54 protein-coding genes (1 of these 54 only partly in view) are annotated in these 56860 nt (G+C 61.2%); 10 read left to right on the forward strand and 44 right to left on the reverse strand.

Features of this window, described 5'->3' with window-relative positions; all coding sequences use genetic code 11:
• Positions 1-181: 181 nt before the first annotated feature.
• The 3 genes from ACOZK9_RS03115 to gabT form a co-directional block, all read right to left on the reverse strand.
• Positions 182-670, reverse strand: coding sequence for an Lrp/AsnC family transcriptional regulator (locus ACOZK9_RS03115; protein WP_003174918.1), 489 nt, complete (start codon positions 668-670; stop codon positions 182-184).
• 45 nt (positions 671-715) lie between these two features.
• Positions 716-1360, reverse strand: coding sequence for an HAD family hydrolase (locus ACOZK9_RS03120; protein WP_058412838.1), 645 nt, complete (start codon positions 1358-1360; stop codon positions 716-718).
• Positions 1361-1447: 87 nt separating this feature from the next.
• Positions 1448-2740 carry a 4-aminobutyrate--2-oxoglutarate transaminase gene (gabT, locus tag ACOZK9_RS03125; protein WP_421555258.1) on the reverse strand — a complete coding sequence of 431 codons (1293 nt, stop codon included), beginning with the start codon at positions 2738-2740 and terminating at the stop codon, positions 1448-1450.
• A 193-nt stretch (positions 2741-2933) separates the two neighbouring features.
• On the opposite strand from gabT, the gene ACOZK9_RS03130 reads away from it, so the two are divergent.
• Positions 2934-3860, forward strand: a complete 927-nt coding sequence (locus ACOZK9_RS03130; RefSeq protein WP_421555259.1) for a 2-hydroxyacid dehydrogenase — start codon at positions 2934-2936, stop codon at positions 3858-3860.
• 128 nt (positions 3861-3988) lie between these two features.
• On the opposite strand, the gene ACOZK9_RS03135 is transcribed toward ACOZK9_RS03130, so the two are convergent.
• The 20 genes from ACOZK9_RS03135 to ACOZK9_RS03230 form a co-directional block, all read right to left on the reverse strand.
• Complete coding sequence (locus ACOZK9_RS03135; RefSeq protein WP_421555260.1) at positions 3989-5074, reverse strand: tartrate dehydrogenase; 1086 nt, start codon at positions 5072-5074, stop codon at positions 3989-3991.
• 20 nt (positions 5075-5094) lie between these two features.
• Complete coding sequence (locus tag ACOZK9_RS03140; protein WP_058414720.1) at positions 5095-6555, reverse strand: NAD-dependent succinate-semialdehyde dehydrogenase; 1461 nt, start codon at positions 6553-6555, stop codon at positions 5095-5097.
• Positions 6556-6672: 117 nt separating this feature from the next.
• The gene (argE, locus tag ACOZK9_RS03145; RefSeq protein WP_152749289.1) at positions 6673-7830 is read right to left on the reverse strand and encodes an acetylornithine deacetylase; all 1158 of its coding nucleotides are present in this window, start codon (positions 7828-7830) and stop codon (positions 6673-6675) included.
• Positions 7827-8981, reverse strand: a complete 1155-nt coding sequence (locus tag ACOZK9_RS03150) for an NAD(P)/FAD-dependent oxidoreductase (protein WP_421555261.1) — start codon at positions 8979-8981, stop codon at positions 7827-7829. Before ACOZK9_RS03150 ends, argE begins: the two co-directional genes overlap by 4 nt.
• A complete protein-coding gene (locus ACOZK9_RS03155) occupies positions 8978-10354 on the reverse strand; it encodes an FAD/NAD(P)-dependent oxidoreductase (RefSeq protein WP_421555262.1) in 1377 nt (458 codons plus the stop codon). The genes ACOZK9_RS03150 and ACOZK9_RS03155 overlap by 4 nt, the downstream gene beginning before the upstream one ends.
• Positions 10336-10644, reverse strand: a complete 309-nt coding sequence (locus ACOZK9_RS03160) for a (2Fe-2S)-binding protein (RefSeq protein WP_058414716.1) — start codon at positions 10642-10644, stop codon at positions 10336-10338. The genes ACOZK9_RS03155 and ACOZK9_RS03160 overlap by 19 nt, the downstream gene beginning before the upstream one ends.
• Positions 10641-12482, reverse strand: coding sequence for an ABC transporter ATP-binding protein (locus tag ACOZK9_RS03165; protein ID WP_421555263.1), 1842 nt, complete (start codon positions 12480-12482; stop codon positions 10641-10643). The genes ACOZK9_RS03160 and ACOZK9_RS03165 overlap by 4 nt, the downstream gene beginning before the upstream one ends.
• A gap of 1 nt (position 12483) precedes the next feature.
• Positions 12484-13359 (reverse strand): ABC transporter permease, encoded by an 876-nt coding sequence (locus ACOZK9_RS03170; RefSeq protein ID WP_058414714.1) that lies wholly within the window; start codon positions 13357-13359, stop codon positions 12484-12486.
• Entirely contained in the window at positions 13356-14312 is a 957-nt protein-coding gene (locus ACOZK9_RS03175) for an ABC transporter permease (protein ID WP_421555264.1), read from the reverse strand. Before ACOZK9_RS03175 ends, ACOZK9_RS03170 begins: the two co-directional genes overlap by 4 nt.
• A gap of 13 nt (positions 14313-14325) precedes the next feature.
• Positions 14326-15963, reverse strand: a complete 1638-nt coding sequence (locus ACOZK9_RS03180) for an ABC transporter substrate-binding protein (RefSeq protein ID WP_421555265.1) — start codon at positions 15961-15963, stop codon at positions 14326-14328.
• A 96-nt stretch (positions 15964-16059) separates the two neighbouring features.
• Positions 16060-17334 (reverse strand): NAD(P)/FAD-dependent oxidoreductase, encoded by a 1275-nt coding sequence (locus tag ACOZK9_RS03185; protein WP_421555266.1) that lies wholly within the window; start codon positions 17332-17334, stop codon positions 16060-16062.
• A 22-nt stretch (positions 17335-17356) separates the two neighbouring features.
• The gene (locus tag ACOZK9_RS03190) at positions 17357-18025 is read right to left on the reverse strand and encodes a haloacid dehalogenase type II (RefSeq protein ID WP_421555267.1); all 669 of its coding nucleotides are present in this window, start codon (positions 18023-18025) and stop codon (positions 17357-17359) included.
• A 711-nt stretch (positions 18026-18736) separates the two neighbouring features.
• On the reverse strand, positions 18737-19126 hold the full coding sequence (locus tag ACOZK9_RS03195; protein ID WP_421555268.1) for a hypothetical protein: 390 nt from the start codon (positions 19124-19126) through the stop codon (positions 18737-18739).
• Between the two features lie 66 nt (positions 19127-19192).
• Positions 19193-20128 (reverse strand): hypothetical protein, encoded by a 936-nt coding sequence (locus tag ACOZK9_RS03200; RefSeq protein ID WP_421555269.1) that lies wholly within the window; start codon positions 20126-20128, stop codon positions 19193-19195.
• A complete protein-coding gene (locus ACOZK9_RS03205) occupies positions 20125-20532 on the reverse strand; it encodes a hypothetical protein (protein ID WP_421555270.1) in 408 nt (135 codons plus the stop codon). The genes ACOZK9_RS03200 and ACOZK9_RS03205 overlap by 4 nt, the downstream gene beginning before the upstream one ends.
• Before the next feature lie 30 nt (positions 20533-20562).
• Positions 20563-20733, reverse strand: a complete 171-nt coding sequence (locus tag ACOZK9_RS03210; protein WP_183141131.1) for a hypothetical protein — start codon at positions 20731-20733, stop codon at positions 20563-20565.
• 328 nt (positions 20734-21061) lie between these two features.
• On the reverse strand, positions 21062-21451 hold the full coding sequence (locus tag ACOZK9_RS03215; RefSeq protein ID WP_421555271.1) for a hypothetical protein: 390 nt from the start codon (positions 21449-21451) through the stop codon (positions 21062-21064).
• Between the two features lie 138 nt (positions 21452-21589).
• The gene (locus ACOZK9_RS03220) at positions 21590-21979 is read right to left on the reverse strand and encodes a hypothetical protein (RefSeq protein ID WP_421555272.1); all 390 of its coding nucleotides are present in this window, start codon (positions 21977-21979) and stop codon (positions 21590-21592) included.
• Between the two features lie 141 nt (positions 21980-22120).
• Complete coding sequence (locus ACOZK9_RS03225) at positions 22121-22510, reverse strand: hypothetical protein (protein ID WP_058414708.1); 390 nt, start codon at positions 22508-22510, stop codon at positions 22121-22123.
• Complete coding sequence (locus tag ACOZK9_RS03230; RefSeq protein ID WP_421555273.1) at positions 22507-23886, reverse strand: PAAR domain-containing protein; 1380 nt, start codon at positions 23884-23886, stop codon at positions 22507-22509. Before ACOZK9_RS03230 ends, ACOZK9_RS03225 begins: the two co-directional genes overlap by 4 nt.
• 798 nt (positions 23887-24684) lie before the next feature.
• Here ACOZK9_RS03230 and ACOZK9_RS03235 point away from each other — a divergent pair.
• Together ACOZK9_RS03235 and ACOZK9_RS03240 are read left to right on the forward strand one after the other, a co-directional pair.
• Positions 24685-25536, forward strand: a complete 852-nt coding sequence (locus ACOZK9_RS03235) for a GNAT family N-acetyltransferase (RefSeq protein ID WP_122251473.1) — start codon at positions 24685-24687, stop codon at positions 25534-25536.
• 22 nt (positions 25537-25558) lie between these two features.
• A complete protein-coding gene (locus tag ACOZK9_RS03240; RefSeq protein WP_421555274.1) occupies positions 25559-26272 on the forward strand; it encodes a cupin domain-containing protein in 714 nt (237 codons plus the stop codon).
• Between the two features lie 3 nt (positions 26273-26275).
• Here the strand turns inward: ACOZK9_RS03240 and ACOZK9_RS03245 are convergent, their stop codons facing one another.
• On the reverse strand, positions 26276-27160 hold the full coding sequence (locus ACOZK9_RS03245; RefSeq protein ID WP_421555275.1) for a LysR family transcriptional regulator: 885 nt from the start codon (positions 27158-27160) through the stop codon (positions 26276-26278).
• Positions 27161-27255: 95 nt separating this feature from the next.
• Here ACOZK9_RS03245 and ACOZK9_RS03250 point away from each other — a divergent pair, with 95 nt between their 5' ends.
• The 5 genes from ACOZK9_RS03250 to ACOZK9_RS03270 all read left to right on the forward strand — a co-directional run bounded on the left by ACOZK9_RS03250 (position 27256) and on the right by ACOZK9_RS03270 (position 32395).
• Positions 27256-28392: a DSD1 family PLP-dependent enzyme gene (locus tag ACOZK9_RS03250; protein ID WP_421555276.1), complete on the forward strand. Its 1137-nt coding sequence runs from the start codon at positions 27256-27258 to the stop codon at positions 28390-28392.
• Positions 28382-28786, forward strand: coding sequence for a RidA family protein (locus ACOZK9_RS03255; RefSeq protein WP_421555277.1), 405 nt, complete (start codon positions 28382-28384; stop codon positions 28784-28786). Before ACOZK9_RS03250 ends, ACOZK9_RS03255 begins: the two co-directional genes overlap by 11 nt.
• The gene (locus tag ACOZK9_RS03260) at positions 28783-29955 is read left to right on the forward strand and encodes an NAD(P)/FAD-dependent oxidoreductase (protein WP_421555278.1); all 1173 of its coding nucleotides are present in this window, start codon (positions 28783-28785) and stop codon (positions 29953-29955) included. The genes ACOZK9_RS03255 and ACOZK9_RS03260 overlap by 4 nt, the downstream gene beginning before the upstream one ends.
• Positions 29952-30797: a GNAT family N-acetyltransferase gene (locus ACOZK9_RS03265; protein ID WP_421555279.1), complete on the forward strand. Its 846-nt coding sequence runs from the start codon at positions 29952-29954 to the stop codon at positions 30795-30797. The genes ACOZK9_RS03260 and ACOZK9_RS03265 overlap by 4 nt, the downstream gene beginning before the upstream one ends.
• A 134-nt stretch (positions 30798-30931) precedes the next feature.
• Positions 30932-32395 (forward strand): aldehyde dehydrogenase family protein, encoded by a 1464-nt coding sequence (locus ACOZK9_RS03270; protein ID WP_421555280.1) that lies wholly within the window; start codon positions 30932-30934, stop codon positions 32393-32395.
• A 24-nt stretch (positions 32396-32419) separates the two neighbouring features.
• Here ACOZK9_RS03270 and ACOZK9_RS03275 read toward each other — a convergent pair whose 3' ends face one another.
• From ACOZK9_RS03275 to ACOZK9_RS03360, 18 genes are all read right to left on the reverse strand, one after another.
• Positions 32420-32854, reverse strand: coding sequence for a RidA family protein (locus ACOZK9_RS03275; RefSeq protein WP_421555281.1), 435 nt, complete (start codon positions 32852-32854; stop codon positions 32420-32422).
• Positions 32855-32865: 11 nt separating this feature from the next.
• On the reverse strand, positions 32866-34449 hold the full coding sequence (locus ACOZK9_RS03280; RefSeq protein WP_421555282.1) for a flavin monoamine oxidase family protein: 1584 nt from the start codon (positions 34447-34449) through the stop codon (positions 32866-32868).
• Positions 34450-34451: 2 nt separating this feature from the next.
• The gene (locus tag ACOZK9_RS03285) at positions 34452-35384 is read right to left on the reverse strand and encodes an ABC transporter substrate-binding protein (RefSeq protein ID WP_421555283.1); all 933 of its coding nucleotides are present in this window, start codon (positions 35382-35384) and stop codon (positions 34452-34454) included.
• Between the two features lie 18 nt (positions 35385-35402).
• Complete coding sequence (locus ACOZK9_RS03290) at positions 35403-36176, reverse strand: amino acid ABC transporter ATP-binding protein (protein ID WP_421555284.1); 774 nt, start codon at positions 36174-36176, stop codon at positions 35403-35405.
• The gene (locus tag ACOZK9_RS03295; protein ID WP_152749309.1) at positions 36169-37140 is read right to left on the reverse strand and encodes an amino acid ABC transporter permease; all 972 of its coding nucleotides are present in this window, start codon (positions 37138-37140) and stop codon (positions 36169-36171) included. The genes ACOZK9_RS03290 and ACOZK9_RS03295 overlap by 8 nt, the downstream gene beginning before the upstream one ends.
• 25 nt (positions 37141-37165) lie before the next feature.
• Positions 37166-39559: a TonB-dependent receptor plug domain-containing protein gene (locus ACOZK9_RS03300; protein ID WP_152749310.1), complete on the reverse strand. Its 2394-nt coding sequence runs from the start codon at positions 39557-39559 to the stop codon at positions 37166-37168.
• Positions 39560-40089: 530 nt separating this feature from the next.
• Complete coding sequence (gspD, locus tag ACOZK9_RS03305; protein ID WP_421555285.1) at positions 40090-42372, reverse strand: type II secretion system secretin GspD; 2283 nt, start codon at positions 42370-42372, stop codon at positions 40090-40092.
• Positions 42369-42893, reverse strand: coding sequence for a general secretion pathway protein GspN (locus tag ACOZK9_RS03310; RefSeq protein WP_152749269.1), 525 nt, complete (start codon positions 42891-42893; stop codon positions 42369-42371). Before ACOZK9_RS03310 ends, gspD begins: the two co-directional genes overlap by 4 nt.
• The gene (gene gspM, locus ACOZK9_RS03315) at positions 42890-43501 is read right to left on the reverse strand and encodes a type II secretion system protein GspM (protein WP_058412085.1); all 612 of its coding nucleotides are present in this window, start codon (positions 43499-43501) and stop codon (positions 42890-42892) included. The genes ACOZK9_RS03310 and gspM overlap by 4 nt, the downstream gene beginning before the upstream one ends.
• On the reverse strand, positions 43476-44519 hold the full coding sequence (locus ACOZK9_RS03320; protein WP_421555321.1) for a type II secretion system protein GspL: 1044 nt from the start codon (positions 44517-44519) through the stop codon (positions 43476-43478). The genes gspM and ACOZK9_RS03320 overlap by 26 nt, the downstream gene beginning before the upstream one ends.
• Positions 44516-45241 (reverse strand): type II secretion system protein GspK, encoded by a 726-nt coding sequence (locus ACOZK9_RS03325; protein WP_058412086.1) that lies wholly within the window; start codon positions 45239-45241, stop codon positions 44516-44518. Before ACOZK9_RS03325 ends, ACOZK9_RS03320 begins: the two co-directional genes overlap by 4 nt.
• Entirely contained in the window at positions 45238-45867 is a 630-nt protein-coding gene (locus ACOZK9_RS03330; protein ID WP_058412087.1) for a prepilin-type N-terminal cleavage/methylation domain-containing protein, read from the reverse strand. Before ACOZK9_RS03330 ends, ACOZK9_RS03325 begins: the two co-directional genes overlap by 4 nt.
• Entirely contained in the window at positions 45864-46238 is a 375-nt protein-coding gene (locus ACOZK9_RS03335; RefSeq protein WP_058412088.1) for a PulJ/GspJ family protein, read from the reverse strand. The genes ACOZK9_RS03330 and ACOZK9_RS03335 overlap by 4 nt, the downstream gene beginning before the upstream one ends.
• The gene (locus tag ACOZK9_RS03340) at positions 46235-46666 is read right to left on the reverse strand and encodes a type II secretion system protein (protein ID WP_058412089.1); all 432 of its coding nucleotides are present in this window, start codon (positions 46664-46666) and stop codon (positions 46235-46237) included. Before ACOZK9_RS03340 ends, ACOZK9_RS03335 begins: the two co-directional genes overlap by 4 nt.
• Before the next feature lie 9 nt (positions 46667-46675).
• Entirely contained in the window at positions 46676-47101 is a 426-nt protein-coding gene (gene gspG, locus ACOZK9_RS03345; RefSeq protein ID WP_099238449.1) for a type II secretion system major pseudopilin GspG, read from the reverse strand.
• A 20-nt stretch (positions 47102-47121) separates the two neighbouring features.
• Positions 47122-48324, reverse strand: coding sequence for a type II secretion system inner membrane protein GspF (gene gspF, locus ACOZK9_RS03350; protein ID WP_058412091.1), 1203 nt, complete (start codon positions 48322-48324; stop codon positions 47122-47124).
• Positions 48321-50051, reverse strand: coding sequence for a type II secretion system ATPase GspE (gspE, locus tag ACOZK9_RS03355; protein ID WP_058412092.1), 1731 nt, complete (start codon positions 50049-50051; stop codon positions 48321-48323). The genes gspF and gspE overlap by 4 nt, the downstream gene beginning before the upstream one ends.
• A 147-nt stretch (positions 50052-50198) precedes the next feature.
• Positions 50199-50420, reverse strand: coding sequence for a hypothetical protein (locus tag ACOZK9_RS03360; protein WP_421555286.1), 222 nt, complete (start codon positions 50418-50420; stop codon positions 50199-50201).
• Positions 50421-50932: 512 nt separating this feature from the next.
• Between ACOZK9_RS03360 and ACOZK9_RS03365 the strand changes: the two genes are divergently transcribed.
• Positions 50933-53686 carry a beta-glucosidase gene (locus tag ACOZK9_RS03365; RefSeq protein ID WP_152749267.1) on the forward strand — a complete coding sequence of 918 codons (2754 nt, stop codon included), beginning with the start codon at positions 50933-50935 and terminating at the stop codon, positions 53684-53686.
• A gap of 47 nt (positions 53687-53733) precedes the next feature.
• Here the strand turns inward: ACOZK9_RS03365 and ACOZK9_RS03370 are convergent, their stop codons facing one another.
• Both ACOZK9_RS03370 and ACOZK9_RS03375 read right to left on the reverse strand, forming a co-directional pair.
• Positions 53734-54384: a TetR/AcrR family transcriptional regulator gene (locus ACOZK9_RS03370; protein ID WP_058412095.1), complete on the reverse strand. Its 651-nt coding sequence runs from the start codon at positions 54382-54384 to the stop codon at positions 53734-53736.
• Positions 54385-54449: 65 nt separating this feature from the next.
• Entirely contained in the window at positions 54450-55490 is a 1041-nt protein-coding gene (locus ACOZK9_RS03375; RefSeq protein WP_152749266.1) for a LacI family DNA-binding transcriptional regulator, read from the reverse strand.
• 206 nt (positions 55491-55696) lie between these two features.
• On the opposite strand from ACOZK9_RS03375, the gene ACOZK9_RS03380 reads away from it, so the two are divergent.
• Positions 55697-56860, forward strand: the 5' portion of a protein-coding gene (locus ACOZK9_RS03380; protein WP_421555287.1) for a TonB-dependent receptor. The gene runs 1029 nt beyond the window's last position; 1164 of the gene's 2193 nt are visible here — the first part of the coding sequence; its start codon is at positions 55697-55699; its stop codon lies beyond the right edge, outside the window.

Genomic DNA, 56860 nt, shown 5'->3' on the forward strand with positions numbered 1-56860 from the left:
CTCCCGCCCGCGGGGGGGGGGCGGCCCCCCCCCCGTGGCGGCACTCACAAAATAATACATAAAAATAATAACCCCCCCCCCCCCCCCCCCCCCCCCTCCCACAGAAAGCAAAAAAGCAGATCTGCTGTGTATGCAAAAGCCGCCTTTGATCTATCAAAAGTGACTCGCTACATCAGCAGCCTCAGTGCCGCAACAGCTTGCGCAGGGGCACGCCATCCTTGAGCACCGGTGACTTGATCACGATGTAGCTGAAGTACTTGGAAATGCCGATATTCTTGTCCAGCAGGCTTTCAACCACTTCCTGGTAATGTTGAATACTGCGGGTCATGAAACGCACAAGGTAGTCGTAGCCACCGCTGATCAGATGACATTCAAGCACCTCATCGACCAAGCGAATGTTGGACTCGAATTTGGCAAAGTCTTCGCGCTTGTGGTCACTGAGGGTGATCTCGGTAAACACCGTCACCGAGTCGGTAATTTTTGCCAGGTTCAAGTGCGCCTTGTAGCTGGAAATATACCCGGCCGACTCTAACCGCTTGACGCGTTGCAGGCAGGGGCTGGCCGATAAGCCAACAGCGTCGGCGAGGCTGACATTGGTCATGCGGCCGTCTTTTTGCAGCTCGACCAGGATGCTGATATCAATCCGGTCCAGTTTCACTAGCCCTTCCATTGCGTACCTCATGACTGCCGTTCGTAAGACAATCTTCTAGCAAAATCAGCGCCGTAAAGACAGCTGATGCTGCGCAACCAGGTCCGCCATGCTGTTGATGCAGTAGTGCGCCGCACACGGCGTGGGTTGCCGGCTGCGCTGACGGCCAATCAAACAGCGATCCAGGCCCGCGGTCGCGGCGACGGATGCTCGCGTCACGTGCAGCATCGGTTGCCCTTCCAGCGCCGGCTGGTTAAGCCAGCCCGGGTCCTCGGCCAGCGAGATAAAATCCTCAAGTGCAATGCCCAGGCGCTCGCACAACGCGGCGCGGTCTTCGGCATCACGGTCGCCGCGCACCCACAATCGGTAGAACTTGCGCAAGTAGAGCATAGCCCCCGGAGCATCCTCGAACAGCGACCAGTTGCCGGCTGATCGCGCAAAGCTCATGCCCTCCTCCCAACTGGCCTGCAAGCCCCAGCTCTGCGCGAGTTGGCGATGCGCAAAACACAGCACACCGCTGAAACCCAGCTCGGCGAAACGTGGGTAGAGTGCCGCGACCACCGCATTATATTCGGCCAGCACCGCCTGCTTTTGTACCTGCCCGCCACGGCTGTCGAGCAACGGTTGCAAGGCTGCCCATACACCTGAATCGCGATCCACCAGCACTTCATCGCAGTCAATCAGCAACGCTCGATATTCTGTCAGCCCCATGGTGGGTCGATCCTCCAATGATGCATTGCATTCACCCCATGCTCCATAACAGCTCACAAGCCGCGCCAGAAGTCAGTCAGCCTTGGCTCAGTTCAAGACGCGTGCCAAGGCACCCTCAAGTATCTGCAGGGCTTCGTCGATTTGCGCTTCGGTGGTCACCAGCGGCGCGAGAAAGCGCAGCACGTTGCGGTACACGCCGCACTTGATCACTAACAAACCGCCCTTGCGCGCTTCATCAATCAGCCGCTGATTAAGCTCTGCGTCTGGCGTGCGGGCCTCGTCGTTTTTGATCAGCTCGACGGCGAGCATGAACCCGGTGCCGCGCACATCACCGATTTGCGGGTGACGCTGTTGCAAGCGCAGCAAGCCTTGACGCAAGCGCGCGCCCAGGATTTCACCGCGCGCCAGCAGGTGTTCTTCCTCAAAAGCATTGATCACCGCCAGCGCCGCTGCGCAGGACAACGCGTTACCGCCATACGTGCCGCCCAGGCCACCGGGCAACGGCGCGTCCATAACCGCAGCTTTACCGACCACGCCAGACAACGGCAAGCCGCCGGCCAGGCTCTTGGCGACCGTCACCAGGTCTGGCTGGATGCCGGCGTGCTGGAAGCCGAACCACTTGCCGGTACGCCCGAAACCGGTCTGAATTTCATCCAGAATCAGCACGATGCCGTGTTTTTCAGTCAGCGCGCGCAGGCCCTTGAGAAACTCTACCGGCGCCGCCAGGAAGCCACCGTCGCCCTGTACCGGTTCAATCAGGATCGCCGCGACCCGCTCTGGTGCCACCTGCGTGGCAAGCAATTCGTCCAGCGCCTTCAGCGCCATGTCGCTGGTGAAACCGCGATAGGCATTCGGATACGGCGTGTGGAACACCTCTGGCGCAAACGGCCCGAAGTTCTGTTTGTACGGCTGGCTCATGCCAGTGAGGGTGGTGCCGAGCAACGTGCGACCGTGAAAACCGCCGCGAAAGGCAATCACCGCCGACCGGTTGGTGTGGGCACGCGCAATCTTCACTGCGTTTTCCACGGCTTCGGCGCCAGAAGTAAAAAACGCAGCTTTGTAGGCTTCCTTACCGCCGATCAGTTCGCACAGGCGCTGGGCCAGGTCCAGATAAGGCTGATACGCAACCACTTGAAAGCACGCGTGGGACACCTTGTGCAGTTGAGCCTGCACCGCCGCGACCACTTTCGCGTGGTTGTGGCCAACGTTCAGCACGCCGATACCGCCGACAAAATCCAGGTAGCGCTTGCCGTCTACATCCCACAACTCGGTGCCTTGGGCGCGATCAATCACCAAGGGGTGAGCAGTGACCAGGCCACGGGGCACGAATTGGTCGCGCTGACGCAGCAAATGAGGGGTTTCATCGACTTTGCTATTCATGGTTTTTCCCATCGTGAGTCCGGCAACCGGAAGGTGGTTGCGATGTGATTCAGATTACGGTGTGTGGAAAACCAACTACGCCGAACTTGCCCCGTGAGAAATTCGGATCAACTGTTTTGCCCCCGCCTTTCAACAGATCCTGCGCCTGCCTTGAGCGATGATGTGGGTGACCTCCCTTGCGCAGGAAATGCCCATGGCCTTGCTCTACAAAGCTGACCCGGTGCGCGGCCAACACTGGCAAGCACTGTTCGCCGAATACGCACCCGACATCACTTGGCGCGCCTGGCCAGACATCGGCAACCCGCAAGACATTCACTACCTGGCCGCCTGGCAGGCACCGGAGGATGTGGCGCAGCTGCTGCCCAATCTGAAAGTGTTGTTTGCCTTGTCGGCAGGCGTCGACCAACTGGACCTTCACCGCTTGCCGCCCGAGCTACCGGTGGTGCGCCTGCTTGACCCAGGCATCACCCGGGGCATGTGCGAATACGCGAGTTGGGCGGTGCTCAGCCTGCACCGGGACATGTTGCGCTACCGCCAGCAGCAAATAGCGCGCTGCTGGCAGGCGCATTTGTTGCAGCCTGCGGTGAACCGGCGCGTAGGCGTGATGGGCCTAGGGACTCAGGCCCAACAGATACTTGCGACATTGGCGCCGCTGGGGTTCGCCTTGTCGGGTTGGGCGCGCAGCGCTCATCAGGTGCCGGGCGTGGACTGTTACGCGGGCGAGCAGCAGTTGCCGGCGTTTCTCAGCCAGTGCGACATTCTGTTGTGCGTGCTGCCGCTGACGGAGCAGACCCACGGGATTCTGAATCGACGGTTATTTGCGCAATTGCCACGCGGCGCGGCGTTGATCAATATGGGCCGTGGCGGGCACCTGGTGGAGGAAGATTTGCTCGACGCGCTGGGCAGCGGGCAACTGAGCGGTGCGGTGCTGGATGTGCTGCAAGAGGAGCCGGCGCGGGCTGATCATCCGTTTTGGGACCATCCGCAGATTATGCTGACGCCGCACATTGCGGCGATGACTCAACCGCAGAGCGCCTTTGTGGTGTTGCTGGAGAATATTCGCCGGTTTGAGCGGGACGAGCCGATGGTCGGTGAGATAGATCGGCGGTTAGGCTATTAGCCCGCTTTCCTGTCATCGCTGAACGGATGCACACACCCAACTGTGGGACACACCCGACTGTGGGAGCGGGCTTGCTCGCGATGGCGGTGTGTGAGTCAACACATTCCCTGGCTCCCACCCTGCCCGTTTTAGAGCTCGAGCCTCTCGGCAATCGCCAGGCCTACGTCCTGTGTTGAGCCCTGCCCACCCAAATCCTGCGTGATCGGCCCTTCGGCAATTACCGTCTCGATCGCCCGCAAAATCCCGTCATGCGCGGCGCGATAACGTTCATCTCCATTGCCGAGAAAATCCAGCATCAGCGCGCCCGACCAAATCATCGCAATCGGATTGGCGATATTCTGCCCGGCAATATCCGGCGCCGAGCCATGCACTGGCTCAAACAACGAAGGGAAGCGCCGCTGCGGGTCCAGGTTAGCCGACGGCGCGATCCCGATCGTGCCCGCACACGCCGGCCCCAGGTCCGACAAAATATCGCCAAACAGATTCGACGCCACCACCACATCAAAGCGGTCCGGCTGCAACACAAACCGCGCGCACAGAATATCGATGTGCTGCTTGTCCCACGTCACCTCGGGGTAATTGGCCGCCATCAGCGCGGTGCGCTCATCCCAGTACGGCATGCTGATGGAAATGCCGTTGGACTTGGTCGCCGCCGTCAGGCGCTTGCGCGGACGCGTCTGCGCCAGCTCAAATGCAAACTTGAGAATGCGGTCCACACCGCGCCGGGTGAACACCGACTCTTGCAGCACAAATTCATGCTCGGTGCCTTCAAACATCTTGCCACCCACCGACGAATACTCACCTTCGGTATTCTCGCGGATCACCACAAAATCAATATCGCCAGGCTCACGCCCGGCCAGCGGGCATGACACGCCGGGGAACAGCCGCACCGGGCGGATGTTCACGTACTGGTCGAAGTCGCGACGAAACTTGAGCAACGAGCCCCACAGAGAAATGTGGTCCGGGACTTTGTCCGGCCAGCCGACCGCGCCGAAGTAGATGGCGTCAAAGCCCTTGAGCTGCTCGAACCAGTCCTCGGGCATCATCTGCCCGTGTTCCAGGTAGTAATCGCAGTGCGCCCAATCCAGCACTTCAATGCTCAGGTTGAGGTGCCAAATCTTCGCCGCCTGCTGCAGTACGCGCAGCCCTTCGGGCAACACTTCCTTGCCAATGCCATCACCGGCAATCGCGGCGATTCTGAATGCCTTGCTCATGCCTCACACCTCATTAACTGTCAGTTCAACCCACCGATATGGAAGGCTTTGACTTCAAGGTACTCGTCCAGCCCGTACTTGCTGCCTTCGCGCCCCAGACCCGACTGCTTGATGCCGCCAAACGGCGCGACTTCCATCGAGATAATCCCGGTGTTTAGCCCGACCATGCCGAACTCCAGCGCCTCGCCAAAACGCCACGAGCGCTGCAAGTCCTGAGTGAAATAGTAGGCGCCCAAGCCGTACGGCGTGGCATTGGCCAGGGCCAGCGCCTGGGCTTCATCGGTAAAGCGCATCAACGGCGCCACCGGGCCGAAGGTTTCTTCGTTGGCGAGCAACATGCCGGCGTGGGTGTCGCCAAGCACCGTGGGCTGCACGAACTGGCTGTCGCCCGTGGGGATCGCGCCGCACAACAACTGTGCGCCTTGGCTCAAGGCGTCGTCGATATGCCGCGCCACCTTGTTCACCGCCGCAGGGTTGATCAGTGGGCCAATAGTCACGCCGTCTTCCAGGCCATTGCCGACCTTGAGCTTGCCCACCTCCTCCACCAGCCGCGCGGCGAAACGCGCGTAGATACCGTCCTGCACCAAGATGCGGTTGGCGCACACGCAGGTTTGCCCGGCGTTGCGAAACTTGCTCAGCATCACGCCCGCCACGGCCTGTTCGAGGTCGGCGTCGTCAAACACGATAAACGGGGCATTGCCGCCCAGTTCCAGGCTCAGGCGCTTGATGTGCTCGGCGCTTTGGCGCATCAACAAGCGGCCGACGGCGGTGGAACCGGTGAAGGAAATTTTGCGCACCGCCGGGTTGCCGGTCAGCTCTTCGCCGATACCGGCGGGCAGCCCGGTGATGACATTGAACACCCCGGCAGGGATACCGACACGCTCCGCCAGCACCGCCAGAGCCAAGGCCGACAGTGGCGTGAGGTCGGACGGCTTAACGATGATCGGGCAACCGGCGGCCAGCGCGGGCGCGCATTTGCGCGTGATCATTGCGTTGGGGAAGTTCCACGGGGTGATCGCGGCGCACACCCCCACCGGTTGCTTGAGCGTCAGCAAGCGACGGTCACCGCTCGGCGCCGGCATGGTTTCACCGTAGACGCGGCGGGCTTCCTCGGCGAACCATTTGACGAAGCCGGCACCGTAGCGAATTTCGCCCTTGGCTTCGTTGAGCGGCTTGCCCTGTTCGCAGGTCATGATCAGCGCCAGGTCATCGAGGTTATCGATCATTGCCTGGTGCCAACGTTCAAGCAGCGCTGCGCGCTCCGCTGCCGGGCGTGCGCGCCAGGCAGGCCAGGCGCGCTCGGCGGCTTCGATGGCGCGGCGGGTATCCACCGCGTGCATGGCCGGAACCTGTGCCAACAGCTGGCCGGTGGCGGGGTCGTGGATGGCCAGCGTGGCGCCGCTGTCGGCAGCGCGCCACTGGCCATCCACATAGGCGAGTTCAGCCAACAGGCTGGGGTCTTGCAAGCGATTCTTGAGCATGGTCGAGTCCTGGTCCGAGACACGCTCAAGTCTAGGCAGGTCGCGCAAACGAGGATGCCGAAAGCGCGTTTGAAGCAGCGTGCCGTGCTGAAAATCACGCGAGGACGGCAGGCTCTGCTAGGCCGTCAGCGAACCCAGCATGCCTTGCAAAAAGCGCTCGCCCGCCTCCATCTGGCTGATCTCGACAAACTCATCGGGCTTGTGCGCCTGCTCGATGGAACCCGGCCCGCAAACCACCACCGGCACATCCAGACGCTGCTTGAACAGGCCGCCTTCGGTGCCGAACGAAACCTTTGCAGTGCCGGTGCCCGGCGCCGCGAATTGTTTGAGAAAACGCACCGCCTCAACGCTTGGGTGCGTGTCGAGCCCTGGGTAAACGTTGATGGTTTCGATCTCGATGGCCGCCACGCTGGACAACTTCTGCGCCTCACGCACGATCACTTCGGCGCGCTCGCGCATTTGCTCCAGGAACTGGTCCAGGTCGTCGGCCGGCAGGTTGCGCACCTCAAAATCCAGGGTGCACAGGTTGGGCACAATATTCAGCGCCTTGCCGCCGCTAATCTGCCCGACGTGCACGGTGCTGTAGGGCACATCGTAGTCCGTGTCTTGAGCGCCGTGGCGTTGCAGTTGCTGCTGGCTTTCGCGCAGCGCGGCGATAAAGTCGCAGGCCACGTGGATCGCATTCACCGAACGCGGGGCCAGCGATGAATGCGCCTCCAGGCCACGGCAATGGGTGCGGTATGAACCCTTGCCCTTGTGGCCGAGTACAAACTGCATGTTGGTCGGTTCGCCGACCAGGCACAAAAACGGGCGAACCGGCGCCAGGTGCAACACGTCGAGCAAGCGCCGCACGCCAACACAGCCGATCTCTTCGTCATGCGAAAGGGCCAGTTGCAGCGGGCGGTTCAGGGTTTGATCAGCCGCGTCGAGCATCGCGTCGATGGCCAAGGCAATAAAGCCCTTCATGTCGCAACTGCCGCGCCCATAAATACGCCCGTCCTGCACGGTGGCGGCGAACGCCGGAAAGGTCCACGCCTGCCCCGCCGCCGGTACCACATCGGTGTGCCCGGAGAGCAACACGCCGGGCTGGTGCTTGGGGCCGGTGCTGGCAAACAGGTTAGCCTTCTTGCCGCTTTCGTCCTTGACGATCAGCGACTCGATGCCCTTGGTCAGCAGCAGGTCGCGCACGTAGTCGATCAGGGCCATGTTCGACACTGACGACACCGTATCGAAGGCCATCAGCTGTTTGAGAATCTCGAGAACGCGAGGTTTCATGAGGCCTGGCTCCGTTGGATGGCAGGGAGGGCAAAGCGGGTGATGGAAAACGGCTCAATCGGCGTGCTGGTACTGCCGGTGCTGAGCAGCTCCGCCATGACATCGCCAACGCCTGGGCCGAGCTGAAAACCATGCCCGCAAAAACCAAAAGCGTAGAACAAACCGTCGACGCTGCCACTGCGCCCCATCACCGGCAGCGAGTCCGGCAGGTAGCCTTCGATGCCGCTCCACACGCGGATGATGCTCAGGTTACCGACGCCCGGCAGCAGGCGGCGCATCTGGTTGATCTGGTTGAGGATGCTGCGCGGCTCGACCTGAGCGCGACGGTTGAGCATGTCCGGTTTGCTGCGGTAACCGCCGCCAATCACGATATTGCCGCGTGGGATCTGCCGGAAGTAAATCACCTCTTCAGGGATTTTGGTGTACACGCCGATCACCGTCGGCAACGCGTAGGGCACCGGCTCGGTCACCGCCATTTGCGGGCCGTGGGTGTCCAGCGGCACCGGTTCGCCGAACTGCGCCGAGAGTTTCTGGCCCCAGGCCCCGGCGGTGATCAACAGTTGCGCGGCCTGGAACTGGCGGCCGTCGGTGGTGCTGACATGAAAGTCAGCGCCCACCTTGTGCACCTCGGCGACTTCGGTACGCTCTTCAATCTGCGCACCCAAGCGCACCGCCGCGCGCGCAAACGCAGGCGCTGCGAGGCGCGGGTTGGCGTGGCCGTCGTGGGGCGCGTAGGAGCCGACCTTGACGTCCGGGCCAAGGAAGCCGAAGCGTTGACGCAACTCGGCGCCGCGATAAATTTTAAGGTCCAGTTGCGCGGCTTCCGGCGCGGCGGCGTAGGCCTCCAGTTCGGCGATTTCATCTTCGCGATAACACACGCGCATATGCCCGCTGGGAATGAACTCAAGGTCATCGCCGATTAATTCCGGCAGGCGTTTCCACAAGGCCCAGGAACGGTTGGCCAGGGCCAATTGGCCGAGGAAGCGGCCTTGCCGTCGCACGTTGCCGAAATTCACACCGCTGGCGTATTGGCCGATCTGGTCGCGCTCCAGCAAGATCACCGACTGCCCGCGAAGACGCAGGAAAAACGCGGTTGCCGAGCCCATCAGGCCGCCGCCGACAATTACCACGTCAGCTTTTTGCACACTCATGGCGCGACCTCCTCGGTGAGCATCGACAACGGTTTGACCGGCGCCTGGCCACGCTGGCGGCCGACCTCCTGCACCGGCACGCGCGCCTCGGCGGCAATCACCTCGGCGCCCGCCTGCGAGCAATAGCGGCCCTGGCAGCGGCCCATGCCGACCCGGCTGAACGCCTTGGCGCGGTTGACCTCGCAGGCGCCCTTCTGATTCACCGTGTTGCGTAATTCGCCGGCACTGATCATCTCGCAACGACACACGATGGCACTGTCCGGTAGCGCCCTGGCCTGTTCGCTGGGCCATGGGAATGCCTGTGCCAGGCCGAGGCGAAATTGATCCATGGCCGCCAGCGCCTGCTGTTGCGCGTCACGCAGCGCGGTATCAAAAGGCTGCTTTAAATCTTCAAGCAAGGTCAGCGCGACCAGGCGCCCGGCATGCTCGGCGGCGTCGGCACCGCGAATTTTCGAGCCGTCACCGGCGGCATACACGCCGTCTACCGACGTGCGCCCGGCGGCGTCGGTGGCCAGCCACCATTGGCGGGAAGGCTCGTCAAACGCCATCTTGCAGCCCGCCAAATCGCCCAATTGGGTTTCCGGGCGCAAGTGATAACCGAGTGCCACGGCATCGGCCTGCACCGTCACGGCCTGGCCGTTGCCCGCCGTAAAGCGCACCCCGCCGACGCCGTTGGCGGCATCACCGATGATCTGCAATGGCTTGACCCCCAGATGCACCGCCACTTTAGCGCGGTACAGTTGCGCCAGCAGCTTGATGCCGGTGAACAGCAAGCCGGGGCGTGCGAGCAGTTTTGGCAAGGCTTTAAGGCGCAGGCTGAAGGGCGACGTGTCGAGCACCGCCGCCACCTCGGCGCCGGCTTTGACGTATTGGCTGGCAACCAGGTAAAGCAACGGCCCGCTGCCCATGAACACCACGCGATGGCCGATCGACACGGCCTGGTTTTTCAAGGCGATCTGCGCCCCGCCGAGGCTGTAGGTGCCCGCCAATTGCCAGCCTTCGATGGGCATCAAGCGGTCAGTGGCGCCGGTGCACAGAATCAGCGCGTCGTAATCCACGGTGCTGTGCCGGCCCTGGCTCGCACAGCACAATTGCCCCGGCGTGAGGTTCCACACCAAGGTGTCGGGGCGGTAATCGATCACGCTGCGCAGGCGATCAAACGTCTGGTGCAGGTGCTCAGCCTTGGCCGCTTCGCTGCCGTACAGGGTGGCGTAGTCGCGGGTAAACCCATGCGGCTGGCGGCGATAGATTTGCCCGCCGTCACGGCGATTTTCATCGATCAAAATCGGCGTGATACCGGCGTTAACCAGGGTTTCGGCGCAGCGAACCCCGGCGGGTCCGGCACCCACAATGACTACCCGTGCAGTGGCCATGTTGCCTCCGGTTGTGTGGTGACAATATCCAGGCCCTCGCGCACCTCGTTGGAGCAAGCGCGCAGGCGTTCGCCGCTGCGGGTCCACACCCAGCAATCCTGGCAGGCGCCCATCAGGCAGAAACCGGCGCGGCGCCCGCTGTCGAATTCCGACTGGCGCAAGGCGTTACCGTGGGTCAGCAAGGCGACCATCAAGGTGTCGCCCTGCAAGGCTTCGATGGCTGCACCGTCCACGGTCAGGCTGACCGTCGGCCGGCCCTGTTCGGCCAGCCTCACAAAACGCCCTTTCATGCATACGCTCCCAACGTCATGGTGGTCAGGCCCTGCTGCGTGTTGAGCAACTGGGCAGTGTCGTGGTGACAGAGAATTTCACCGCCGTTGGCCAGCGTCCGCCGATTCGGCGCGGTGCGGTTGCACAGGCCGTCGACCCGCACCGGGCAGCGGTTGAGGAAGGTGCAGAGTTCCGGCACATTGGCGCGCGGGCCAATCGGCGGCAACGCGCCAGCGCTGGCGCTGCAGGTTTCCAGCCAGCCTTGGCGCAACTCCGGCACCGAGTGAATCAACAGGTCGGTGTAGGGATGAAACGGCGGCTCGGCAAACGACTGGCGGCTGCCGGCCTGTACTTTGTGGCCGCTGTACATCACCACAATGTCGTCGCACAGCGCGCGCACAGTGGAAATATCGTGGCTGATAAACAGGTAGGACACGCCTAACTGCTGGCGCAGGTCGCGCAGCAATTCGAGGATCGCCGCGCCCACCACGGTGTCCAGCGCCGAGGTCACTTCATCGCACAGGATCAGGTCGGGTTTGGCGGCCAGCGCGCGGGCCAGGTTGACCCGCTGCTTTTGCCCGCCGGACAACTCGTTGGGGCGGCGTTGAGCCAGGTCACGCGGCAGGCGCACCAGGTCGAGCAATTCGCCGACGCGGGTTTGCAGCGCCGCGCCTTTGAGGCTGAAATACATCTTCAACGGCCGACTGAGGATGGTCGCCACACTGTGCATGGGGTTGAGCGCCGTGTCGGCGTTCTGAAAGACCATTTGAATGCGTCGGAACTGCTCGGGGGTGCGTTCGGACAAGCTGCCGCCCAACGGCTGGCCGTCGAACGTCAGCTTGCCGAGGGCCGGGGTCAGCAGCCCCGCCACCACACGCGCCAAGGTGGATTTGCCGGAGCCCGACTCGCCGATCACGCCGATGGCCTGGCCGCGTCGTACGCTGAGGTCGATGTCTTCGAGTACGCGAATCGACGGCATGCCTTGCAGGTTCTTGTTGCCGTAGCCGGCGGTGAGGTTGCTGATGGTCAGCAACGGCACTTCTTCGGCAACCCCGCACGGCGGTCGAATGTTGGTGTCGGGGCGCGCGGCGGCCAGCAGGCTGCGCGTGTATGCATGGCTCGGGGCCTTGAGCAGCGGCGCGGTGGCGCTTTGTTCGAGGATTTGCCCGCCGTTGAGCACCACGATCTGGTCGGCCATCTGCGCCACCACCGCCAGGTCGTGCGACACATACACCGCCGTGGTGCCGCGCTCGCGCACCACGCGCTTGAAAGCACGCAACACGTCGATTTGGGTGGTCACATCGAGCGCCGTGGTCGGCTCGTCGAGCACCACCAGCAGCGGGTCGCTGATCAGCGCCATGGCGGCCATCACCCGTTGCAGTTGCCCGCCGGACACCTGGTGCGGGTAGCGTTGGCCAATGCGCTCCGGGTCTGGCAGCGCCAGGTCGCGGAACAGCCCGATGGCTTTGGCGTGCAGGTCGGCGCGGCTGCCCAGGCCATGGATCAGTGCGCCCTCTACCACTTGGTCGATGAGTCTTTTCGCCGGGTTGAACGCCGCCGCCGCGCTTTGCGCGATGTACGACACACGGTTGCCGCGCAGGCCTTGCAGTTGCTTTTCGCTCAACGCGAGCATGTCGTGCTCGCCGACTTGCACCACCCCGCCGGACAGGCGACAACCGCGCCGCGCGTAGCCGAGCAGCGCCAAGGCGATGGTGGTCTTGCCGGAGCCAGACTCACCGATCAGCGCCAGCACTTCACCTTTTTTCAGCGCGAAACTCACGCCTTTGACGATTTCCACCTCGCCGCGCTCGCCACCGGCGACCACGCGCAGGTCTTTGACGCGAATCAACTCAGTCATTTCAATGGCCTCCCATACGTCGACTACGTCGGGATGACAGATGGTCGATCAGCAGATTCACGCTGATGGTCAGCGTGCCGATGGCCAGCGCCGGAATGATAATAGCCAGCGCGCCCTGGTTGAGCCCGCCGATGTTTTCGCGCACCAGCGAGCCGAGGTCGGCGTCTGGCGGTTGTACGCCAAGCCCGAGAAAACTCATGCCGCTGAGCAGCAATACGATGTAGCCGAAGCGCAGGCCGAGGTCGGTAAGTACCGGGTTGAGCATGTTCGGCAAAATTTCCATGCAGGCCACGTACAACCGGCGCTCGCCACGCGTACGCGCCACCTGCACGTATTCCAGCGCCTCGATGTTGACCGCCATGCTGCGCGCGACGCGGAACGCGCCCGGGATATAACTGATCACCGCCGTGCAGATCAGCAGCGTGACTGACGAGCCGAATGCCGAGACCATGATCAGTGCGAGCATTTTGCTCGGGATCGAAATGAACGCGTCCATGATGCGGCTGATGATTTCGTCCAGCCACTTGGGCGAGACCACCGACAACAGGGCGCAACCGGTGCCCAGCGCGCTGGCCAGCAACGCCGCCACCAGCGCCAGCCCAACGGTGAACCGCGCGCCGACCAGCACCCGGCTGAGCATGTCGCGGCCGAGGTAATCGGTGCCGAAGGGGTGCGTGAGGCTGAAGCCTTCGAAGATGTTATCCGACACCACCTCACCCACCGGGTGCGGTGCCAGCCAGGGGCCGAACAGCGCCACCAGCAACCACGCTACACACACCACGCCGCCCACCAGGCCGAGCCACGACGGGCCGCTGGACGCCTTGGCAAGTGCCAGCGCGGAAGACACGGGCTTTGACTTTGCAATGAGCGGATTCATTGGTTTCTCAGCCTCGGGTTGGACAGAATTGCACACAGGTCGGCAAGCAGCACCAAGCCCAGGTAGGCCGCGCAGAACAGCATGGTGCACGCTTGCACCAGCGCCATGTCGCGGTTGGTCACGGCATCGACCATCAAGCTGGCAATGCCGGGGTAGTTGAAGATGGTCTCGACAATCACCACCCCGCCCAACAGGTACGAGAGGCTCAGGGCAATGGCGTTGGCAATCGGCCCGATCGCATTGGGCAAGGCGTGGCGCAGCACAATGCGGATAGGGCTGACGCCTTTGAGGCGGGCCATTTCGACGTAGGCGCTGTCGAGTTGGTCGATCACGGCGGCGCGGGTCATGCGCGCCATTTGCGCGACGATCACGCAGCACAGCGTCATCACCGGCAACGCATACGTGCGCATGAATTGCAGCGGTGAGCTGATGTCGCTGGCGTACGAGAGGGCCGACAACCAACCGAGGTTGACCGCGAAAATCAGCACCGCCAGGGTCGCCACCAGAAACTCCGGCACGGCGACCATGGCCAGCGTGACGAAGCTCAAGCAGCTGTCGATGCGCCCGCCCCGGCCCATCGCCGAGCCGATGCCGAGTAACAGCGCCACCGGCACCGACACCAGCGCCGTGGCGCCCGCCAGCATCAGCGTATTGGGCACCCGGCCGGCCATCAATTCACCGACCAGCATGGCGTTGGACACCGACAGGCCCATGTCGCCGGTGAGCAGGCTCATCAACCAATGCAAATACCGCAACACACCGGGTTGGTCCAACCCCAGTTTCAGGCGCAGTGCCGCCACTTGTTCAGGGGTCGCGAACTGGCCAAGGGATTGTTGCGCAGCGTCCCCCGGCAGTACCGCCGTGATCGCAAACACGACCATCGACACGATCAACAATGTCACGACCCCGGCGCCGAAGCGTCGGCAGATCAACCACAGTGTATTGCTGTTCATCGCACTGCCCTCCTCAAGCGTCCAACCACACCTGCTCGGCGAACATGTAGCCCATAAAACCGCCCAACGGGTTGGTGTCATAGCCTTTGACGCGCTGGTCGACGCCGTCGATGTTGCTGATAAACACCGGCACGCCGATGCCGCAGTGATCGTGCACCAGCGTCTGCATGTCGCCGTACATTTTGGCGCGCTTGGCGTCATCGGTTTCGGCACGCGCGAGCATCAGCAATTGGTCGAACTGATCGTTCTGCCAACCCGACTCGTTCCACGGCGCCTTGGACTGGAAGAACTGCGAAAACATCACGTCGGCATTTGGCCGTGGGTTGATGTTGCCGAAGCTCAGCGGGTGCTTCATCCAGTGGTTCGACCAGTAGCCGTCGCTGGGCAGGCGGTTCACATCGAGCTTGAGCCCTGCCTGTTTGGCCGATTGCTGCAAGAGCACGGCGATGTCCACCGAACCGGTAGCAGCGGGCGATGCCATGATCGGCATGGTGATGCTTTCCATGCCGGCTTTTTTCAGCAGGAACCTGGCTTTTTCCGGGTCGTACACGGTCTGCGGCAGGTCGGTATTGAAGTAGCGCGAACCCGGCGCAATCGGGTGATCGTTGCCGACCACGGCAAACCCACGGAACACCGCAGACTTGACCTGTTCACGGTCGAGCAGCAGTTTCATGGCCTGGGTGAAGTCGGGATTCTTGCCGGGCAACTGGTCCTGGCGAATGATCAAGTCAGTGTAGTTGCCCGACGGTGCATCGACGACCCGGTGTTTGCTGCTCGCCGCGATACGCGTGGTCGAACGCGGGTTGACCTCGTTGATCATGTGCACGTCGCCCGACAACAGCGCGTTGACCCGCGACGGCTCGTCGGCAATCGCAATGAACTCGATTTCGTCGAGGTACGGCAGGCCCGGTTTCCAGTAATTTTTATTGCGCACGGCAATCGAGCGCACGCCCGGCTTGAACTCGCCCACCGTGAACGGCCCGGTGCCAATGCCTTTGCTAAAGTCGCCGGTGCCCTCGGGCACGATCAGCAAGTGCGACACCGCAAGAATCGACGGCAGCTCGGCGTTCGGCCCGCTGAGGCGAATCTGCACCTCGTTCGGCCCGCTGGCTTTGATCTCGGCGAACTGCTCCATCAGCGGCATCACCTTGGAGCCAGTGAGTGGGTCTTTATGCCGGTTGAGGGAGAACACCACGTCGGCGGCGCTCAGGCTCTTGCCGTTGTGGAAGGTCACGTCTTTACGCAGGGTGATGGTCCACAGGGTTGCGTCGGTATTCTCGATGCGCTCGGCCAGCTCCAACTGCGGCACCAGGTGCTTATCGAAACGGGTCAGGCCGTTATAAAACATGTAGTGGCGTACGTAGTCGGTGGACAGCGCACCCTTGGCCGGGTCAAGGGTGTCGGCGGTGGAACTGGACATACCGGCGACACGAATTTTGCCACCGGGTTTGCCTTTACCCGCAACGCCTGCGTCATCGGCGAACACCTTGCCAGCGGCGCCAAACAGGCTGCCGGCTCCGGCAGCGGCGACGCCGGCAACCCCGAGCATTTGCAGGGCGTGGCGGCGCGACATGCCACGGTTGAGGCTTTCAAACACCCGCAGGCTTTCCTGGCCGGAGATCAGCTCGGGTGGGTTTTTGTTGTCAGTCATATCAAGGCTACCTGTCGATAATCGGAAGAATCGAGTGCTCACGGATGTCCGGAGCGTCCTGGAAACGCAAACGACGGTGACGCAACAACGGCCAACTCAGTGCAAATAATCCTGAAAGCGGTAGTAGGCGCCCACGAACGGCAGGAACCAGGGTTTGCCGAAGTGCCCTGGAATCGCCGGCCATTCGAGTTCACGCCAAGGGTTGGCAGCCGCATTCCCGGCCATCACCTCGGCCATCACCTGGCCCATGTGCACCGACATTTGCACGCCATGGCCGCTGTAGCCCATGGAATGAAACACGCCGCCTTGCTGGCCCGCGCGGGGCAGGCGGTCAGAGGTCATGTCGACCAGGCCGCCCCAGCAGTAGTCGATTTTCACCTGCGCCAACGGCGGGAACATGTTCAGCATCGCCGCGTGCAGCACCTTGCCGCTCTTGGCATCGGAGACGCTGTTGGACATCGCAAACCGCGCACGCCCGCCGAACAGCAGGCGGTTGTCCGGGGTCAGGCGAAAGTAGTTGCCGATCATGCGGCTGGTCACATAGGCCCGGTGCCGGGGCAGCAATTGGTCGATCAACGCCTGCGGCAAAACCTCGGTGGCAATCACAAAACTGCCCACCGGCACGATCCGTCGGCGATACCACGCGAGGTCGCCGTGTTGGCAAGCACCGGTGGCCAGCAGCACTTGCCCGGCGTGCAGCGAGCCCTTGGCGGTGTTGACTTGATAGCCGCCGGCCTGAGCCTTCCAGTTGTCGACCTGGGTGTGCTCGTAGATCATCGCGCCGCGCCGCGCTGCCGCCTCGGCCAAGCCGACACCAAAGCGGCCAACGTGCATCTGCACCCCGTTGCGTTGCAGCAACCCGCCATGAAACTGCGCCGAATTAACCTCGGCGCGGGTTTGCTCGGCGCTGAGCAGTTCCACATCGGCGTCGACCTCTTGGCGAATCAGCTCGCAGGTGCGCGCCAGGCCCTCGTAATGCAGGGACTTGGCAGCCAACTTGAGCTTGCCGTTGCGCACCAGGTCGCAGGCGATCCCTTCCTGCTCGACCAGCGAAACCACGCTGTGCACCGCACGTTCGTAGGCCTGGTAATAGGCGCGCGCCTTGTCGGCACCGAGGCTTGCGTGCAACCCGGCGTAGTCCTGAGCCACCCCGGTGTTGCACTGCCCACCGTTGCGCCCCGAGGCTTCGCCGATCACCCGCCCGGCATCCAGCACCACCACGCTGGCGCCTTTAAGCGCCAGCGCACGCGCCGCCGCGAGGCCGGTGAACCCACCGCCAACCACAGCCACGTCGACCTGCTTGGGCAAGCCGCCCAGTTGCGCACCGGTAAACGCCGGTGCGGTGTCGAGCCAATAGGATTCACTGCCCATGTAATGCCCTCAAGGTGCGCGTTTACAGACCGACCAACGCCGGCAGCCCACCGATGTCGGTGATCTGCTGATAACCGTAAAACGCATTCGCCGGCACTTCATGGCCACGGGCAACAAAAGCCTTGTGCTTGATTTTCATGTCATGCGCCGACATCAGGTCATAACGGAAGCTCGAAGACACATGCAAGATGTCTTCCGGACCGCAGGCAAGGTTGTCGAGCATAAATTCAAAGGCCGCCAGACGCGGCTTGTAGGCCTGTGCCTGCTCGGCGGTGAACACTTTGTGGAACGGCGCGCCGAGTTTGTCGACGTTGGACATGATTTGGCTGTCGCTGGCATTCGAGAAAATCACCAGCGGAATCTTGTCGGCGATTTTCGACAGGCCAGCCGGCACATCTGCATGCGGGCCCCACGTCGGCACGGCGTCGTAATACAGCTGGCCTTCTTCGCGATAGTCGATGCCCCAACGCTTGCACGTACGCGCCAGGGCAGTCTTGAGAATTTCATCGTAGGGGCGCCAGTCACCCATGACCTGATCAAGGCGATAGGCCGAGAAGTCTTTGACGAACTGGTCCATCTGCTCAGCGCTGATGCGGTCTGCGAACAGCTCGCGGGTCATGGTGCCCATATGGAAGTTGGTCAGCGTACCGTAGCAGTCGAACGTAATGAATTTGGGACGAAGAAAGCTCATGGAGTGCGGTCCTGAAGTTCGTTGAGTGTGGCAAGCGTTCGCTGCCCTGGCGGCGCGTTGGCCTCGTTGCAGCACAGCTTCATTACAACACTGTGAAATCAGCATATGCCGTCTAAAACGACCTGCACTCAATACAAACCACCGTTTTGGTGGCTGGGCTCAGCAGAGTTTGCGGTGCGCGCCAGGCTTGGGCAGAGCCTGTGTTTGTGCGCTTTTATGGGCCTTTTTGGGGTGGGAAGGCTTAAGCATGCGGGTGGGGGCGGCAGAAAGTGTGGTTGGCGGGATTTGGGACATGGAGAAGATAGACCGGGTGTATACGGAAAACGAGAGACGGCTGATCAGGCAGTTATTTATGCGGGTTAATCTGCGGCTACCGCGTGATCGGCGGATGGGTTGGACGGAGTCCTTACTCGGCCCTTCCTGGCACCAGGAACGCAATCACGCCACGCTTTCCTGGGCTATCTGCGCATTTATGGATACAGCGGCTGTTCTTCAAGGCCTACACCGGATAGAAGAATTGGGCACCCATAAAAATGATCGCAATCCAGGGAGACGAAGAGTCGATGCTCGGCATGGTTGTGTAACCTCGTAAACTTTCTCTCCAATGTATTCGCCAGTCGTAGCACAGACTGTCGTACCCCTTGCGCAGCCATTACTTCGGCCGAGACTATAGATACCCCTGCATCGGGCGTCGCGCGAGGCCGGTTCGAATTACCTAAACTTCAGCAAAATGGCAACGACTATCATCCCAATGAAGGAGGTAAGGATTGTCGCCGTAACGCTTATAAGAAGACGTTTCAGATAACGTGGGAAGTTTTCTAAATCTACTGGATCCAAGTCACCCAGGCGCAGGTGTACCTTGGGCATCGTGATCATTCCGGCAATTTTTGACATTTCCAACAGGGACCAAAGTACACCCCGCTTCCCCAAACTATCTCCCCATATATAAATATAGCGGCTGTTCTTCAACGCCTCCTTCATGGCGCCCAAGTGACGGTGGGTGAGGTAAAGACTGAAAGCAAGGCCTATAAACCCAAGAAGAATTGGGCCTCCAGATACAAATATCGCAATCCACAGCGGCCAGTCATCGATACTGGTCATGGTTGTTTAGGGTACATAGAACGACTCATATCAACACATCGAAAATAATAGCGGTACACCGACACATTATGGGTTGGCCGCGATCACGCATTCCAAGTCAGCAAGACGCGTGATAGGCCCATTGGCTTTCAAGCGCTCAGTAACGTCGCTCGGCCAACGGTTGCGGGAGCGGCGTTTTGCGATGCTGTAGGTGAATTCCTGGATTCGATCCAGGGGGTAAAACATAGCCCCCAGTATTAATTTTATAACGTCGTAACCACCTAAGTAATTCTTGCCGCCCGCCTCTCTCTTGGCCTGCTTTAGTTGTTCTCGTGTTCTTTTAAAACCGTCGCTCATTTTTGGGCGCACAGCCAGCTGGCTTTTTACAAAGACATCGGATTCGCTGTGATTGCCGTGCTCGTCGAAATACGGCCCATTGTTCATGTAGGCACGAACGTATTCCCACAAACTTTTTTGCAACGCCAGTGATTTACCAAAGGGTGACCCGAGGCTGACCATAAGAGCGGTTTCTGGCTTTCCGAATTGCCACACTCGAATTTCAAGTGAAGCGCTCTGCATTCCGCCGATTTGAGTGCCCACTAGCTGAAACTCATTGGCAACTGCGTAAATACCATCCCATGGGGTGAGGAATAATTCACCATCGTGATCGAAGTACACCTCTCGGGTGCGGCGGTTAAATAGGATAGGCAGAGGTAATGGGCGTAGGGTTTCCCATAGAAATGGCACCAGAAATAATGTGCCCAGCATGACCAAGCCCATTAAAGAACTTTCCCATTGCCCCTTAAGCATTAGCAGCATCTCTAGAGGCAGCATAAATACTGCTAACCACCCAAAGAGCCCCGCGAGCAGCCCTCGACTTGTATCCCCTCCAAACTTTAACGCGAGGTAGTAATCGGTATGTTCATCTGTAATAAACAGCTCCATCGGCTGCTCACCGGTAGGCTTATCTGCGGTAAGTAGGATTGTTGTAGCGTTACGTCCTGGCAGCTCCAGCATGCTCATATCCACGCTCGTTCCATGATTTTCACTGAGGGCAGCGTCAGCCCTTCACGTGGGGAGTAGATCAAATAACCGTCGATGCGCCGCAAGTCTATAGCACCGTCCTCATGGTACACACGACGATAAGGGGTGATGCCGGCTGGCACTGGAACGCGAGTACCGCTATGCCGGGCAAAGTCTTTACCTGTCCATTCGACGTTTCGGATTTTATCGGAGCGATATCCGAGGGTGTCGCCCCAAACCTCCTGGCCGATGAAATGAATCATCCCGTCAGTCAGTTCCACGTTTTCGCCGGGCAGCTTTAGCAACAGATAAGTGGAGAAGACTTGCCCTTGGTAAGGGTTGAGTTCTGCTAACCGATAAGCCTCGATGCTGATTGGGAAAAGAAGGAGGTATAGCTTATCCATGAATTAGGCGTAGAACTGGAGAAACGCTGGCTAGCTGAGCGGGCTTTCCATATCGAAATCAAGGTACTCGCTGACCAGTTTAAACTGGACCGCGTGCACGGTGCTCATGGCTTCAGTGCCTTGAAACGCCAGCACCTTGAAGTCGTTGCGAGCAGTGGGCATAAATACCGCGAACTGCGCAGTATTGGCTAGCGCGAACATGCGTTTATCCTTTTAATCCGAGAGAGGAGGCGACACGCGATGTTCAGGCTTTCAGCCTGAACGCGCTTAAGTACCGGGCACGCTAACAAAGCGGCAATCGAACCGATGCAGGACGCTTCCGAAACAGGTGTCCGACCGTTCCTAAGCCTGCACCGAAGTCACCTTGCATGACTTGGGCGGACATCCAATGAACAGGCAGCGGCAGCTTCGTAAACGTCCTCACCCATGTGTTGGCCCGCCCTACCAACAACCAGTCGCACCCCCGAGCGCCGTCCTGCACTTGGCAGCTAACGCTGCGCTTTACGCCTTGAGATAGTCGACCATCGAGCTACCTAAGCTTCAGCAAAACGGCCGCAACTACCAGCCAAATTACAGACGTGAAGATCATCGCCGTCACGATTACAAGAAGACGTTTCAGGTACGGCGGGAAGTTTTCTAAATCCACCGGATCCAAGTCGCCTAGGCGGATGTACGCCTTTGGCATTGTAATCATTCCGGCAATTTTTGACATTTCCAATAGAGACCAAATTACCCCCCGTTTCCCTAGGCTATCTCCCCATATATAGATATAGCGGCTGTTCTTCAAAGCCTTCTTCATGGCGTCCAGGTGACGATGGGTAAGGTAAAGGCTAAATGCAAGTCCAGCAGTTGGGAGCAGAGTAGGGGCACCAATAAAAATGATCGCAATCCAGGGAGACCAAGAGTCGATACTCGTCATGGTTGTGTAACCTCGTAAACTTTCTCTCCAATGTAATCGCCAGTGGCAGCACCGACTGTCGTATCCCCTTGCGCAGCCCTTACTTCGGCCGGGACCATAGATGCCTCTACATCAGGCCTCGCGCGAGGCCCGTTCAATTCACCTAAACTTCAGTAAAATGGCAACAACTATCATCCCAATGAAGGAGGTAAGGATTGTCACCGTAACGATTATAAGAAGACGTTTCAGATAACGTGGGAAATTTTCTAAATCTACCGGATCCAAGTCACCCAGGCGCAGGTGTACCTTGGGCATCGTGATCATTCCGGCTATTTTTGACATTTCCAATAGGGACCAAAGTACACCCCGCTTCCCCAAGTTATCTCCCCATATATAAATATAGCGGCTGTTCTTCAAAGCCTCCTTCATTGGGTCCAAGTGACGGTGGGTGAGGTAAAGACTGAAAGCAAGGCCTATAAACCCAAGAAAAATTGGGCCGCTAACAATAAAAAAAGCCAGCCAGGACCTCCAGAACTCTGGAGTCGTCATGGCAACGTTTTCTCGTACAATATTTCTCCGCCCATTTCACCACCTGTACTACCGAGAGTCGTCCCCACCCACGCGCCAGTCCCCACTAAGGCCGCAACTATAGATACCCCTACATCGGGCTTCGCGTGAGGCCCGTTCGAATTACCTAAATTTCAGTAGAATGGCTACAACCAAGATCCAAATGAGGGCGATGATCATCACTGTCAAATTGGAGATCAAATACCGCTTCAGGTGAGGTGGGAAATTTTCAAGATCGATTGGGTCCAATTCCCCAATAATTATTGAAGATCTTGGCCACGCTACCATCCCTGCTATTTTTCCCATTTCCAAGAGGGACCAAATCAAACCCCGCCTCCCTAAGCAATCTCCCCAAATATAAATATAACGGCTGTTCTTGAGTGCTTCTTTCATGGCGTCCAAATGTCGGTGAGTAAGGTAAAGACTGAACGCAAGACTCGCAGCGACGAGTAGAGTTGGAATGCCAATAAAAATAATCGCAATCCAAGATGGCCAAGAGTCGATACTGGTCATGGTTGAGTAGCCTCGTAAACTTTCTCGCCAATGTATTCGCCTACCTTACCACCGACAGTCGTACCCACCCATGCGCCAGTCCCCACTATAGCCGCGACACACACAACACCACCGATACCTCCCGAAGCTACGCCCATCGCTAAGCAGATCGGAGCGCTGGCCGAACTAGCTATCACGCCAGCTGCAGCACCGAAGGAAGTAGACAACCCGAATTTCCCTCCTTCAGTAAACTTGACCTTCTCACACGCCGCCCCAGAGCCGCCGCTACACACCTGCTCAATAGCCAGCAACGAAGACACGCCGCCTATACCAATGCCGATATACCCACCTGCCTTCATATATTTGGCTGCACGACTGGTCGCCTCCACATGCGTTGCGTAACCCGGAATCTGCCCCGGCGCACCGGCTTTATCCCAGTGGTGCACCAGGCTGCGGCTGGATAGACCTAGGGCCGTTTTCAACTTGGGATGGTCGCCCAGTGTTGTCTGGCCACGCAGGCGAGTGGAGTTTAGCAAGTGCGCATCCAGCTGTGCCAACAAGCGCTGGCGACCGGCGAAGAACTGCGGCGATCTTAAGTGGCCGTGATGGCGATAGCTTTGTTGATGCAGGCGCTCGATGGCCTGGAGGGTGTCGCGCAGCTTGGTGATGTGCGTTTCCATCACCACCGCGCTGACGCCAAGCCAGGTTGAGGCGGGGCTGGCAAAGCTGGCGATTTCTGCACCGTGGCTAGCCAGAAAGTCGGCCTCTTCCGGCGTCAGGGGATCCAGGGATGCATCGACCTCTTGAGCGGCCTGCATCAGTTGCGCTTCCTGGTAGGTGCAGGTGGTGTTGTTCGGATCGCTGAGCACGATCATGGAGCCTGCTTTGACTTGGCTCAGATTGGGGTTGAGCGCCTGAAATTTACTCATCACGGCCGCATTACGCGTGGGAAAAAGCGTGGCTTCCAGTGCTTCGCGCGTCGTGCTTTTGGGCACAATATAGAAGCCAGGCTCCTCGCCCCGCCCGCTGTTAAATGCCGCAGGGGCCGGATTGTTCGAAGGCGCGAAAGCGGGTTGCGGTGGTGCTGCCGAACGGCTGGCCGCTTGCTGTGCAGGGCCATCATTGCTGTAGATCGCCGTGAACACGGAGGGAATCAGCCGCGCTTGGCATGGGCAACTGCTAAAACTGTCCAGCGTGCCAGCCACCTGTTTGCCATGGCTTTGTATGTGCGATACACCACCGATAATCTGGTAAGTGCCGCCGTCTTTCCCACACGTAACGTCGCCCCCTTCGCGAGCATGCAGCACACCGAACAGGTTAACCCTCGGGTCACCATCCAGAACGATTCCGCCGCAGGTAGTTTTGTCACCACGGCCAACAAAGTAACCTTCACGCATTATTTTCTCCCTTATCTATTCCGGCCGAGGCAACTAAATTCTCAACCATGAGTTCGCCGTGCGCTTCAAGCACATTCAAAACAGAACTGCACTTTGCAACTTAGCCTTCATGGTTTAACGCTCAATAACTGGAAGAAAATCCATCTGCCGAAGTTTGGTTGCCTTGTGCGGTGACGCGGTAAATAGCGATAGGTGCTGAAGACATTTAATTGATATACAAAAGGGACAGTGCCGCACTCACTTTTTTATCCTGATCCGTGGTTTCAGTAGGCAGCTCTCTGTGTTGTAACTTTGACTGGACGATAGCGTGGCTGCCTATCAGACGGAACAGGAATCAGCGCATCTTTAGTACGCAGCCACATTGATAATATAAAAGTTTAAAGTAAAGTCGGACGTTTCCGAAAATGGCACTGTAAACATCCGAAGGAAAAGTAGCAGTTGCTTAAGCTGGCAGAGTAATGCCGCGTATAAACATCACTTACACAGTTGCGGCTAAGATAGTGGTTAGACGCTCGACGCATTACCGTGGACGCACATTAATTAATGCGCGGTGAGCGCGAGGTGACGCAGAGCGTCACAGGATGCATTCCCACGCAGAGCATGGTAACGATCAAACGTGCTCAATCCGCCCCTGGCATTTGCTGCTGCGCTCCCACCCGATTTAAGTAGTAACTGTGGTCCAGCCCCCGACCCGCACAAGCAATCTACCGAATATTCCCGCGCCCCTTGCCAGCCTCTAAAACAGGTGGGATACAAGCAGCCTCACGCCGCAAAAACCACGTTCCATGGAGGCTCGCCATGTCCGCCCTGCCACACCCTGCTTATGTCTACCGCCCGATGACGGTGGCCGACCTGCCCGCCGCCCATGCGCTGTCGGTGCAACTGAAATGGCCGCATCGCTTGGAAGACTGGGCGATGTTGCAACGGCTCAGCGACGGCTTCGTGGTGCTGGATGGCGAGCGTCTGATCGGCAGTGCGTTCAGTTGCCCTCAAGGCGATTACGCCACCATCGGCTTGGTGATCGTGAGCAATGACTACCAAGGCCAGGGCATCGGCCGCCGTTTGATGGAAATGGCCCTGGCCGCGTGCCAGTCACGCACGCCGATCCTTAACGCCACCCTCGCCGGCGCGCCGCTGTATGCCAGCCAGGGGTTTGTCGAATTCGGCCGCGTGCAGCAACATCAGGGCCAGGCGCGGGTGCCCGCGCTGCCGCAACTTGCCGAGGGTGAAACCTGCCGTGCACTCGGCGCGGATGATCACACCGCGCTCTTGGCCCTGGCCAAAGCCGCCAGTGGCCTGGACCGCCGTGAGGTACTGCGCGACCTGCAGGTGGAGCAGGCCGTGGGCATTGAGCGCGAGGGCCAGTTACGCGGTTTTGCCCTGCTGCGCCCGTTCGGTCGTGGGCGCTGCATCGGCCCGGTGGTAGCAGAGAATCTTGACCAGGCCAAACACTTGATCGCGGTGTTGCTGGCGCAAGTGCCGGAGGCGTTTGTGCGCATCGACATCCCGGTTGCCTGCGGCCTGAGTGACTGGCTTGAGCACGCTGGCCTGAAGAACATCGACACCGTTGCGCAGATGGCGCTGGGCGCACCGCCTCAGGCTAGCCAAGGCGTACACCCATATGCGCTGATCACTCAAGCCATCGGCTGACCTTTATCCCGGAGCACGCCCTATGTCATCTCCACGCATTCTGCTGTTGGCTCGCGCCGACGGCAGCCGCGTTGCCACGTCCTTTTACCGCGCGGCGTTAAGCGCGCTTGACCCGTTCGGCGACAGCCGCCAACTCGCCTGGCTGGGCGACGATGGTGTGTCCGCAGGCCTGGTGCGGTTCAGCGGTGAGGCGGTCATCAAAGACTTCCCGCACAGTGAGACGCTGGTGGTGCACACAGGCCACGTGCAGCTCAGCAGCGGGGAACAAACGTTGGAATTGGGCGTTGGCGCGAGTGCCGTGATCGGCCGTGGCAGCCGCCTTAGCGTGCAGGCGAGCGAGGGTTGCGAATGGGCGTTCTGCGCCGTCGACCTGCCCGACGCCCCCGCCCGCCCCGGCCTCACCCTGCTTGAGGCGCATACCTTGCTGAACCCCTCCGCCGCGCCAGAACCGGCGATTCTGATCGGCCCCACGCCGCAGTGCCGCGCGCTGAATCTGTTTGACGATGCAGTCACCGAACTGCGCGTGGGCATCTGGGATTCGACGCCGTACGCCCGCCACGGCCGCCCGCACAAGTTGCACGAATTAATGCACCTGCTCGAAGGCAGCGTCACCCTGCAAGATGACGCGGGCGTTGCGGTGACGGTGAACCCGGGCGACAGCGTGTTTGTAGCCAAAGGTGCGCCCTGCGCCTGGACCAGCACGGTGTATGTGCGCAAGGTGTACGCCGTGAAGTAGTGATCAGGCTTTTAACGCGTCTTCCAGAAACGTCACTAACGCCTGTACGCGCGGGCTGCGAAGCTTGCGCGAAGGCACCAGCAAGATGATCGGCGCGCTGTCAAAGCTCCAATCCGCCAGCACCCGAACCAGGCTGCCGCCGGCAACGGCGTCACTCACATCCCACTGCGAACGCAGCACCAACCCCAAGCCCTGCTCGGCCCATCGCCGGGCCACGCTGCCATCGTTGCTGAGCAACGCAGGCGTTATGCGCAGGGTTTTTCGGCCCTGGCCCTTGCGCAGGTGCCACAGCGTCACATCCTCATCGTTTTCACGAATGCAAATACAGCGATGCGCCGCGAGCTGGTCAGGCGCGGTCGGCACGCCATGCTCTTGCAGATAGGCGGGGCTGGCGCACAACCAGCGCTCGTTTGGCGTGAGTTGCCGCGCCGTCCACAGGCTGTCACTCAGGTGCCCGATGTGAACCACCGCATCGCTGTCGTGACGGTCTGGCCACGGTGTTTCGCGCAAGTCCAGTTGCAGGCACAACTGCGGGTGCAGGCGCGCGAAACGCGCCAACAGGGGAGCGAGGCGCTGTCGGCCAAACCCAAACGGCGCCGCCAGCCGCAGGGTGCCCACCAGCCTTTCGTCCTGTTGCCTGAACGACTCCGGCAGCGCTTCCAGCTGTTCCAGCAACAGCGCGCTTTCACGCGCGAACCGCTCACCCTCGGACGTCAGGCTCAGGCGTCGCGCATCACGATTGGCCAGGGTCAACCCCAGCAGCGTCTCCAATTTGCGCAGGCGCATGGAGAGCGCTGGCGGCGAAACATTCAACACTCTGGCGGCGGCACTCAGCGACTCAGCGCGTGCGAGGGTGACGGCAAGGCGTAAGTCTTCGATGGAAATCATTCAATTTTACTTAATGATTGATTAGCCTTGATTGAACCACAGGTTAACGAAACCTGAGTAGAGTGCAGCGTGCCCCCAGCCACTCGAGTTATGCCATGCCCACGCCGATTGCCTCCCTCGACACGCCCGCCGCGCTCGTCGATGTCCAGCGAATGCAGCGCAATATCCAACGCATGCAGCAGCGCATGAATGCCCTCGGCGTGCGTTTGCGCCCGCACATCAAAACCAGCAAATGCCTGCCGGTGATCCAGGCGCAAATTGCCGCTGGCGCCAGCGGTGTGACGGTGTCGACGCTCAAAGAAGCGGAGCACTGTTTCAGCGCAGGGATTGACGATGTGTTCTATGCCGTCGCCATCGCGCCGGGCAAATTAGCGCAAGCCTTGGCATTGCGCCGCAAAGGCTGCCAGCTCAGCGTACTCACCGACAGCGTCGCCGGTGCCCAGGCTATCGTGGCCTTTGCCGAGCAACACGCTGAACGCTTTGCGGTGTGGATTGAAATCGATTGCGACGGCCACCGCTCAGGCCTGGCGCCAGAAGACCCTGCGCTCATCGACGTCGCGCGCCTCCTCAGTACAGGCGCTGTGCAACTGCGCGGGGTGATGACCCACGCCGGTTCCAGCTACGATTTGGACAACCCGCAAGCCCTGCAAACGCTGGCTGAACAGGAACGCTTGCTCTGCGTGCGCGCCGCCGAACGACTCCGCGAAGCTGGCTTGGCGTGCCCCGAGGTCAGCATCGGTTCCACGCCGACGGCCCTCTCGGCGCTGAACCTGCAGGGCGTCACCGAAGTGCGTGCCGGCGTGTATGTGTTCTTCGACCTGGTCATGCACAACATCGGCGTGTGCCAGGCCGACGAGCTGGCACTCAGCGTATTGACCACGGTTATCGGCCATCAGCAGGAAAAAGGCTGGGTTATCACCGACGCCGGCTGGATGGCCATGAGTCGCGACCGCGGCACGCAACGTCAGCGCGAGGACTTCGGTTATGGCCAAGTATGCAGCGAAGCCGGCGCCTGGATCGACGGCGCGCGGGTCACCGGCGCCAATCAGGAACACGGGATTGTCACCTTGGGCGATGCGCCGACTACCGACTTGGTCGCGCGCTTCCCGATCGGCAGCCGCCTGCGCATTCTGCCCAACCATGCCTGCGCCACCGGCGCGCAGTTCCCGGACTATCACGCCGTTGACGCCGAGGGCGACGTGCACACCTGGAGTCGCCTGCATGGCTGGTAATCTGCAACGCGTTCACACGGCCAACGCGGCCGCGCCGGGCGGGCACTATTCACAGGCGCTGGCCCACGCGGGTATTTTGTATGTGTCGGGGCAACTGCCGGTACGCGCGAATGGCGAGCACAGCGCCGATCAACCGTTTGCGGTTCAAGCGGCAATTGCGCTGGATAACCTGGTGGCGATTTTGCAGGAAGCAGGCTCAAGCGCGGCAGACCTGCTCAGCGTCACGGTGTACGTGGTCGGGATTCAACACTGGCCGGCGTTTGATCAGGTTTACGCGCGCTACCTTGGTGAGCACCGGCCGGCCCGCGCCGTGGTGCCGGTACCGGAATTGCATCATGGTTACCTGATCGAAATCGAAGCCGTGGCCCGTCACACACCCAAGGAGCGCGCATGAACCTGCAAAAAAGCGATGTGCTGATTATCGGCGGCGGCATCATGGGCGCCTCGTCAGCGTTTTTTCTGCGGCGTCGCGGCAGCTCGGTCACACTGCTGGAGCGTGACCAGATTGGCCAGTACGCCAGCGGTGTGAATTTTGGCAACGTGCGCCGCCAGGGCCGCTACCTGGGCCAATTGGAGCTGGCCAATCGTTCGTGGGCATTGTGGAAACGCCTGCCGGAACTGATCGACGACGACCTTGAGTTCATTCCCAGCGGGCACATGCGCGTGTGTTATCGCGAGGATGAAATCGCCGAACTTGAGGCCTACGCGGCCGCGCCGGAGGCCGCGCAACTGGACCTCAAAATCTATCGCGGCGCGGCGTTGCACCGGCGCTTCGGCTTCCTCGGGCCGCAGGTCAAAGGCGGCTCCTACGCGCCCCACGATGGCCACGCCAACCCACGCCTGGCCGCGCCCGCGTTTGCCCGTGCAGCGCGGCGGCTAGGCGCGCGAATCGAAGAAAGAACCGAAGTGGCCGATGTGCAAAAGGTCAACGGCCTGTTCCACGTCACCACCACCGACGGCCAGTTGTTCGCCGCCGAACAACTGCTGATTACCGCCGGTGCGTGGGCGGCCAAGTTGGCTGAGCGTTTTGGTGAGGCGGTGCCGCTGGAGCCGAACGGCCCGCAGATGTCGGTCACCGAACCGGTGCCCTACGCCTTGCCGACCGTGATTGGTGTGTTTACCAAAATCAAGGAAGAAGTGATCTACTTCCGCCAGATCCCGCGCGGCAACATCATCATCGGCGGCGGCAACCGCTGCACCCCCGACATGCTCAACCGACGCGCGTATTTCAAGCCCGAAAGCCTGCTCAACCAGATGCGCCAGATGCAGCGCTTATTACCCGGCGCCGAGAAGCTGAACATCATCCGCGTGTGGAGCGGCATCGAAAGCTACACGCCGGACTCGCTGCCGGTGATGGGCCGCAGCGGCAGCGTGGACGGGCTGTTTTATGCTTTTGGTTTCTGCGGCCATGGCTTCCAGCTCGGCCCGGGCGTGGGCGATGTGATGGCCGAACTGATCAGCACCGGCAGCACCAGCACCTTGATCAGCCCCTTCGACATTCGCAGGTTTACCCAACCTTTAACGGTGCCCGCAACCGCCCTCACCACAGGAAAACTCATATGAGCCACGCCTATGTTTATCGCACTGCCAACGCGGCGGACATGCCTGCAGCGCACGCGCTGTCGGTGCACCTGAAGTGGCCGCACCGCGAAGAAGATTGGGCCATGGTTCAGCGTACGTCCGAAGGTTTTGTCGCCGAACATGACGGCCAATTGGTCGGCGTGGCATTCGCCTGCCATCAGGGCGCTTATTCGTCTATCGGCCTGGTGATCGTCAGCGATCAGCACCAAGGCAAAGGCATTGGCCGCAGGCTGATGAACCTGTGCCTGGAAGCTGCGGCGCCGCGCACGCCGATTCTCAATGCCACTGAGTCGGGCGCGCCACTGTATGCAAGCATGGGTTTTGTCGATTTTGCGCGCATTCAGCAACATCAGGGCGTTGCGCAGACGCCAGCGCCAATGCCTGCGACCGAGCACGCGCAATGTCGCGCATTAAGCCCGGCCGAGTACCCGCAGGTAATCGAGCTGGCCAACGCGGGCAGCGGCCTGGACCGCAGTGCCGTGCTCAACGACTTGCTGCCGAGCGCCGAGCAGGTGGTCGGCATCGATGTGCAAGGGCAACTGCAAGGTTGCGCGCTGCTGCGCCGATTTGGTCGTGGCCATCTCATTGGCCCCGTGGTCGCACACAACCAGCAACAGGCTCGCCAGATGATCACCCACCTGCTGCAGTTGATTCCTGGCGCCTTCGTGCGCTTCGATATTCCCACCGCGTGCGGGTTGGCCGACTGGCTGGAAAGCCTCGGGCTGCCATGCGTGGATAAAGCACCGCGCATGGTGCTGGGCGCGCCCCCGCAATCAAGCGGCGGCATCGCCCAATTTGCGCTGGTGACGCAAGCCATCGGCTAGGCAGGCCAGATTCAGCAGATTATCCCTTGCAGGCTTGAATAACGGCATCTATGGATTGGCGCGTTTTGTTAGCGTAGCCACACACAGGGCCGTGCTGTTCGCAGCGCCTTTTACCGCTCCAGGGAGCCAGTTGGATGACCACACAGTCTTCGAATAACCCCAGCATTGATCCGCACACGGCTCACCCGTTGTATATCAATGGTCGTTGGTGTGCCCCCGCCATTGCGGCCAGTTTGCCGGTGGTCAACCCGGCCACTGAAGCGGTGGTTGCAGAGGTCGCAAGCGGCTCCGCCGAGGACGTTGATCGGGCCGTTATGGCAGCACGCGCGGCCTTTGCAGGCTGGTCGCAGACCTCGGTTACTGAGCGCGCGCTGATGCTTGGAAAAATCCACGCACTGATTCTGGAGCGCAAAGAGCAGCTTGCCCAAGCCCTCACTCTGGAAATGGGCGCATCGATCAGCTCCGCCCGCGCCATGCAAGTGCCGCTGGCGGCCGAGCATGTTCGGGTCGCGCGTGACCTGCTCGGCACCTATCGCTTCCAGACCGTCGAAGGCGGTACCGCCATCGAGCGCCAAGCCATCGGCGTATGCGGTCTTATCACGCCGTGGAACTGGCCGCTGTATCAAATCACCGCAAAAGTCGCCCCGGCCATCGCCGCCGGTTGCACCGTGGTGCTCAAGCCCAGCGAACTGTCACCACTGAGCGCGCTGCTGTTTGCACAACTGGTGCACGACGCAGGCCTGCCGGCGGGCGTGTTCAACCTGGTGAATGGCAGCGGTGCCGAGGTCGGCGCAGCCATGGCGGCACATGCCGACATCGACATGATTTCGATCACCGGCTCAAACCGCGCCGGCGCGCTGGTTGCGCAAGCGGCCGCGCCGACGGTGAAACGCGTCACGCAGGAGCTGGGCGGCAAGTCGCCGAATGTGCTGCTGCCCGACGCCGACTTCGCCAAAGCCGTGCCGCTGGGCGTGCTGGCGGCGTTTCGCAACGTCGGCCAATCGTGCAGCGCGCCGACCCGAATGATCGTGCCGAAAAACCGCCTGGCCGAAGTCGAAGCGCTGGCCACGGCGACCGCGGATGCAATCATCGTCGGTGACCCGCTGTCGGAAGCGACGCAACTGGGCCCGATTGCCAACGAAGCCCAGTTCAATCGCGTTCAACACATGATCCAGGCAGGCCTTGATGAAGGCGCAAAACTGCTCTGCGGTGGGCCAGGCCGCGTGGCGGGTTTTACAAAGGGCTTCTATACCCGTCCGACGGTTTTCTCCGGCGTCGACAGCGCGATGCGCATCGCCCAAGAGGAAATATTCGGCCCGGTGCTGTGCATTATTGCGTATGAGACGGTCGACGAAGCGGTGGCGATCGCCAACCACACTGTCTATGGATTGGGCGCCCACGTTCAGGCGCAAGACCTTGACCTTGCGCGTGCCGTCGCGTCGCGTATTCGCGCCGGCCAAGTGCACCTGAACTACCCGGCCTGGAACCCCATGGCACCTTTCGGCGGCTACAAGCGCTCCGGCAATGGCCGCGAATACGGCGTGCATGGGTTTGAGGAGTACCTGGAAACCAAAGCCATCCTTGGGTTTGGCGAATAACCCGCGCGCGCAGCGGCTAGAGGATCAGGCGCTGCGCGCGGCGATGGCTTCGACTTCCACCAGCGCACCCGGCAACGGCAACGCCACCACTTGCAACGCCGTACGCGCAGGTTTGTTCGGTTGCTCGGGCGTACCGAAGAACTGCGTGTAACCGGCCTGCAAACCGGCAAAGTCGAGCTTGCCGCCGGTCTCTTCGGCGCCGACCAAAAATACCCGCAGTTGCACAATGTCGCCGATGTCGAGGTCTTGCTGGCGCAAAATGCTTTGCAGTTTCTTGAACACCGACACCGTCTGCACTTCGGTGTTGCCATAGGCGGCTGGCGTGCCCGCCGGGGCATTCGCATCGGCCAGGTCCGGCAAGGTGCCGCTGACAAAAATCAGGCTGGCGGAGGCCGGTACGGTGACGGTTTGCGAGATCGGGAAATTGCCCACACTGGTGCGTTGAATGCTGTCGCTCATGGTGTCTCTCCTTATGAAGCGGCAAGTGCCGCACTGTGTCGTTGCTGGGTAACGCGTTCAGCCAGTTGCGCGACCACATGGCGCGCCGAGTTGGCCGCCGATTCCTGCCAGATACCCACGCCGCTCTGCACCAGGCCGTCGCCGGCGAAGTACACGCGGCCGTGGCCTTGCTCCAGCAATGCGCTGGCCTGCGCCGGGAAATGTTCGCGTTGCAGCCACGGGCCTTCGCTGTAGGGGATCTGTTCCCAAGACACCGCCAGCGGGTCGCGAAGGTGTTTTGAATACCCCGGATGCAGCAGCTCAACGGCGGCCTTCGAGGTCGAGAACTGTTGCTCGAACGGTTGCGCGCCAAACACGTCGGCGCCCTCCCCGGTCACGTAGCCGGCCACCAGCAAACCGTTGCGGGTGTTGAGGTCGTTGCTTGGGTACCAGAGCAGGCGCGCCGGGTGATCCACCCACGAAAGCCCGCCGTAGGTGCGGTAGTCGGTCTCCCAGAAACGCGGCGATTGCCACGCCACTTTGGTCGCCTGGTCGCTGCGCGTGCTGAGCAGTGCGGCCTTGATCGGGTCGCTGAAATCGCTGTCGAGCTTGGCCAGCAACGGCAGTGGCAAGGTCGAGACCAGGTAATCGGCGCGCACCACCTGTTCGCGGCCGCTGTGCTGGTCGTGGTAGGTCACTGCCACGCCGTCTTCCAACTGGCGAATCTGGCGCACCTGCGCGCCCAGTTGCACCTGCTCGCGGACGCGTTGGTAGAACGCCTCGGTGATGCGGTCCATGCCGCCGACCGGCTGGAACATGGTGGCCGAGAACTCGGGAAATTCGGTGTGCAACAACGCGCCCCATAATTCCGGATGCAGCAAGCGTTCAAGGCCAATCGGGCGGGTGCTGGCCGGCAATGCGCCCGGGTGCGCAGGCGATTCCAGGTGACCGGAACGCAGGCTGCCGTCATACACCAGCGCTTGGGACAGGTCGCCATACACTTGCAAGAACGCCAGCAAACGCGTGCGTTCTTCGCGGCTCAGTACATCGTCGAGGGCGTTACGTTGCACCGCTTTAGCCAACAACCCGGACACGTGCCCGCGCGCATCATTGATTGCCTGGCCGACGCTGAACGCCGGTTGTTGCAGGTCCGGGCGCACCTGGGCGCCATGGCTGCTGTTGACCAGCACTTCGAGCGGCACACCGAGTTCGGCGCAGTAGTCGAGAATCGTGCGGTGCTGGCTGGGAATCCTTGCCGGGCCTGCGTTGAAATACACGCCCGGATCAAACGCTACGGTTTGCCTGCGGCCATCTTTGTAATCCACAGGGTCGCCGGCGCGCAGGGTCCAGGTGCGCCCGCCCACGCGGTCACGCGCCTCCAGTACCTGCACGTTGAAGCCTGCGCGGCTGAGTTCCAGCGCGCTGACCAGCCCGGCAATCCCGGCCCCCAGCACCAGCACGCGAGTGCCCTGGCCCAGGCCGGCCTTGAGCTTCAGCGGTTGCGGCCGGCGGTGCGACGACGGCCCCAGGCCGAGCGCCGCCAATGCATCCTTGACCGCCTTTTCACCGCCGACTGCGGCAATGCTCGACAACGCTTCACGTCGTGTCAGTCCCATGCTCAGTGCTCCTGATCCGGCAGGCCCGGTGGGTTGATCAGCGAGGCGTCGACGCGCTCCACGTCCAGCCCCCAACGCTGCAACACTTGCGCGTATTGGCCGCCGGCAATTGCACCTTCAAGGGCGGTGTGAATCGGCTCGACCAGGCCATTGCCCTTGCGCGTGGTCACGGCAATATCCGCCTGCAATGGCCAGCCACCGTTGACGGTGCCGACACGCTTGATGCCGCCAGTGATCGCGGCGGAATAGGCGTACACCGAATTAGGCCCGAACAGCGCATCGCTGCGCCCCGATTGCACCGCCAGTTGCGCGGCGGCCTGGTCGTCGAAGTACTGCAACAGCGCGGGCTTGATGCCAGCTTTTTCATTGGCCTCGTTCCACGCCAGCAGGACCTTTTCCTGGTTAGTGCCGGAACCGACGATGATCTTCAACCCGGCAATGTCGGCCGCGTGTTTGATCTCGCTGATCTTGCTCGTGCTTTTTACGTAAAACCCCAGCACGTCCTGGCGATACGTGGCGAAGTCAAAGCGTTTCTTGCGTGCCTCGGTCACGGTGACGTTGCTGATCACCGCGTCGTACTTGCCCGAACTCACGCCCAACGGCCAGTCTTCCCAACTGGTTTGCACCACATTGAGTTGCAGGCCGAGGCTGTCGGCCACCAACTGCGCAGTGTCGGCCTCGCTGCCGATGGTGGTCTTGTCGTCATTGGCGAGCAGCGCCAGCGGTGGCCCGGCGACACCGGACACGGCCACGGTGAACTTGCCGGGCTGGGCGAACTTGAAGCCCGGCGGGATCTGCGCGATCGCCGCTTCGTTGCGCGGCACATGAACGCGCACGCGGTCGGGGCTGAGGTCGACCTGTTGCACGGCGAATGCACTTTGCGCGGTGCCGACGGCAAGCGCCAGCAAGGCCACGCGGGTAGTCGTGATAAACATGGGCAGTCACTCCTTGAACTAAAGCACCTTGCCCAAAAAGGCCACGGTGCGGGGATGTCGGGGTTGGCGAAAAATCTGTTCGGGCGGGCCTTCTTCGATCAGTTGGCCGTCGCACAGAAACACCACGTGGTCAGCCACTTCGCGGGCGAAACCGATCTCGTGGGTGACAATCACCAAGGTCACGCCCAACTGCGTCAGGCCCTTGATCACATCGAGCACCTCGCCCACCAGTTCCGGGTCGAGGGCCGAGGTCGGTTCATCAAACAGCAGCACCTTTGGGTCCAGCGCCAAGGCGCGGGCAATGGCGACGCGCTGTTGCTGGCCGCCGGAGAGCTGGCGCGGGTATGCATCGAGCTTGTCCGCCAGGCCGACCTTGGCCAACAGCTCAGCGGCCTTGGCCTGCGCCTCAGGCTTGCTCCAGCGCTTGTGCGCCAGTGGGGCTTCGGCGACGTTTTCCCAGGCGGTGAGGTGCGGGAACAGGTTGAAGTTCTGGAACACGAACCCCACGTCGATGCGCCGCTTGAGAATCTCGCGCTCCTTGAGCTCAAAGAGCAGGTCGCCTTTACGCCGGTAGCCGACGTATTCACCGTCGATGGTGATGTGCCCGCTGTCGATTTTCTCCAAGTGGTTGATGGTGCGCAGCAAAGTCGATTTGCCCGAGCCGGAAGGCCCCAGAATCACCGTGACTTTGCCGGGGTCGATGGTCAGGTCGATGTCTTTTAATACCTGCTGGTTGCCAAAGCGCTTGCCCACGCCCTGGATCTGAATACGGCCGGCGCGGGCTTCACTCATGGGTTTTCTCCTTGAGCCAGCGGCGCACACGTTGCAGCGGCGTGGGCGGCAGCACCCTGGCCGTGCCGCGCGCAAAATGCCGCTCGACGTAGTACTGCGCGCTGGTCAGCACGGTGGTGATGATCAAGTACCAGACGGTGGCGACGATCAGCAGCGGGATCACCGCCTGCGTGCGGTTGTAGATGACCTGCACGGTGTAGAACAGCTCCGGCAAGGCCAGCACGTAGACGATGGACGTGCCCTTGACCAGGCCGATGATTTCGTTGAAACCCGAGGGCAAGATCGAGCGCAGTGCCTGCGGCAGAATGATCCGGAAAACCCGTCGCGAGGCCGGCAAGCCCAAGGCCGCGGCCGCCTCATGCTGGCCGGCGTCGACACCGATCAAGCCGCCCCGAATAATCTCTGCGGCATACGCCGCTTGCATCAGGCTGAGGCCCAACACCGCGACGGTGAACTGGCTCAGTACATCCACCGTCGACCACTCGGCGAACACCACGGAGGTAAACGGCACGCCGAGCACGATGTGGTCATACAGATACGCAAAGTTGTAGAGGATGATCAGCACCAGCAGCGCCGGCATCGAACGGAAAAACCAGATGTAGCCCCAGGCCAACGCCGCCAACAACGGCGAGCCGGACAACCGCGCCAAGGCCAGCGCGGTGCCGAGGATGATGCTGAACACGCTGCTGAGCAGGGTCAGCAACAGCGTCTGGCCGAGGCCACGCAACACCGACGGCGAGAAGAACCATTGGCCGAATACACCCCACTCCCAACGCGGGTTGGTGGCCAGGGAATACACGATGGCCAACACCACCAACGCGGCGAAAATTGACCCCGCCCAGCGCCACGGGTGCCGGGCAGGCACTATTTGCAACGCCTTGATGGGTGTGGAAACGCGGCTGCGGCGAACCGGTTGCGCGCTGACCTGATTGATCAGGTCATACGATTTGGCGACAATGGGCATGTTCTATTCCTCGCGGGTAGCGGCCTTAGAAGGCGTAAGTCAGCCGGGTGTAGTAGTACCCGCCGGTAAAACCGTAGGGCGAATACGTGCCGTAGCTGGCAACCATGGTGCTGCTCGGCACGCCTTGTTTTTTCGGGTAGACGTCGAACAGATTTTTCGCGCCGATGGCGATGTTGAGGTCTTTGGTGAGGGTGTAGCCAAGGTCGAGGTCGGTGATCCATTTCGCGCTGTAAACGCGGTCCAGGCTGCGGTCGGCAGAGACATTCACTTCTTTGTATGAGCCGTAGCGGGTCAGGGCCAGGTTGAGGTTGAAGCGGTCGATGCTCCAGTCACCGCCCAGAATCAGCTTGGTGCTCGGCTGCACGCCGGTGATCAGGTTGCGCGCCTCGCGGTCCATCAGGTCGTACGCGGTGCCGAGGATAGTGGTCGACTCCTTGTAGTTGAGGATCTTGGTCTGGTTCCAGTTAAACGCCGCCGTCCATTTCAATGCGCCGTATTCGCCGAGGTCCTGGTTGTAGTTGCTGACCAGGTCCAGGCCTTTGGTGCGAGTGTCGGCGCCGTTGATGAAGTACTGGCCGCCGGAGGTGGAATTGACGCCGTTGTTTTGCAATACCTGAGTGACTTCCGGGCCGAGCAAGGTGCCGGTGAGCGTGATGCGGTCGCGCAGGTTGATCACGTAGGCATCGGCGGTGAAGCTCAGGCGGTCGGTGGGCGTCAAGGTGAAGCCGAGGCTGAAGTTGGTCGAGCGCTCGGGTTTCAAGCCTTCAGCGCCCAACGCCTTGGCCGCCGCCGAATCCACCGGCAGCACGCCGTAGTTGATCGACTGGTAAACCCCGTCTACCACGCCATAGGTGGTGGAGCGTGCGCTGAACAGGCTGTTCGCCAGCGACGGCGCGCGAAAGCCGTTGCTGACCGTGGCGCGCACGGCAAACTGCGGGGTGAAATCGTAGCGCGTGGTCAGCTTGCCGCTGCGGGTGGCGCCGACGCCTTCGTTGTAATGCTCATAACGCAACGCGGTGCCCACGTACCAATCCGGCAGCGGGTTAAAGCCTGCGTCGACGTAACTGGCGAGGCTGTTGCGTGAGGCGCTGCTTTCTTCGTCCGGCGAAATACCGTTGGTGACTTGCGCGCCGGAGGACGCGCAGTTGCCCGGTGCCACGCAATAACCGCCATTGGCATACGAGGCATAATCACCGGCCTGCACCTCGTAGGTGTCGCGCCGATGCTCAAAGCCGTAAGACAGGTCCAGTGGCTTTTGCAGGCCGATGTCGAAGCCGCGTTTGAAGTCGAGGTTGGTGGTCAGCTCGGTGGAAATCCACGTACCGGACGTGAAGCGGTTCGGCGTGGCCTCACCCAGCGACGGGTTCTGGTTGTGGGTGGTGCCCTGCTCCGCTTCGTTGCGCCCGTAGGTGGTGGACACATCCCACTGCCACTCGCCGACGGTGCCTTTGCCGCCGAACGCGGCCTGAAAATCGTCCTCGTCGATGTACCAGGTCGGCGTGTACCCGGACGGGTAGCCATTCGGGCCGGTGGTGATGGTGTTGGTGATGGTCGGCAGGCGGAAGTTCTGCCCCTGCTCGGCCTTGCGCCGCGAATAGGTGGTGAAGGAGTAGAGGCTGAAGCTGTCATCAATCGGCAGTTCGGCGTTGTAGCCCAGGGTCAGCAAGTTGGTTTTGGGCGTGCCGTAGCCGCCGTAGGTGGACTTGCCCGCCAGGCCGTAGGCTTGCTCGTAGGTGTAGCCATTGGCGCTGGCCTTGTTGTCGTCGTTCTGGCTGCGCGCATCCAGCGCCAGTTGCAGGATGCCGCCGTTGCCGATTTCGAAGCCTTTGTTGAGGCTTTGCTGCACGGTCTGTTTTTTGCCGTCATAACCCTGGCCGAGGTTAGTGACTGCCGTGCCGCTGGTGTCGGCCTTGAGGATCACATTGATCACCCCGGCGATGGCGTCGGAGCCGTATTGGGCGGCGGCGCCATCGCGCAGCACTTCGACGTGATCAATGGCGCTGATCGGGATCAGGTCGAGGTCCGCCGGTGCAGCGCCGGTGTTGATGCCGTTGATGTTGAGGGTGGCGCTGGTGTGGCGGCGTTTGCCGTTGACCAGTACCAGCACTTCGGCAGCGCTCAAGCCACGCAAGTTGGGCGCGCGGGCTATGCCGCTGGCGTCCCAACCGGTTTTTTCCGGCAGGCTCAGCGACGGGATTACCGCGCTCAAGGCTTCCATCAAACCGGGCTTGCCGGTGCTTTGCAGTTGTTTGGCGCTGACCACATCGATCGGCACCGGGCTACTGGTGACGGTGCGCTGTTCGGCGCCTCGGTTGCCGGTGACCACCACGGTGGACAGGGTGCTGTCGTCCTGGGCCTGGGCGGTGCTCGCCAGCAAGGCCAGCGCGAGTGCGGCGGTCGGGGGTAAAACGTGCTTCATGGCCACTCCAAACTTTCCAAATCGCGAAGTCGGGCAGTCACGCTGTCGATTTGGACGGCGCGGGGTGCTCGGTTTTCAGGGGGTTGCCTGCGATTTGGAGCTAGGTGTGGAGCGAGCGTGGGGTTTGAATTGGCAACATACGTTGAACTCCCTTCCAACGATTCTGCTACGGGGTGATTACCCGGCTTGGGTGCGCAGAATCCGAATTGCTATGGGTACCATCCGAGGTCAGGGGTAGGCTGTTGCAATCAAACATAACGGAATGAATTTCAAAAATATAATGCTATTTGGGCATAAGCTAATATTCTGAGTTTTCATTATTTTATGATTGGGTTATTCATATAAATAATGTCTTTTTGAGATTATGCTGCTGTTCTTCAGAAGCCGGCCCACTCTCGCACACCAGATGCGATCAAAAAATGTGGGAGCGGGCTTGCTCGCGATTACCGTGTGTCAGTTGAAAAATACTTATCTGACACACCGCAATCGCGAGCAAGCCCGCTCCCACATTTACTGCGTTCGGCTTTGCGCTACTTGCCCGGCTGCAACAACTGCATCTGCTGGCGATAATCATCCGTCACCTGACGCGCCTGGCTGCCGCTGGTGATCACCCGAGGCGTGATCAGCACGATCAACTCAGTGCGATCCTTGGACTTGCTGGTGCTGCCAAACAACCACTGCAACCCGGGAATCCGCCCCAGATAAGGCACCGCGCTGACAGTCTCGGCGTTGTCCTGCTTGATCAAGCCGCCGAGCAATACCGTCTGCCCGCTCTGCACCGCCACTTGGGTCGACACCGAACGCGTAGAAATACGCGGGTTATTTTGCGTGTCACTGCTGGTAGACGTCTGCGCCTGAGCATCACTGACTTGCTGCTGAATATCCATGTACACCAGGCCACCCGGATTGATCCGCGGCACCACGTCGAGAATCACCCCGGTCTGCACATATTCGACACTGCTCAAGGTGGTGTTGGAAATGCCCGTATTCACCGTGGTCTGGCTGATCGGAATATTATCGCCGACTTGAATCTGCGCCGGCTGGTTGTTCATCACCACCAGCGACGGTGCCGACAGCACTTGGGTGCGGCCGTTGGTTTCCAGGGCGTGCAAGGCCACTTGCAGGTTGGAGCTGACGAACGAATAGAACAACGAATCGGTGGCGCCCAAACCGGCACCGCCGCCGCCCAGCGCGCCTTGGCTGCCGGATGTGTTAGCCACGGTGGTGCTGGTGGAATTGCCCGCCAGGCGGCCCAAATACCATTGCACACCGAGGTCCAGTTCACCGGTGAGTTTGACCTCCAGAATGCGCGTCTCTATCTGCACTTGCAGCGGTGGGTTGTCGAGGCGCTTGATCGCCGATTCGATCTCTTTCCACTGCACGGGGCGAGTCCGCACGAGCAGTTGGTTACTACTTTTTTGCGCGGTGATGCGGGTGCCGGCGTCAAGGCTTTTGGCCGTTGTGCCCGCGCCTGCGTCCTGCTCGGTGCCTTGGCTCTCGCTGTCGGCGTCGGCTTCCGGTTCCTGCTCTTCTTCGTTGCCAGCGGCCTGGTTGTTAGCCATGCCAACGCTGTTGCCCATGCCATTACCGGTGCCGGTGCCGGTGCCCATGCCCATCCCCGAGCTGTTGCCATTCATTCCACCGGAGGTGCTGTTGGTGGCGGGCGACGACAGGGTTGCAGTGCGCAAACCCGGCGCGACTTTGGCCGGCGCATCGTCCTTGATCGCACCGCTGCCGTAGATCTGACGCAGGTACTTGGCGAGGTCGGTGGCCTTCATGTTGCGCACGTCGTAGACGTACATCTGTGGCTCGTTGCCGCCGCCTTCGTCGATGGTGTGAATCCAGTCACCGACTTCGCTGAGGTACTGCGGCTGGGACGAAATCGCCACCACCGAGTTGGTCCGCTCAATCGGCAAAAAGCGCACCATGCCCGCCAGTGGCATGCCGCTGTTGGGGCCGAACATCTTTTGCAGCTCGGGCATCAGCTCGGCGACCGAGGCGCGCTGCAGGCCGAACACCCCGACCGACATGCCCTTGAGCCAGTCCACATCAAAGGTGTCGATGGTGTCCTGGTAGTTGGCCAATTCTTCAGGCGTGCCCGCCAGGCTGAGCACATTGCGCGCCGGGTCGACCAGCAAAAATGCATTTTCGCGGGCAAACGGCTTGAGCAACTTTTGCATCTCGGTGGCCGAGATATAGCGCAGCACAAACAGCCGCGCCGACAGGCCGCTGGAAGGTTGCGAGACGCGCATCTCCGGCACCAGCTTGCCAGCCACTGCCTGGTTGGCCGGCAGGATCACATAGCGATTGCCCTGCTTGATCATGGCGTTGTCGGTCCATGACAGCAGGGTTTCAAGAATCGACAGCGCCTGCTGCTTGTTCACAGGCTTGGAGGTGGAAAAGCTGACGTTGCCTTTCACACCTTGGCCGATGCTGTAGTTTTCGTGCAGCAAGTCGCCCATCACGCTGTTGATCACGGCTTCGATTGGCTGGTCAGCGAAGTTGAACACGATGTCACCGCTGCCCTCCTGCTTGGGCGCCGCCGCTGCCGGTGGGCGCACGAACTGCTGGTTGCCGCGGATCAACTGGCGTTGCGGCGGCGTTTTCGCCTGCGGTTGGCCAGTGTCGACCGAGGCCTGTTCGGTGGCCGGGTCGACGTGTGGGCGTTGTGACCCAGTGCCCTGCATTGCCTCATGCAACAGAGCCTCGTCCGGGTCGAGATGGTCGGGGAATGTCCCGCAGCCGCCGAGTGAAACAGCGGTGGCGAGGCAAAACACGGTGGTGCGCAAGGCGCCAGGGAATGTGTCGATCAAGGGGTGGGCTCATGAGGAAGGGTAATCGGGGGTGTAGTCGACGGCGGCGGCAAACGCAGGGTGGTGAGGCTCAGCGTTTGCGTGCGGCCGTCGAGAACGAAACGGGCGTTACGCGGTGTCAGGTTTTCCAGCAACCAGCCATTGGGCAGGGCCTGGCCTTGATGAACTTTCAGTGGCGGGCCGTCGGCACGCTTGAGCATTGCCACGCGCACGTCGCCGTCGAGCACGATGCCGGTCAGCGTGAGGCTCGACAGGCTGGACACCTCGGTCTGGTTCACGGCGCGGTCGGGGCTGCGGTTGGGGCTGAACAGCGGGGCCTGCCAAGTGCCGGCAAGGCTTTCCAGGGTTGCGCTCGGCGCCACCAACACCTTTGCCGAAGCGTTGGTGCGCGCATCCGGCTCAGGCACCGGCAACCACTGCGGCGCATCGCCGAGGCTGCTGTAGATGCCGACCATCAGCACGCCCAGCAGCCCGGCTACACCGAGCAAACCCCACTCCAGGGGGCGCAATGCAGCGTTCATCGGCGCACCTTCGCGGTGTCGGCGGGTTGCAGGTAGCCGCGCACCAACATGTGCACCGCCAGTTTGCCGGCGCCACCGCTGGCGGGGGCATGCGGCGGGCGGCGAATGCTGAGTTCATCGACGAACAAAAACGGCCGCTGGTACTCCAGCTCATGCAGGATCGCGGTCAGCGGTTCAATCGCGCAGTCGAGGGTCAGGCTGACTTTGACCTGGCGATACGGCTCGGTGTCGTCCTGCTCGGGGGTGATCGGCATGCGCTGGGTCAGGCTGCAGCCACCGCCGAGGTTGGCGCGGTTTTTAATCAGGTCGGCGATGCGCTGCATCAGGTCAGCCGCTACCGCGCTGGGGTCATCGCCTGGCAACAGGCTGGTGCTGCTGGCCGGGTCTTGCTGGGCCTGCGCCAATTGTTCGCGCAGGCTATCGCCCTGGCGCAACACGCCAGCGTAGCGTTGTTGCTGCTCGCGCAATTGGTCGGCCTGCTCGCCCATGTCACGCAGCGGCCCGGCGAACCAGCTGTCGATCAACAGCCAGTAACCGGCGCCGAGCACCAGCGCCAGGACGATCAACGCGGCGCCACGGCGTTCAAGGAGTGTCAGTGGTCGGCGCATCGGCGGCCTCCTGGTGCAGATGGGCACGCAAGGAAAACTGGTCCTTGGCGGTTTGCGCATCGGGTTGAATCACCCCTTCGAACTGGGCGTTTTCCAGACTGTGGCAGCCTTTTATCCGGGTGATCAGCGCACTGGCCTTGGCGCTTTGCCCGGAGAATGAAACATCCGCGCCGTCGTTGACTTCCAACTGGTCCAGCCAGGTGTCGGACGGCAAGCAGGACGTCAGTTCGTTGAGGAATGCCGACAGCGGCGGTTGCGCGGCCTTGCGCCGGATCAAGTACTGCGCGGCGCCGCGGGTATTCAGCAATTGCTGACGCAACGCCTGAACCTGCGCCACCTGCGCCTTTTGCGCTTGCACGCTGTGTTGCATGGCGTCGAGCAAGCGTTGGCGGTCGTTGAGCCAGAGCAACATGGCCGCGATCAGCAACGCGCCGCACACCCATGGAAGGCTGCGCTGCAAGCCCTTGCCGGTCGGGCGCTGGCGCGGACGCAGGGGCGTCGGCAGCAAGTCGATGCCCAGCGGCACGCCACGACCGTCGTCGACATCCACAGCATGCGGCTGCAAACCCAGCGCGGCGCAGTCGCTGAGAATCTGGTCGAGACGCTCGCGCAGGATCGCCACCAACGTCACGTGCAAATGCGTCGGCGTGCGGCGCTCCTGCCGCGCAACGAAATACAACTGGGCGGCGTCGAACGGGGTAAAGCGGTCGAGCTCATAGCCCACCACCGCCGACAGGTTGCGCGCGGCGGCCAGCGGTAATTGCAGCGTTTGCCGCAGCACCGCGTCGGGCGCCAGCAGCAACACCTGACGCACTTCACCGGGGCGTTTTTCCACCGGCGCAGTCAGCGGCCACGGGTAAACGTGCTCGGGAATGTCTTGCAGCGATAACCACGCAGGCAGGCAACCGCGCAGCTCTTTGAGCCACAGGCGCCATGCCTGTTGCAGCAGGCTGCCGTGCCAGCGCCGGGTGACCGGCTCTGTCAGCAACTGCAACCGCGCAGCCAATTGTTCATTTATTCTTGCCAACGTAAGACTCGATAAGGGTAAGCGCTTCCTAGCGCAGGGCTTAATAAAACCGTGGCTTGCAGCTGCGCATGATAACCACCGGGGCGGTTGGCACGGCTGTCGATCACCAGCACCTCACCGGCGTCGGCGCCCACTGCACTTTGGTGGGGCAAGTTCAGTGCGCGGCGCATCAAGGCGCTGGCGAATGCCGGGTCTGGCCGATCAAGGCCACTCCACAAACTGATTTCCGGTACCAGCGCGCTGTACAGCGCCTGGGTCATGCCGGGCAATTGGCGCAGTTCCTCAACCACTCGAAACGGCGCCAAGCCTTTGTTGCGACGCACTTCCAGGTCTTTGGCGAGCTGGTTGGCCTGGGCCTGCGACGCGCCGCAGGCCAGCGCCAGGCGCGCGAAGTCAGCCACCTCGGCGCTGTTCAGGTACAACTTGCCACGCTCGCTGCGCACACTCACGTGTAGCTGCGCATCGTCGAACACCATCGGCATTTCACGCCCGTCGGCCACCCATTGCTTGCGCTGCACCGGGTCGACCAGCGCCTGTACGGCCAATGCCAACCCCGCTTCGGCCGCCAGCAATGCCTGCGTGTGCTGGCGCTGCCATGTGGCCTGGCGCGCTTCCAATTGTACCCAGCCAGCCAGGCCGCCCAGCAACAGGCTGAGCAAGGCCAGCACCCACAGCACCAGCAGCAAAGCGACACCGCGTTGATGCTTGATCATTCGGGCGCCCCGCCGGAGAGGTTCAGGCGCAAGGCAACCACCTGCGTCACCCACGGCACCGGCCCGTTGACGCGTGCGGCGATGCGCACCGCGTGGGGCAGGCGTTGGGACCAGGGCCAGTCGCTGACCCAGCCGGTGTGCTGGCCCTTCGGCGATATTCCGCGATAGCTGAATTGCAGGTCCTCGACGTTTTTGAGCAACACCTGCGGCTCGCCACGCGAGGCCGGTACGCTGGCCTGCGCGGGGGATTCAAAACGCGCGAACGCCACCTGCAAATCACGGTGCGCCTCAGGCCCGGCCAATTGCAGGGTGAAACGCTGAATACCGCCGCCGAGCACGCCGGGCAAGGTCGCGACAAATTGCATACGCTGCGCACTGCCGGTGAAAAAACCATTGGTCTGGCTGTCGTCTTCGGTCACGTCCAGCGGCAGCGCCTCGCTGATGGAGGTGCGCAAAAACTGCTGCGCGGCGCGCGTTTCATCCAGGCTCACCGTGTAGCGCTGGGCCTTGAGCACCGCGCGATTGGCGCCCAACAGTGCCCCACCGACCAGGGTCAACAAGACCCCGAGCAAGCTGAGCACGATCATGATTTCGAGCAGGGTAAAACCCCGTTGAGCCTGCTTCACAGGCCGGCACTGTCGGTAGCGGCGCGCAGTTTCAAGGTACTGAAACGTGCCTTGCGCGGGCCTTCGTTGACGGTCAGGTCAAGGCGAAACAAACGCGGCTGGCCGATACGGGTCGGCTGCTGGGCGATGTTTAATTGCCAATGGATGCCCTCCAGGTTGCCCTCGCGCACGCCACTCACCAACGGCCCTGTGACTTCCTGGTCCATCACGCTTTGCGCCGCGTGGGTCAACCGATCACTGTGATTGACCTGCAATAAAGAGCGCGCGCTCTGGCCGAAAGCGACCAGCAGCACGGTGCTGCAAACGGCCATGAGCGTCAGCGCGGCGAGCATTTCGAGCAAGGTAAAACCGGATTGGCGATGGCGGCTCATGGCAACGCCTTGGACTGCACGCTGCCGGTCAGCCAGCCAATATCGATGCGCCAATGCCGACTGCCGCTGGCCAGCAACAGGTTGCCGCCGGTTGAACTGCCGTCGGGGTAAAACTCCACGGTCGAACCGGCTTGCTCGGAGGTGTTCAAGGTCACTTGCAGGTCGGCCGGCCAGTGTTTTACCGGCCGCCCCGGCGCCTGAAAACTCAACGCACGCAGATCAAAAACGGTTTTTTCTGCGTTGCCACTGACAATCGCGCGTGCCCGCGTGCTGCGCAATGCCTCGACCATCTGCCCAACCACTTGGCGCTCTTTAGCGGTGCGCAGGCCTTGTTGCAGGCCAAATCCCACCAACCCGGCTGCCAGGCTGATCAAAACGATCACCACCAGCATTTCCAGCAGGGTAAAGCCGCGTTGGGGGTTAGGCATGGTCGCGGGTTACTCCCAGTTGCCCAGGTCGGCGCTGTAGCCTTCGCCACCAGGCTGGCCGTCTTGACCGTAGAAAATCAGGTCAAACGGGCCGTGTTCGCCGGGGAAGCGGTAGCCGAAAGCATGCCCAAAAGGGTCTTTGAGGTCTGAAGGCTTGGCGTACGGCCCGGCCCAGCCTGAACTGTTGGCGGGCTTCTCGACCAGTTGTTGCAGATTCTTGGGCGGCGAGCCGACGTCGAGGCCGTAGCTTTCGATTTTCATGCTCAGGCTGGCCAGTTGCGCCTTGCCTGCGCCGTATTTGCCTTTGTCGACGTTGCCACCGACTTGGCGCACCACGATGGTCGCGACGATGCCCAGCAACACGATCACTGCGAGCATTTCCAGCAGGGTAAAACCGCCCTGGCGGCGGGCGGATTTGAGACGGGGTTGGCGCATCGGTGTGTGTCCTCGGGGGTTCATATATTGCTGGTAAGGCTCATCAGCGGCAGCATGATCGCCAGCATGATCACCGCCACCAGCACCGCCATGACCACCGTCAGGGACGGCACCAGGGCGGCGAGCAGGCGGTCGATACCGCGTTTGGCTTCGACGTCGAACACGTCGGCGACCTTGAGCAGCATGCTGTCGAGTTCGCCGGCTTGTTCGCCGACTTCAATCATTTGCAGGGCCAGGTCCGGCAGCAGCGGCTCGCTGCCAAAAGCACTGGCCAGGGTGCCGCCGCCCTTGACGGATTCGGCGGCCTGCGCGACTTGCGCTTGCAGGGCGCGGTTGGTGCAGACCTGACGTGCGATGACCAAGGCTTGCAGCAGGGCCACGCCATTGCTCAGCAAGGTGCCGAGGGTGCGTGTCAACCGCGCCGCTTCGACGCGTTGCAGCAGCGGGCCGATCACGCGTATGCCGAGCACGCGCCGGTCGTATCTTTCGCGGCGCTGCGGGTCGCGCAAGCGTGCGGCCAACGTCCACACCGTAACAATCACGCCCGCCAATACCGCCAGCCCGTAAGCCCCGAGGAATTGACCGAGGCCCAGAATGACTTCGGTGATCAGCGGGATCGGCACACCCAAGTCCTTGAAGATCGGCACGAACTGCGGCACCACGTACGCCAGCAACAGCGCCAGCGACCCGAGTACGCCGACGACCAGAAAGGCCGGGTAGATCAGGGCGTTGATCACTTCGCCCCTTAATAACTGGCTGCGCTCCAAATAATCACTGAGCTGGCGCAGGGTGTTTTCCAGCGCGCCACCGGCCTCACCGGCACGCACCATGCTCAGGTACAGCGGCGAGAACTGGCTGCCCTCCTCTTCCAGTGCTTTGGATAAAGGCTGGCCGGCCTTGACGTGTTCACGAATGCGCTCGATCAACGCGCGCGTCTGCGGCTGGCCGGGCTGCTTGAGCAAGATACCCAGCGAGCGTTCCAGCGGTTGGCCCGCGCCCAACAGCGTGGCCAGTTGCTGGGTGAAGCTGACCAGCGCCGCGCCGTTCAATTGGCCACGGCCAAACGCCCTGCGCAAGCCTTCGGCGCCCGCCGCGTCGATCTGCAATAACAGCAAACCGCGCTTGTGCAGCGCGGCGACGGCGGCCTCCTGATCCTTGGCTTCCAGGGTGCCATTCTGCGGTGCGCCCTGGCTGTCGAGGGCGCGGTATTTGAACAGGCTCATGCGCCCTCTCCACGCGTCACACGCAGCACTTCTTCGAGGGAGGTGACACCCGCCACGGCCTGGCGCAAGCCTTCTTCATGCAGGGTGCGCAGGCCACCGCGGCGGGCGGCCTGTTCCAGCGTGGCGGCGTCGGCCTGGCGCATCAACAGGCTGCGCAATTCGTCGTTCATCACCAGCAATTCGGTAATCGCGGAGCGGCCGTGGTAACCGCCGCCCGGTGCATCGGCGCGTGGGCGGTAGAGCATGATTGGGCGCTGCTCGGTGAAGCGATCAAGCCCATGTTCGGCGATCAGTTCAGGCGGCGCTTCAAAAGCTTCACGGGTCGCAGGGTCTAGGCGTCGCACCAGCCGCTGGGCCAGGATGCCGTTGACCGTCGAGGCGATCAGGTAGCTTTCAACGCCCATGTCGAGCAGGCGCGTGATACTCGCTGCAGCGCTATTGGTGTGCAGGGTCGAGAGCACCAAGTGGCCGGTCAGCGACGACTGAATGGCGATGCGGCAGGTTTCCAGGTCGCGGATCTCACCGATCATGATCACGTCCGGGTCCTGACGCACGATCGAGCGCAGCGCGCCGGCAAAGTCCAGACCGATGGCCGGTTTGACCTGGATCTGGTTGATGCCTTCCAACTGGTATTCCACCGGGTCTTCGACGGTGATGATCTTGCGCTCGGCGGTATTAAGGCGCGACAGCGCGGTGTACAGCGTGGTGGTTTTACCCGAGCCGGTCGGCCCGGTAACCAGCAGAATACCGTGCGGCCGTTCCAGCACTTCCAGAAAGGTTTCCAGGCGCTGGCCGTCAAAACCGAGGCTTTGGAAGTCGAACTGCACGGTCTGGCGGTCGAGCAGGCGCATCACCACCGACTCGCCAAAACTGGTGGGCACGGTGGACACACGCAAGTCGAGTTCCTTGCCCTGGATGCGCAGCATGATCCGCCCATCCTGAGGCAAACGACGCTCGGCAATGTCCAGCCGCGCCATGATCTTGACCCGCGAAATCACCGCTGCCGATGAGCTCGACGGCGGTGCCTCGGCCTCGTGCAGCACGCCGTCAATGCGGTAGCGCACCTTGAGCTGGTTTTCGAAGGGTTCGATATGAATGTCGGAAGCGCGATGTTCCACCGCGCGCTGCAAGATCAGGTTGACCAGGCGAATCACCGGCGCTTCGGAGGCCATGTCCTTGAGGTGTTCGATGTCTTCGAGCGCACCGCTCTGCTCGTCGAGGTTTTCGATCAGCGTGCCCATGGCCGAACGGCCCTGGCCGTAGTAACGCTCGATCAAGGTTTCGACTTCGTTGCGCGGGCCGACCGCCAGCCACACCGGCACGCCGCACGCGTAGGCCATGGCCTGGAATGGGTACACCAGCGCGGGGTTGGCCGCCAACACGCGCAAGCCGCCCTGGCTCCAGCCCACCGGCACCACTTGGTAGTGGCGCATAAAACGTTCGGTGAGTACCGGCAGCGGGTCGAGCAGCGGCGGCGCGGCATCGGCCAGCACCAGCGGTGCGTCAAGCAAATCCGCCCAGGCGCGGGCCAGCTCGACTTCGGAAACCAGCCCCAGACGGGTCAGCAGGCCGAGTAATTCGGTGTCGTCAGACTCTTGCGAAAGGCGTCGGGCGCGCTCCAGGTCAACCGTTTTCAAGCCAGCCTTTTGCATCAGCCATGCGCATACCTGGTCGGTATCAGGGATGTGCATGTGGCAGGCGTTGATCGGTGTCGAGAGGCTGGGCATGGGTAACTGTCTGAGAGGCTGTCGGTGCCCCATATAGCAGCGAGCTTGCGGGCGAAAAACCCAAGAATACCGCGTTCATTCAGGATGTGCGCGCCATCGTTGACGTTCTTCGCGAGCAAGCTCGCGACTACAAAGGGTGAAGCTGGTTTAGTTGGACGTTTTTGGCGCCTTCGACTCGCTCAGCGGTCGGCCACCCTTGGTGGTTTCGGCCTTCTGTTTTTTCGCAGCCTTGGCGTCGTGGGTTTGGGTCAGGACGGTGGAATCGGCAGCACCGGACTTGGCGTCGGCGTCGGTCGATTCAGCGGCCATTGCCGCGCCACTCAGTGCAACGCCCAGTACAAAACCGGCACTCAACAGGGAAATCTTCATCAACTTTCTCCAGATCAAAAACAGCAGCGGATAGCCCAAGCGGCGCCCTGAAATGGTTCAAGACCCTACACTTAAGCTTTGTGTGTGACAGCTTGATTACGCTTGGCGAGATTAGAACTACCGGACAAAAAAACTAGTTCGTCACGCCGCCAGACATTTTCTTAAACCAATCGACTGGTAGGTTTAGACTTAGTTCCTGAACGTAAGGAAATATTTCTTATTTCACGCAAAAATTAGCTTTTGTTTGACTTACATGCGCAAGAATTGCCTTAATTATGCAGTTTTTGCGATTCAAAATGCCATCTCGTGATATCGCATTGACACCACTTACAATAATAACCAATACAATTATTAAACTAATAACATCGCGAAACTCGCCAAGTAATTGCAATTAGCCACTGGTTAAAAATTGCGATCAAGGCGGCTTATTGCCTGTAACAAAGTGATGAGCGCGTGCAGCAATACGCACTCATCCAAGCGAAATATTCAATAAACAGTTGTCGGAGAGACCCATGAGTAAACGCAAAATGATCGGTGCGCAGTCGGCTTTCGCCTTGCTGGCACTGGCAGTATCCCAAGTGCATGCGGCGACCAGCCCAGCCTTGGATGAAGGTCGTGTGAGCCGCGCAGAAAAGGCGGCGGATAAAACCCTGGCGAAAATGACCATGGAAGAAAAACTCGCCTACATCGGCGGCACCGGTGGCTGGGACGTCAAGCCACTGACCCAATACGGCGTGCCGCAGATTCACGGCGCCGATGGCGGCGTGGGCGTGCGCTATACCAGCGAAGGCAACGCTCAAGGCGTGGTGTATCCGTCCGGCCCCAACCTGGCCGCCAGCTGGAACCCGCGCCGCGCCATCGACCTGGGCCGCGCCCTGGGTTACGACACCGCCAGCGGCGGTTATCAGTTCATTACCGGCCCCGGTGTAAACCTGTACCGCATGCCGTACAGCGGCCGTGCGTTTGAGTACCTGTCGGGTGAAGACCCCTTCCTCGGCGCCAGCCTTGGGCCTGCCGTGATCAACGGCATTCAGTCGCGCGGTGTATGGGCCAACGCCAAGCATTTCGCCGCCAACGACCAGGAAAGCAACCGCTTCCACCTCAACGAAACCATCAGTGAGCGCGTGCTGCGCGAGATGACCCTGCCGCCGTTCGAGTCCGCCTCGAAAAACAGCAAAGTCGCGATGATGATGTGTTCGTTCCAAAAGGTGAACGGTGAGTTCGCGTGCCAAAACAAGCACCTGATGCACGACATTCTGAAGACCGAATGGGGCTACCCGGGCTTCGTGCAAAGCGACTACAACGCCGTAGTCGACGGCCTGCCCGCCGCACAAGCCGGCACCGATCTGGACATGATGGGCTACCAGATGAACAGCACGGTGCTCAAGCCGTTCCTCGACAGTGGCGAGCTGAGCAGCGCGACCATCGATGACAAGGTGCGCCGCATCCTCAAGCAGATCTACCTGTACAAGTTCGACAGCAAAGCGCCGCTGACCAGCCACAACATGAACAGCGCCACCAGCAACCGCGTAGCGCTGAACGCGGCGCGCGAAGGCATCGTGCTGCTGAAGAACCAGAACAACCTGCTGCCGCTGGACGCGAAAAAGGTCAAGACCATCGCCGTCGTCGGCAACCTGGCCAAGTACGCACCGCCTACCGGTTTTGGCAGCGCGAATGTGATGGCAGCCAACTACATCAGCGAGCTGAGCGGCCTGCAGCAATTGGCACCTGGCGCCAAGGTCGAGTTCATCGACGGCCTGTCGCTGGACCCGAGTGTTTCAACCTGGACCCACACCGACAGCAACGGCAACAGCGTCGCCGGTTTGAAGACCGAGTTCTTCAGCAATACCAACTGGTCCGGCGACCCGGCCGCCAGCCGCACCGACAACCATGTTGACCTCGACTGGTCGACCGACAGCTTGCCGGTGAACGGCGATACTGCTGCCACATCGATTCGCTACAGCGGCCAGATCACCCCGACCGTCAGCGGCGAACAGGTGTTCAAGGTTCGCGCCGACGGTGCGGTACGCCTCTACGTCAACGGCCAAAAAGTGCTGGATAACGGCGACGGCACACCGTTGCCGAACAACAGCATTCCGCCGACCATTCCGGTGTTTGCGAAGGTCAACCTGGAAGCCGGCAAGCCGGTCGACATCAAGCTCGAGTACTCGCGCCGTAACGGCTACCTCTCGACCATGGGCGGCCTGGTTGGCGTACAGATGAGCTGGGCGTCACTGGTTGCACCGCAAGACCTGGCCAAGTACGACGCAGTACTGGTAGCCGCCGGTAACAGCAATGAATACGAAGGCGAAGGCTTTGACCATAGCTTCGACCTGCCGGAGTTCCAGGGCCAACTGATTCAGAGCATCGCCAAGGTCAACCCAAACACCGTGGTCACCCTGCACGGCGGTACCGGGCTGAAAATGAGCGACTGGATCGATCAGGTTCCAGCGGCACTGCATGCGTTCTACCCTGGGCAGAACGGCGGCCAGGCCTTGGCGGAAATTCTGCTGGGCAAGGTTAACCCGTCGGCCAAGCTGCCGATCAGTATCGAACGTAACATCGAAGACAACCCGACCTACGCGACTTTCCCGAAATTCGACAACCAGGAAACCCTGGCCGAGATGAGCTACAAGGACGACCTGTTCCTCGGCTATCGCGGTTACGAGAAGAAGGGCATCAAGCCGCTCTACCCGTTCGGCTACGGCTTGTCGTACACCACCTTCGGTTACAGCAACATCAGCGTGACCCCTGGGGTTGCGGTGGCGGGCGCACCGATCAAAGTGTCGTTCGACCTGACCAACACCGGCAAGGTCGCGGGCGCCGAGGTGGCCGAGCTGTACGTGGGCCAGAACAACCCGAAAGTCGAGCGCGCGCTCAAAGAGCTGAAGGGCTACAAGAAAGTCTTCCTCAAGCCAGGCGAAAGCAAGCGCGTGACCATCGAGCTGAACGACCGCTCGCTGGCCTACTTCGATGAAACCAGCAAGCAGTGGGTAGTCGATGCCGACAGCTTCACCCTGTCGCTGGGCGCCTCGTCTCAGGACATTCGTCTGAACGCCAAGCTGGTCAACCCGTTCCGTCAGGAACTGTCGACCACCACCAGCAACCCGCTGCCGCGCGCTGCGCTGAAAGCCACGCTGCGTGAGTCGCCAACGGTGAAGACCGGCGGCGTGCTGAAGCAGAATCAGGGCGACAGCGACACCAGCGAAGGTGATGGCTACGACATGTCCGACGATAGCAGTCAGGGCAGCGCAGCCGGTAACTGATACCGGCACGTGCCAGGGGGGAGCGGGCCAGCCCCGCTCCCCTTTTTTCACGCCGTGTTCGGCTCAGGTGGTTGGGTTCTGATCGCCGCCTCGACCCGCGCCAGATACGTATCAAACCGCGCCACCAGGTCTACCTGCTCGGGAAACCGCAGCCACTGGATCTGCAAGCCATCCATCATGGCGAGGATCTCCTCGACCAGCCCCGCCAAGTCAACATCCCCGCGTACTTCGCCCATCGCTACCAAGTCAGCGAACTGCCCGCGCAGGCGCCGCTGGATGCCCGCATAACGTTCCTGAAACCAGGCCCAGGCAGGTTGGGTGTCGAGCAAGCTTTCGGCATTCAAAATCGTGAAGGCCCGCACCACCCCCGGCGCGGTTGCGTTTGAGCGGTTGATCGCGCGCAGGCTGCCCAGCAACCCTGTCAGTGACTTCTCGGCCCGCACTTGATCGGCAATGCGTTGATTAACTTCGTCGCGGCGTTGCAGCACGCCCATCAGTAATGAAATTTTGCTTGGAAAATGATGCAGCAGGCCGGCCACGGAAATGCCGGCAATGGCCGCCACTTGGGCCACTGACGCACCGCTGTAACCTTCGAGGGAAAAGACCTGCAAGGCTGCGTCCAGCAGCTCTTCGCGGCGTTTTTCACCTTTGGGCGCACGGCGAGTCTTGATCGGCGCAGGCGCGAGTGGATCGGTCATGGAAAAGTCCTTTTTTGGGGCAGGCTTGCACCGTATCCAAATTGACCAAGCGCCGCAAATAAACCTCAGGTGCTCTCGCGCTCAATCAAGCGGCAGTCGAGCAGGTTCAAGCGCTGCACCTCATCCTCCAGCGGCAATACGCCAAGGCTTTGCAGCACACGGGTTGCCGCGAGCACACCGATCTCCAGCGCAGGCGGCTTGATGGTGCTGAGGCTCGGCAGCAGCATTTCGGCAAACGGGTAATCACCAAAGCCGAGCACCGCGCAGTCTTGCGGGATGTTCAGCCCGGCACGCTGCCCGGCCAGCAAGCCACCGGCGGCCAGGTTGTCGTTGGCGAAGATGATTGCATCCGGCGGCGTGGCATCGGCCATCAACGCTTGCATCGCTTGTTTGCCCGCTTCGAACGGCGCGTGCTCGGCGTTTGGCACGAATACCCAAGGTTGCAAACCCAGCGCGGTGACGGTCGCGGCATAACCATCACGCCGCTCCAGCGCGCTGAAGTCGCCGACCACGCTGTTCTGCACGAAAGCGATGCGCCGGTAGCCCTTGCCATGCAGATAACGCGCGGCGGTGACGCCCACCTCATAATGCGAAAAACCGATCTGCAGTGGCTCACGCTCGGGCACGTAGTCCCAGGTTTCGACCACCGGAATATTCACTTCTGCGATCATCTTTTCAGTGCCGGCGCTGTGGAAGCGGCTGGTGAGTACCAGCGCCGCAGGCGACCAACCGAGGAACGCGCGCACCGCGCTTTCTTCCTGCTCGACGCTGAAGTAGCTCGAAGCCAACAGCAATTGATAGCCATGGCGGCTGAGGGTGTCGCTGAAACCCTGGAGCGTGTTGGCAAAGATCGGCCCGGAAATGTTCGGGATCACCATCGCGACGATTCTGCCGCGCGCCGACGCCAGCCCACCGGCCACCAGGTTGGGCACATAACCCAGCTCGGCGACCACGGCCGCAATGCGTTGGCGCCGCTGCGGCGAGACTTGCTCCGGCTGGTTGAAGTAACGCGACACGGTGATCGCCGACACGCCGGCCTGCCGCGCCACGGTGCTGAGGGTGACACGGCCTGCGCCACGGCGTTTGCGCGGTTTGTCTTCGCTCAAGGGACAGTCCTGCTAGAAACAAAAAAGAATATAGGACTAATTTTTTAGTATTTGACGCTCTAAACCAGACCTACCAATAATGCCGATGTTAGCGCTAACAAAGCGCGTTGTCTGCTACTCGCTCGAGCGAATGCCCAAGACAGTGACACAGGCGCTGACGGTCGCAGAACCGCAGCGGATCAGGGCATTTTTTGAACGGGCACAGCATGCACAATTTTCCACGTCACATTCATTTATTGCTTCTGGCCGGCCTGACCGCACTCCCGCTGCCGGGCGCATTTGCCGCCGATGAGCCGGAACTCACGCTCAAGCCGGTCACCGTCACGGCCACCCGCCGCGAAGAGTCGCTGCAAAAAGTGCCGGTGGCGGTGTCGGTACTCGATGGCGAACAACTGGAGCGCGACAACCGCACCGGCGTGGCGAGCATCGCGCAACAGGTGCCGTCGCTGAATTTTCGCACCGGCGCGTCGAACAAAGACACGTCGTTGTTCGTGCGCGGCGTGGGCACCATTTCCACCTCCCCCGGCGTTGAGCCGACCGTGGCCACCGTGATCGACGGCGTGGTGTATGCGCGCCCCGGCCAGGCCACCCTCGACCTGCTGGACCTGGAACGCATCGAAGTATTGCGTGGCCCGCAAGGCACACTGTTCGGCAAGAACGCGTCGGCCGGTGTGCTGAACATCACCAGCAAAGCGCCTACCGCCGAGACCCATGGCTATATCGACCAGTCGTACTACAGCGGCAATGAAAGCCGTACCCGTTTCGGCATCGGCGGCAGCTTGGTGCCGGACGTGCTCAAGGGCTCGATCAGCACCTTGTTCGGCAGCTATGACGGCAATGTCGACAACAAAAACAACGGCCAGGAGGTCAACGGCTACAACCACAAGGGTATCCGCGGCAAATTGGAATTCACCCCCAATGACGACGTGAAGCTGACCCTGATCGCCGACTACATGCAGTCGCACGACGACGCACCGAACGGCGTGGTCAGCAAGTCGCTGAGCCCGGCGTTCAGCAACGCACTGAGCCCGGTGCGGGCGTCCAGCGACAACCGCAATATCAACACCGATACCCGCAGCCATGTCGAAGACACCAACAAGGGCTTGTCCGCCCAGCTTGACTGGAACCTCGGTGACTACACCCTGACCTCGATCACCGCCTGGCGCGGCTGGGACAACACGCAGTACCAGGACGGCGACCGTCTCGGCAGCGTGACCGCAGCCTTCCCCGGCACCGCCGACAAGGGTGATTTGGCGTTCGACCAGTACTCCCAGGAAGTGCGCCTGGCGTCGCCCAAAGGTGAGTTCCTGGAATACGTCGGTGGCCTGTTCTACATGCACGGCAAGGACCAGGAAACCTACCAGCGCACA

The organism is Pseudomonas kitaguniensis, from assembly GCF_049199985.1.
Lineage (GTDB): Bacteria > Pseudomonadota > Gammaproteobacteria > Pseudomonadales > Pseudomonadaceae > Aquipseudomonas > Aquipseudomonas kitaguniensis.

Bases quoted from the DNA above. Each gene is read 5' to 3' on its own strand.
- ACOZK9_RS03275 (WP_421555281.1), bottom strand. From the start codon at position 32,854: ATGAGCGACAGCATTCAACGCACCAGTGTGGGCAATTTCCCGATCTCG.
- gspM (WP_058412085.1), bottom strand. From the start codon at position 43,501: ATGCGCCGACCACTGACACTCCTTGAACGCCGTGGCGCCGCGTTGATC.
- gspE (WP_058412092.1), bottom strand. From the start codon at position 50,051: ATGCCCAGCCTCTCGACACCGATCAACGCCTGCCACATGCACATCCCT.
- argE (WP_152749289.1), bottom strand. From the start codon at position 7,830: ATGAAACCTCGCGTTCTCGAGATTCTCAAACAGCTGATGGCCTTCGAT.
- ACOZK9_RS03175 (WP_421555264.1), bottom strand. From the start codon at position 14,312: ATGAACAGCAATACACTGTGGTTGATCTGCCGACGCTTCGGCGCCGGG.
- ACOZK9_RS03235 (WP_122251473.1), top strand. From the start codon at position 24,685: ATGTCCGCCCTGCCACACCCTGCTTATGTCTACCGCCCGATGACGGTG.
- ACOZK9_RS03135 (WP_421555260.1), bottom strand. From the start codon at position 5,074: ATGAGCAAGGCATTCAGAATCGCCGCGATTGCCGGTGATGGCATTGGC.
- ACOZK9_RS03140 (WP_058414720.1), bottom strand. From the start codon at position 6,555: ATGCTCAAGAATCGCTTGCAAGACCCCAGCCTGTTGGCTGAACTCGCC.
- ACOZK9_RS03280 (WP_421555282.1), bottom strand. From the start codon at position 34,449: ATGGGACTGACACGACGTGAAGCGTTGTCGAGCATTGCCGCAGTCGGC.
- ACOZK9_RS03325 (WP_058412086.1), bottom strand. From the start codon at position 45,241: ATGATCAAGCATCAACGCGGTGTCGCTTTGCTGCTGGTGCTGTGGGTG.
- ACOZK9_RS03340 (WP_058412089.1), bottom strand. From the start codon at position 46,666: ATGCCTAACCCCCAACGCGGCTTTACCCTGCTGGAAATGCTGGTGGTG.
- gabT (WP_421555258.1), bottom strand. From the start codon at position 2,740: ATGAATAGCAAAGTCGATGAAACCCCTCATTTGCTGCGTCAGCGCGAC.
- ACOZK9_RS03265 (WP_421555279.1), top strand. From the start codon at position 29,952: ATGAGCCACGCCTATGTTTATCGCACTGCCAACGCGGCGGACATGCCT.
- ACOZK9_RS03260 (WP_421555278.1), top strand. From the start codon at position 28,783: ATGAACCTGCAAAAAAGCGATGTGCTGATTATCGGCGGCGGCATCATG.
- ACOZK9_RS03210 (WP_183141131.1), bottom strand. From the start codon at position 20,733: ATGTTCGCGCTAGCCAATACTGCGCAGTTCGCGGTATTTATGCCCACT.
- ACOZK9_RS03310 (WP_152749269.1), bottom strand. From the start codon at position 42,893: ATGAACGCTGCATTGCGCCCCCTGGAGTGGGGTTTGCTCGGTGTAGCC.
- ACOZK9_RS03205 (WP_421555270.1), bottom strand. From the start codon at position 20,532: ATGGATAAGCTATACCTCCTTCTTTTCCCAATCAGCATCGAGGCTTAT.
- ACOZK9_RS03365 (WP_152749267.1), top strand. From the start codon at position 50,933: ATGAGTAAACGCAAAATGATCGGTGCGCAGTCGGCTTTCGCCTTGCTG.
- ACOZK9_RS03150 (WP_421555261.1), bottom strand. From the start codon at position 8,981: ATGAGTGTGCAAAAAGCTGACGTGGTAATTGTCGGCGGCGGCCTGATG.
- ACOZK9_RS03200 (WP_421555269.1), bottom strand. From the start codon at position 20,128: ATGAGCATGCTGGAGCTGCCAGGACGTAACGCTACAACAATCCTACTT.
- gspF (WP_058412091.1), bottom strand. From the start codon at position 48,324: ATGAGCCTGTTCAAATACCGCGCCCTCGACAGCCAGGGCGCACCGCAG.
- ACOZK9_RS03160 (WP_058414716.1), bottom strand. From the start codon at position 10,644: ATGAAAGGGCGTTTTGTGAGGCTGGCCGAACAGGGCCGGCCGACGGTC.
- ACOZK9_RS03250 (WP_421555276.1), top strand. From the start codon at position 27,256: ATGCCCACGCCGATTGCCTCCCTCGACACGCCCGCCGCGCTCGTCGAT.
- ACOZK9_RS03155 (WP_421555262.1), bottom strand. From the start codon at position 10,354: ATGGCCACTGCACGGGTAGTCATTGTGGGTGCCGGACCCGCCGGGGTT.
- ACOZK9_RS03300 (WP_152749310.1), bottom strand. From the start codon at position 39,559: ATGAAGCACGTTTTACCCCCGACCGCCGCACTCGCGCTGGCCTTGCTG.
- ACOZK9_RS03370 (WP_058412095.1), bottom strand. From the start codon at position 54,384: ATGACCGATCCACTCGCGCCTGCGCCGATCAAGACTCGCCGTGCGCCC.
- ACOZK9_RS03195 (WP_421555268.1), bottom strand. From the start codon at position 19,126: ATGACCAGTATCGATGACTGGCCGCTGTGGATTGCGATATTTGTATCT.
- ACOZK9_RS03240 (WP_421555274.1), top strand. From the start codon at position 25,559: ATGTCATCTCCACGCATTCTGCTGTTGGCTCGCGCCGACGGCAGCCGC.
- ACOZK9_RS03215 (WP_421555271.1), bottom strand. From the start codon at position 21,451: ATGACGAGTATCGACTCTTGGTCTCCCTGGATTGCGATCATTTTTATT.
- ACOZK9_RS03165 (WP_421555263.1), bottom strand. From the start codon at position 12,482: ATGACTGAGTTGATTCGCGTCAAAGACCTGCGCGTGGTCGCCGGTGGC.
- ACOZK9_RS03295 (WP_152749309.1), bottom strand. From the start codon at position 37,140: ATGCCCATTGTCGCCAAATCGTATGACCTGATCAATCAGGTCAGCGCG.
- gspG (WP_099238449.1), bottom strand. From the start codon at position 47,101: ATGCGCCAACCCCGTCTCAAATCCGCCCGCCGCCAGGGCGGTTTTACC.
- ACOZK9_RS03185 (WP_421555266.1), bottom strand. From the start codon at position 17,334: ATGGGCAGTGAATCCTATTGGCTCGACACCGCACCGGCGTTTACCGGT.
- ACOZK9_RS03230 (WP_421555273.1), bottom strand. From the start codon at position 23,886: ATGCGTGAAGGTTACTTTGTTGGCCGTGGTGACAAAACTACCTGCGGC.
- ACOZK9_RS03270 (WP_421555280.1), top strand. From the start codon at position 30,932: ATGACCACACAGTCTTCGAATAACCCCAGCATTGATCCGCACACGGCT.
- ACOZK9_RS03130 (WP_421555259.1), top strand. From the start codon at position 2,934: ATGGCCTTGCTCTACAAAGCTGACCCGGTGCGCGGCCAACACTGGCAA.
- ACOZK9_RS03285 (WP_421555283.1), bottom strand. From the start codon at position 35,384: ATGTTTATCACGACTACCCGCGTGGCCTTGCTGGCGCTTGCCGTCGGC.
- ACOZK9_RS03180 (WP_421555265.1), bottom strand. From the start codon at position 15,963: ATGACTGACAACAAAAACCCACCCGAGCTGATCTCCGGCCAGGAAAGC.
- ACOZK9_RS03290 (WP_421555284.1), bottom strand. From the start codon at position 36,176: ATGAGTGAAGCCCGCGCCGGCCGTATTCAGATCCAGGGCGTGGGCAAG.
- ACOZK9_RS03335 (WP_058412088.1), bottom strand. From the start codon at position 46,238: ATGAGCCGCCATCGCCAATCCGGTTTTACCTTGCTCGAAATGCTCGCC.
- ACOZK9_RS03255 (WP_421555277.1), top strand. From the start codon at position 28,382: ATGGCTGGTAATCTGCAACGCGTTCACACGGCCAACGCGGCCGCGCCG.
- ACOZK9_RS03360 (WP_421555286.1), bottom strand. From the start codon at position 50,420: ATGAAGATTTCCCTGTTGAGTGCCGGTTTTGTACTGGGCGTTGCACTG.
- ACOZK9_RS03220 (WP_421555272.1), bottom strand. From the start codon at position 21,979: ATGACGACTCCAGAGTTCTGGAGGTCCTGGCTGGCTTTTTTTATTGTT.
- ACOZK9_RS03115 (WP_003174918.1), bottom strand. From the start codon at position 670: ATGGAAGGGCTAGTGAAACTGGACCGGATTGATATCAGCATCCTGGTC.
- ACOZK9_RS03120 (WP_058412838.1), bottom strand. From the start codon at position 1,360: ATGGGGCTGACAGAATATCGAGCGTTGCTGATTGACTGCGATGAAGTG.
- ACOZK9_RS03245 (WP_421555275.1), bottom strand. From the start codon at position 27,160: ATGATTTCCATCGAAGACTTACGCCTTGCCGTCACCCTCGCACGCGCT.
- ACOZK9_RS03190 (WP_421555267.1), bottom strand. From the start codon at position 18,025: ATGAGCTTTCTTCGTCCCAAATTCATTACGTTCGACTGCTACGGTACG.
- ACOZK9_RS03170 (WP_058414714.1), bottom strand. From the start codon at position 13,359: ATGAATCCGCTCATTGCAAAGTCAAAGCCCGTGTCTTCCGCGCTGGCA.
- ACOZK9_RS03225 (WP_058414708.1), bottom strand. From the start codon at position 22,510: ATGACCAGTATCGACTCTTGGCCATCTTGGATTGCGATTATTTTTATT.